54 protein-coding genes, 4 tRNA genes, 1 other RNA gene and 3 pseudogenes (1 of these 62 running past the window's edge) are annotated in these 55199 nt (G+C 72.3%); 30 read left to right on the top strand and 32 right to left on the bottom strand.

Features of this window, described 5'->3' with window-relative positions; genetic code table 11:
• On the top strand, positions 1-480 hold the end of the coding sequence (locus OO68_RS20180; RefSeq protein WP_033309990.1) for a long-chain fatty acid--CoA ligase. The gene continues 1176 nt to the left of window position 1, outside the view; the window shows 480 of its 1656 coding nt (coding positions 1177-1656); its start codon lies off the left edge, out of view; it ends in the stop codon at positions 478-480.
• Positions 481-510: 30 nt separating this feature from the next.
• Here OO68_RS20180 and OO68_RS20175 read toward each other — a convergent pair whose 3' ends face one another.
• A complete protein-coding gene (locus tag OO68_RS20175; protein WP_033309803.1) occupies positions 511-1713 on the bottom strand; it encodes an MFS transporter in 1203 nt (400 codons plus the stop codon).
• A gap of 129 nt (positions 1714-1842) precedes the next feature.
• Here OO68_RS20175 and OO68_RS20170 point away from each other — a divergent pair, with 129 nt between their 5' ends.
• Positions 1843-2421 (top strand): TetR/AcrR family transcriptional regulator, encoded by a 579-nt coding sequence (locus OO68_RS20170; RefSeq protein ID WP_033309802.1) that lies wholly within the window; start codon positions 1843-1845, stop codon positions 2419-2421.
• Positions 2422-2471: 50 nt separating this feature from the next.
• Here the strand turns inward: OO68_RS20170 and OO68_RS20165 are convergent, their stop codons facing one another.
• Positions 2472-7079: a response regulator gene (locus OO68_RS20165; RefSeq protein WP_078625377.1), complete on the bottom strand. Its 4608-nt coding sequence runs from the start codon at positions 7077-7079 to the stop codon at positions 2472-2474.
• A gap of 337 nt (positions 7080-7416) precedes the next feature.
• Complete coding sequence (locus OO68_RS20160; protein ID WP_033309801.1) at positions 7417-7932, bottom strand: SSI family serine proteinase inhibitor; 516 nt, start codon at positions 7930-7932, stop codon at positions 7417-7419.
• 185 nt (positions 7933-8117) lie between these two features.
• Here OO68_RS20160 and OO68_RS20155 point away from each other — a divergent pair.
• Positions 8118-8208, top strand: a tRNA-Ser gene (locus OO68_RS20155).
• A 209-nt stretch (positions 8209-8417) separates the two neighbouring features.
• A tRNA-Arg gene (locus tag OO68_RS20150) sits at positions 8418-8490 on the top strand.
• On the opposite strand, the gene OO68_RS48745 is transcribed toward OO68_RS20150, so the two are convergent.
• The 6 genes and pseudogenes from OO68_RS48745 to OO68_RS20130 all read right to left on the bottom strand — a co-directional run bounded on the left by OO68_RS48745 (position 8449) and on the right by OO68_RS20130 (position 12540).
• Positions 8449-8763: a tyrosine-type recombinase/integrase gene (locus OO68_RS48745; RefSeq protein WP_403551789.1), complete on the bottom strand. Its 315-nt coding sequence runs from the start codon at positions 8761-8763 to the stop codon at positions 8449-8451. The genes OO68_RS20150 and OO68_RS48745 overlap by 42 nt on opposite strands.
• Positions 8764-9279: 516 nt before the next feature.
• Entirely contained in the window at positions 9280-10596 is a 1317-nt protein-coding gene (locus OO68_RS20145) for a diacylglycerol/lipid kinase family protein (RefSeq protein WP_033309800.1), read from the bottom strand.
• A gap of 53 nt (positions 10597-10649) precedes the next feature.
• Positions 10650-11129 (bottom strand): DUF7144 family membrane protein, encoded by a 480-nt coding sequence (locus OO68_RS20140; RefSeq protein WP_033309799.1) that lies wholly within the window; start codon positions 11127-11129, stop codon positions 10650-10652.
• Positions 11130-11159: 30 nt separating this feature from the next.
• Positions 11160-11624, bottom strand: coding sequence for an SHOCT domain-containing protein (locus OO68_RS20135; protein ID WP_033309798.1), 465 nt, complete (start codon positions 11622-11624; stop codon positions 11160-11162).
• Between the two features lie 417 nt (positions 11625-12041).
• A pseudogene (locus OO68_RS45540) lies at positions 12042-12182 on the bottom strand (class II glutamine amidotransferase); the annotation flags it as partial.
• 1 nt (position 12183) lies between these two features.
• Positions 12184-12540, bottom strand: coding sequence for a carboxymuconolactone decarboxylase family protein (locus OO68_RS20130; RefSeq protein ID WP_033309797.1), 357 nt, complete (start codon positions 12538-12540; stop codon positions 12184-12186).
• 669 nt (positions 12541-13209) lie between these two features.
• Between OO68_RS20130 and OO68_RS43135 the strand changes: the two genes are divergently transcribed.
• Both OO68_RS43135 and OO68_RS20120 read left to right on the top strand, forming a co-directional pair.
• The gene (locus OO68_RS43135) at positions 13210-14463 is read left to right on the top strand and encodes a hypothetical protein (protein WP_157852739.1); all 1254 of its coding nucleotides are present in this window, start codon (positions 13210-13212) and stop codon (positions 14461-14463) included.
• Positions 14464-14593: 130 nt separating this feature from the next.
• Positions 14594-14860 carry a hypothetical protein gene (locus OO68_RS20120; protein ID WP_033309796.1) on the top strand — a complete coding sequence of 89 codons (267 nt, stop codon included), beginning with the start codon at positions 14594-14596 and terminating at the stop codon, positions 14858-14860.
• Between the two features lie 48 nt (positions 14861-14908).
• On the opposite strand, the gene OO68_RS48740 is transcribed toward OO68_RS20120, so the two are convergent.
• A complete protein-coding gene (locus OO68_RS48740) occupies positions 14909-15091 on the bottom strand; it encodes a hypothetical protein (RefSeq protein ID WP_051814734.1) in 183 nt (60 codons plus the stop codon).
• Between OO68_RS48740 and OO68_RS47730 the strand changes: the two are divergent.
• The 8 genes and pseudogenes from OO68_RS47730 to OO68_RS20080 form a co-directional block, all read left to right on the top strand.
• Positions 15021-15227 (top strand): annotated as a pseudogene (locus tag OO68_RS47730) (HGxxPAAW family protein); the annotation flags it as partial. The gene OO68_RS48740 and the pseudogene OO68_RS47730 overlap by 71 nt on opposite strands.
• A gap of 243 nt (positions 15228-15470) precedes the next feature.
• Positions 15471-16343 carry a DUF2797 domain-containing protein gene (locus OO68_RS20110; RefSeq protein WP_078625376.1) on the top strand — a complete coding sequence of 291 codons (873 nt, stop codon included), beginning with the start codon at positions 15471-15473 and terminating at the stop codon, positions 16341-16343.
• A gap of 109 nt (positions 16344-16452) precedes the next feature.
• Complete coding sequence (locus tag OO68_RS20105) at positions 16453-17193, top strand: response regulator transcription factor (protein ID WP_033309794.1); 741 nt, start codon at positions 16453-16455, stop codon at positions 17191-17193.
• Positions 17190-18797 (top strand): sensor histidine kinase, encoded by a 1608-nt coding sequence (locus OO68_RS20100; RefSeq protein ID WP_033309793.1) that lies wholly within the window; start codon positions 17190-17192, stop codon positions 18795-18797. The genes OO68_RS20105 and OO68_RS20100 overlap by 4 nt, the downstream gene beginning before the upstream one ends.
• A 14-nt stretch (positions 18798-18811) precedes the next feature.
• A complete protein-coding gene (locus OO68_RS20095) occupies positions 18812-20224 on the top strand; it encodes a bifunctional glycosyltransferase family 2/GtrA family protein (protein WP_033309792.1) in 1413 nt (470 codons plus the stop codon).
• Positions 20221-22341: an ArnT family glycosyltransferase gene (locus tag OO68_RS20090; protein ID WP_033309791.1), complete on the top strand. Its 2121-nt coding sequence runs from the start codon at positions 20221-20223 to the stop codon at positions 22339-22341. Before OO68_RS20095 ends, OO68_RS20090 begins: the two co-directional genes overlap by 4 nt.
• Before the next feature lie 106 nt (positions 22342-22447).
• A complete protein-coding gene (locus tag OO68_RS20085) occupies positions 22448-23944 on the top strand; it encodes an MFS transporter (RefSeq protein WP_033309986.1) in 1497 nt (498 codons plus the stop codon).
• A gap of 148 nt (positions 23945-24092) precedes the next feature.
• Complete coding sequence (locus tag OO68_RS20080) at positions 24093-24872, top strand: TetR/AcrR family transcriptional regulator (RefSeq protein WP_033309790.1); 780 nt, start codon at positions 24093-24095, stop codon at positions 24870-24872.
• Positions 24873-24904: 32 nt separating this feature from the next.
• Here the strand turns inward: OO68_RS20080 and OO68_RS20075 are convergent, their stop codons facing one another.
• Both OO68_RS20075 and OO68_RS20070 read right to left on the bottom strand, forming a co-directional pair.
• The gene (locus tag OO68_RS20075) at positions 24905-25375 is read right to left on the bottom strand and encodes a PPOX class F420-dependent oxidoreductase (protein ID WP_033309789.1); all 471 of its coding nucleotides are present in this window, start codon (positions 25373-25375) and stop codon (positions 24905-24907) included.
• A 10-nt stretch (positions 25376-25385) separates the two neighbouring features.
• Entirely contained in the window at positions 25386-25748 is a 363-nt protein-coding gene (locus OO68_RS20070) for an STAS domain-containing protein (RefSeq protein ID WP_033309788.1), read from the bottom strand.
• A 207-nt stretch (positions 25749-25955) separates the two neighbouring features.
• On the opposite strand from OO68_RS20070, the gene OO68_RS20065 reads away from it, so the two are divergent.
• Both OO68_RS20065 and OO68_RS20060 read left to right on the top strand, forming a co-directional pair.
• Positions 25956-26678 (top strand): ANTAR domain-containing protein, encoded by a 723-nt coding sequence (locus tag OO68_RS20065; RefSeq protein WP_051814732.1) that lies wholly within the window; start codon positions 25956-25958, stop codon positions 26676-26678.
• A gap of 57 nt (positions 26679-26735) precedes the next feature.
• Positions 26736-27437 (top strand): GAF and ANTAR domain-containing protein, encoded by a 702-nt coding sequence (locus OO68_RS20060; protein WP_033309786.1) that lies wholly within the window; start codon positions 26736-26738, stop codon positions 27435-27437.
• Here the strand turns inward: OO68_RS20060 and OO68_RS20055 are convergent.
• The 3 genes from OO68_RS20055 to OO68_RS20045 all read right to left on the bottom strand — a co-directional run bounded on the left by OO68_RS20055 (position 27420) and on the right by OO68_RS20045 (position 31355).
• Positions 27420-28241 carry a YceI family protein gene (locus tag OO68_RS20055; protein ID WP_033309785.1) on the bottom strand — a complete coding sequence of 274 codons (822 nt, stop codon included), beginning with the start codon at positions 28239-28241 and terminating at the stop codon, positions 27420-27422. The genes OO68_RS20060 and OO68_RS20055 overlap by 18 nt on opposite strands.
• 89 nt (positions 28242-28330) lie before the next feature.
• Entirely contained in the window at positions 28331-30769 is a 2439-nt protein-coding gene (locus OO68_RS20050; protein ID WP_033309784.1) for an MFS transporter, read from the bottom strand.
• A gap of 97 nt (positions 30770-30866) precedes the next feature.
• Positions 30867-31355, bottom strand: coding sequence for a MarR family winged helix-turn-helix transcriptional regulator (locus tag OO68_RS20045; protein WP_033309783.1), 489 nt, complete (start codon positions 31353-31355; stop codon positions 30867-30869).
• 215 nt (positions 31356-31570) lie between these two features.
• Here OO68_RS20045 and OO68_RS20040 point away from each other — a divergent pair, with 215 nt between their 5' ends.
• Positions 31571-31768, top strand: coding sequence for a hypothetical protein (locus OO68_RS20040; RefSeq protein WP_033309782.1), 198 nt, complete (start codon positions 31571-31573; stop codon positions 31766-31768).
• 373 nt (positions 31769-32141) lie between these two features.
• Here the strand turns inward: OO68_RS20040 and OO68_RS20035 are convergent, their stop codons facing one another.
• From OO68_RS20035 to OO68_RS20000, 8 genes are all read right to left on the bottom strand, one after another.
• The gene (locus OO68_RS20035) at positions 32142-33044 is read right to left on the bottom strand and encodes an RNA polymerase sigma factor SigF (protein WP_033309781.1); all 903 of its coding nucleotides are present in this window, start codon (positions 33042-33044) and stop codon (positions 32142-32144) included.
• 268 nt (positions 33045-33312) lie between these two features.
• The gene (locus tag OO68_RS20030; RefSeq protein WP_033309985.1) at positions 33313-34185 is read right to left on the bottom strand and encodes an RNA polymerase sigma factor SigF; all 873 of its coding nucleotides are present in this window, start codon (positions 34183-34185) and stop codon (positions 33313-33315) included.
• A gap of 200 nt (positions 34186-34385) precedes the next feature.
• Entirely contained in the window at positions 34386-34679 is a 294-nt protein-coding gene (locus OO68_RS20025) for a Dabb family protein (RefSeq protein WP_033309780.1), read from the bottom strand.
• Positions 34679-34855 (bottom strand): hypothetical protein, encoded by a 177-nt coding sequence (locus OO68_RS45535; RefSeq protein WP_030850257.1) that lies wholly within the window; start codon positions 34853-34855, stop codon positions 34679-34681. The genes OO68_RS20025 and OO68_RS45535 overlap by 1 nt, the downstream gene beginning before the upstream one ends.
• A gap of 116 nt (positions 34856-34971) precedes the next feature.
• A tRNA-Ser gene (locus OO68_RS20015) sits at positions 34972-35056 on the bottom strand.
• Positions 35057-35101: 45 nt separating this feature from the next.
• On the bottom strand, positions 35102-35533 hold the full coding sequence (gene tadA / locus OO68_RS20010; protein ID WP_033309779.1) for a tRNA adenosine(34) deaminase TadA: 432 nt from the start codon (positions 35531-35533) through the stop codon (positions 35102-35104).
• A 56-nt stretch (positions 35534-35589) separates the two neighbouring features.
• On the bottom strand, positions 35590-36132 hold the full coding sequence (locus tag OO68_RS20005; RefSeq protein ID WP_033309778.1) for a tRNA adenosine deaminase-associated protein: 543 nt from the start codon (positions 36130-36132) through the stop codon (positions 35590-35592).
• 276 nt (positions 36133-36408) lie between these two features.
• On the bottom strand, positions 36409-36633 hold the full coding sequence (locus tag OO68_RS20000) for a hypothetical protein (protein WP_033309777.1): 225 nt from the start codon (positions 36631-36633) through the stop codon (positions 36409-36411).
• A 130-nt stretch (positions 36634-36763) separates the two neighbouring features.
• On the opposite strand from OO68_RS20000, the gene upp reads away from it, so the two are divergent.
• Positions 36764-37399 carry a uracil phosphoribosyltransferase gene (upp, locus tag OO68_RS19995; RefSeq protein ID WP_033309776.1) on the top strand — a complete coding sequence of 212 codons (636 nt, stop codon included), beginning with the start codon at positions 36764-36766 and terminating at the stop codon, positions 37397-37399.
• 17 nt (positions 37400-37416) lie between these two features.
• On the opposite strand, the gene OO68_RS19990 is transcribed toward upp, so the two are convergent.
• The 5 genes from OO68_RS19990 to OO68_RS19970 all read right to left on the bottom strand — a co-directional run bounded on the left by OO68_RS19990 (position 37417) and on the right by OO68_RS19970 (position 41437).
• Positions 37417-38034 (bottom strand): LytR C-terminal domain-containing protein, encoded by a 618-nt coding sequence (locus OO68_RS19990; protein ID WP_033309775.1) that lies wholly within the window; start codon positions 38032-38034, stop codon positions 37417-37419.
• 121 nt (positions 38035-38155) lie between these two features.
• A complete protein-coding gene (locus tag OO68_RS19985; protein WP_003999914.1) occupies positions 38156-38452 on the bottom strand; it encodes a type II toxin-antitoxin system VapB family antitoxin in 297 nt (98 codons plus the stop codon).
• A gap of 498 nt (positions 38453-38950) precedes the next feature.
• Positions 38951-39283 (bottom strand): hypothetical protein, encoded by a 333-nt coding sequence (locus tag OO68_RS19980; RefSeq protein ID WP_051814731.1) that lies wholly within the window; start codon positions 39281-39283, stop codon positions 38951-38953.
• Between the two features lie 801 nt (positions 39284-40084).
• Entirely contained in the window at positions 40085-40678 is a 594-nt protein-coding gene (locus OO68_RS19975) for an HhH-GPD-type base excision DNA repair protein (protein WP_033309774.1), read from the bottom strand.
• Between the two features lie 36 nt (positions 40679-40714).
• Positions 40715-41437: a siderophore-interacting protein gene (locus OO68_RS19970; protein WP_033309773.1), complete on the bottom strand. Its 723-nt coding sequence runs from the start codon at positions 41435-41437 to the stop codon at positions 40715-40717.
• Between the two features lie 114 nt (positions 41438-41551).
• On the opposite strand from OO68_RS19970, the gene OO68_RS19965 reads away from it, so the two are divergent.
• From OO68_RS19965 to OO68_RS19950, 4 genes are all read left to right on the top strand, one after another.
• A complete protein-coding gene (locus tag OO68_RS19965; RefSeq protein WP_033309772.1) occupies positions 41552-43639 on the top strand; it encodes a penicillin acylase family protein in 2088 nt (695 codons plus the stop codon).
• The gene (locus OO68_RS19960; protein WP_033309771.1) at positions 43632-44240 is read left to right on the top strand and encodes a GNAT family N-acetyltransferase; all 609 of its coding nucleotides are present in this window, start codon (positions 43632-43634) and stop codon (positions 44238-44240) included. The genes OO68_RS19965 and OO68_RS19960 overlap by 8 nt, the downstream gene beginning before the upstream one ends.
• Positions 44237-44731: a cupin domain-containing protein gene (locus OO68_RS19955; RefSeq protein WP_033309770.1), complete on the top strand. Its 495-nt coding sequence runs from the start codon at positions 44237-44239 to the stop codon at positions 44729-44731. Before OO68_RS19960 ends, OO68_RS19955 begins: the two co-directional genes overlap by 4 nt.
• A gap of 122 nt (positions 44732-44853) precedes the next feature.
• Positions 44854-46698 carry a copper resistance CopC/CopD family protein gene (locus OO68_RS19950; protein ID WP_033309983.1) on the top strand — a complete coding sequence of 615 codons (1845 nt, stop codon included), beginning with the start codon at positions 44854-44856 and terminating at the stop codon, positions 46696-46698.
• Here OO68_RS19950 and OO68_RS19945 read toward each other — a convergent pair.
• Positions 46598-47578, bottom strand: a complete 981-nt coding sequence (locus tag OO68_RS19945; RefSeq protein WP_033309769.1) for a DUF72 domain-containing protein — start codon at positions 47576-47578, stop codon at positions 46598-46600. The genes OO68_RS19950 and OO68_RS19945 overlap by 101 nt on opposite strands.
• Before the next feature lie 149 nt (positions 47579-47727).
• Between OO68_RS19945 and OO68_RS19940 the strand changes: the two genes are divergently transcribed.
• The 3 genes from OO68_RS19940 to OO68_RS19930 are packed head-to-tail and all read left to right on the top strand — an operon-like array spanning position 47728 to position 51197.
• Positions 47728-50226 (top strand): SpoIIE family protein phosphatase, encoded by a 2499-nt coding sequence (locus OO68_RS19940; protein WP_033309768.1) that lies wholly within the window; start codon positions 47728-47730, stop codon positions 50224-50226.
• A gap of 13 nt (positions 50227-50239) precedes the next feature.
• The gene (locus OO68_RS19935; protein WP_033309767.1) at positions 50240-50695 is read left to right on the top strand and encodes a DUF4383 domain-containing protein; all 456 of its coding nucleotides are present in this window, start codon (positions 50240-50242) and stop codon (positions 50693-50695) included.
• A 16-nt stretch (positions 50696-50711) separates the two neighbouring features.
• Positions 50712-51197: an MSMEG_6728 family protein gene (locus OO68_RS19930; RefSeq protein ID WP_033309766.1), complete on the top strand. Its 486-nt coding sequence runs from the start codon at positions 50712-50714 to the stop codon at positions 51195-51197.
• Between the two features lie 288 nt (positions 51198-51485).
• Here OO68_RS19930 and OO68_RS19920 read toward each other — a convergent pair whose 3' ends face one another.
• Positions 51486-51707: a hypothetical protein gene (locus tag OO68_RS19920; protein WP_033309764.1), complete on the bottom strand. Its 222-nt coding sequence runs from the start codon at positions 51705-51707 to the stop codon at positions 51486-51488.
• A gap of 123 nt (positions 51708-51830) precedes the next feature.
• Here OO68_RS19920 and OO68_RS19915 point away from each other — a divergent pair, with 123 nt between their 5' ends.
• The 3 genes from OO68_RS19915 (at position 51831) to OO68_RS19905 (ending at position 52741) form a co-directional block, all read left to right on the top strand.
• Entirely contained in the window at positions 51831-52064 is a 234-nt protein-coding gene (locus OO68_RS19915) for a DUF8825 domain-containing protein (RefSeq protein ID WP_033309763.1), read from the top strand.
• A gap of 44 nt (positions 52065-52108) precedes the next feature.
• Positions 52109-52333, top strand: a complete 225-nt coding sequence (locus tag OO68_RS19910; protein ID WP_033309762.1) for a hypothetical protein — start codon at positions 52109-52111, stop codon at positions 52331-52333.
• Between the two features lie 63 nt (positions 52334-52396).
• Entirely contained in the window at positions 52397-52741 is a 345-nt protein-coding gene (locus OO68_RS19905; RefSeq protein ID WP_033309761.1) for an amphi-Trp domain-containing protein, read from the top strand.
• A 22-nt stretch (positions 52742-52763) separates the two neighbouring features.
• On the opposite strand, the pseudogene OO68_RS43470 reads toward OO68_RS19905, so the two are convergent.
• Together OO68_RS43470 and OO68_RS19895 are read right to left on the bottom strand one after the other, a co-directional pair.
• Positions 52764-53155: pseudogene (locus tag OO68_RS43470) on the bottom strand (FtsX-like permease family protein); the annotation flags it as partial.
• A gap of 178 nt (positions 53156-53333) precedes the next feature.
• Positions 53334-53421, bottom strand: a tRNA-Ser gene (locus OO68_RS19895).
• 73 nt (positions 53422-53494) lie between these two features.
• Here OO68_RS19895 and ffs point away from each other — a divergent pair.
• Positions 53495-53589: signal recognition particle sRNA small type (ffs, locus tag OO68_RS43465), an RNA gene on the top strand.
• A 48-nt stretch (positions 53590-53637) separates the two neighbouring features.
• Positions 53638-55199 (top strand): DNA polymerase III subunit gamma and tau (locus OO68_RS19890; protein ID WP_033309759.1); only part of this gene is annotated, 1562 nt, incomplete at its 3' end.

Genomic DNA, 55199 nt, shown 5'->3' with positions numbered 1-55199 from the left:
TGGATCGCCGGTGCCTACTACAACGGCCCCGACGGCGAACCCCTCCGTCCCGCCGACAAGTTCAGCGAGGACGGCTGGCTCAAGACGGGCGACGTCGGCACGATCTCCGCCGACGGCTACCTCACCCTCACCGACCGGGCCAAGGACGTCATCAAGTCCGGCGGCGAGTGGATCTCCTCGGTGGAGCTGGAGAACGCCCTGATGTCCCACCCGGACGTCGCCGAGGCGGCCGTCGTGGCCGTCCCCGACGACAAGTGGGGCGAGCGCCCTCTGGCCACCGTCGTCCTCAAGGAGGGTTCCACCGCCACCTTCGAGACCCTGCGCGCCTTCCTCGCCGACGAGGGCAAGATCGCCAAGTGGCAGCTCCCCGAGCGCTGGACGATCGTCGAGGCGGTCCCGAAGACGAGCGTGGGCAAGTTCGACAAGAAGGTCCTGCGCAGGCAGTACGCGGAGGGGGAGCTGGACGTCACCAGCCTCTGACCTACCGGCGGACCGCCGTACGGCAGCACCTCACCGGCGTACGGCGGTCACGCCCCACCCCAGCACCAGCCACACCCCCGCCACGACACACACCCCTTCCCACCCGAAGTGGCTGAAGGCGCTCCCCGCGAGGGCCGATGCGGCCGCGCCGCCCGCGAAACCGGCGACGACGTAGGCGGTGTTGGCCGTGGCGGGGGTGGAGGTCGCGGTCAGGGCCAGGGTCTGGTTGGCGACGTGGGAGGCGACCAGGGCCGCGTGCACGGCGACCGCTGCGGCGAACAGCGCCCCCAGCACCTGCCCGCCCAGCCAGAACAGCGGCACCGAAACGGCGGCGATCAGGTACGCGGAGCGCACGACCCGCGCCGCCCCGAACCGGTCCACCAGCCCGCCCGCCAGCGGCGCCACCGCACTCGCGGTCAGCCCGAAGAGCCCGAACAGCCCGGCGGTCGCGGTGGACAGTCCGTACTGCGGACCGGTCAGCAGCAGGGCCAGCGAGGTCCACAGCGCGCTCCACGCGCCGAACATCCCGGCCTGCCGCACACACGCCCGCCACAGCTCCGGCGAACTCCGCAGCACCGACGGCAGCGCGACGAGCCCGGCGAACAGCGGGCCCTCCCGGCGCCTCCGCGACGGCAGGACCACCGCGGTCGCGAGCCCCAGAGCGAGCGTGAGCACGGCCGCACCCGCGAACACCCACCGCCAGCCGAACGCCTGCCCGGCCAGCCCGCCCAGAACCCGGGCCGCGACGATGCCGGTGAACAGGCCCGCGATGACCGCCGCGACATGCCGGGCCCGCCGCTCGGCGGGGGCCCGCTCGGCGACCAGCGGGACGAGCAGCTGGGGGATCACGGTCGCCGCCGAGGCGACGAACACCGCGGCCGCGAGGGCGGCGGTGCCCGGGGCGGCCGCACTGGCACCCAGCGCGAGCGCGGTGACGAGCGTGAGCCCGGCGACCAGCCGGCGCCGGTTCGCGCTGTCGCCGAGCGGCGCGAAGAACAGCAGCCCGACCGCGTAGCCGAGCTGGGCGACCGAGGCGATCCAGGCGATGGCCGAGGGCGCCGAACCGAAGTCGCGGGCCATGAGCGGCAGCAGCGGCGCGGCGAGGTAGATGTTGGCGGCGGTGACCGCGCTGCACACGGCGAGCAGCGTGAGGAAGAGACCGGGGGCGGGGGTACGGTCCTGCCGCGCGGGGGCGGCGGTGCCACGGACCGGGGTGGTGGTCGCTGACGGCATGGGAGGGGACTCCTTGGAGTCGGCTCTAGCAACTAACTGGTTGGTTGGTAAAGGAGGGAACAGTCTGAGCCGCCCCGCCATTCCCTGTCAACCAAACAGTTGGTTACCCGGCGCGCTACCCTCTCCCCCATGGCAGCAAGGGACCCCGAGGCCACCAAGGCCCGGATCTTCGAGGCGGCGGTCGCCGAGTTCGCCCGGCACGGCATCGCCGGCGCCCGCATCGACCGCATCGCCGCCGCGGCGAAGGCCAACAAGCAGCTCATCTACGCCTACTTCGGCAACAAGGCCGAGCTGTTCGCGATCGTCCTCGAGAAGAAGATGCTCCACCTCGCCGAGGCCGTCCCGGTCGACCCGGACGACATCGAGAGCTGGGTCGACCGCCTGATGGACTACCACGCCGCCCACCCGGAGCTGCTGCGCCTGCTCTTCTGGGAGGGCCTGGAGTACGGCAGCACCGAGCTGCCCCACGAGTCCGACCGCCAGGAGCACTACGCCCGCAAGGTCGCCGCCCTCCACGAGGGGCAGCGGCGCGGAGCCGTCACGGACGCCATTCCGGCGGCCGACCTGCTGTTCCTGCTGACCGCCCTGGCCAACTGGACCGCCGTCGTCCCGCAGATGCGGCGCATCCTGGTCGGCGACGGCGAGTCCGAACGGGACCGTCTGCGGGCCTCGGTGAAGGAGGCCGCGCGCCGGCTGACGGCCCGGTAGGACCACCGCACGGAATTCAGTCGGTCCCGGTGCTCAGTTGTTCCCGGTGCTCAGTTGTTCCCGATCCGGCTGAGCAGCTCGACGATCCGGGACTGCACCTCGGAGCTGGTGGACCGCTCCGCGAGGAACAGCACCGTTTCTCCGGAGGCCAGCCGCGGTAGGTCCGCCTGGTCGACGGCGGCCGTGTACACGACGAGCGGGGTGCGGTTGAGCTGCCCGTTCGCCCGCAGCCAGTCGATGATCCCGGCGTACCCCTCCTGCCGCCGGTGCACCTGAAGCAGGTCCATCACGACCAGGTTCGGCCGGAACTGGCCCGCCAGCGTCACCGCGTCCGCGTCACTCGCGGCCCGCGCGACCTGCATGCCGCGCCGTTCCAGCGTCGCCGTCAGAGCCAGCGCGATCTCCGCGTGCTCCTCGATCAGCAGCACCCGCGGCGGGTGCTGCTCACTGTCGCGCGGCGCCAGCGCCTTCAGCAGCACGGCCGGATCGGCGCCGTACGCCGCGTCCCGCGAGGCCTGCCCGAGCCCGGCCGTGACGAGGACGGGCACCTCGGCGGCAACGGCGGCCTGCCGCAGTGACTGCAGTGCCGTCCGCGTGATCGGCCCGGTCAGCGGGTCGACGAACAGCGCCGCGGGGAAGGCCGCGATCTGCGCGTCGACCTCCTCGCGCGAGTTCACGATCACCGGCCGGTAGCCGCGGTCGCTGAGCGCCTGCTGGGTGCTGACGTCCGGCGCCGGCCACACCAGCAGCCGCCGCGGGTTGTCCAGCGGCTCGGGCGGCAGCTCGTCGTCCATCGGCTGCGGCCGCGGCGGATCCGCCACCTCGACGGCCCCGCCGGGCCCGTCCAGCGGCTCCGGTCCTTCGGCGGCGTTCTCGTCCGGCGCGCCTATGGCGTACGACCGTCCGCCGCCCTCGGTCATCTGCGCCAGGCGCGACTGACCCGCGAGGGACGGCTGGGCCGGAACGGGGGCGGTGGCCGGTGCGGCGACCGGCGGCGGTGTGTGCTCGGCCGCCGGATGCGGCCGAGCGGCCTGCTCCGGGCGGGGCGCCTGCTGCTCCGGACGCGGCTGCCCCTGCTCCGGGCGGGCCGCCTGATCCGTACGCGTCGCCGGGTCGGGCGGCGTGCCGAGCTTGCGGCGCCGTCCTGATCCGCCCGGCTGGTGCGGGGGAGGCGTCGCCGTCTGCTGCGGGTGCGGGGCGGACTGCGGGGCCGGCACGGCCGAAGGCTGCTGGACCTGGACCGCCTGCCGGTTGAACGGCACGCCCTGGCCCAGCGTCCGCACACTGATCGCCCTCCCTTGCGTCGAGTTCGGGTCGACGGGCGCGGCGGCTTCGGCGGGCAACGGCTGAGCCGCGCGCGGCGCTCCCTCCGGCGGCAGTGGGGTGCCCGGGACGGGCGTGTGCTGCTGCGCGGCCCGGGGCGGCGTGCCATTCGGGGGCGCGGGGTGTGCGGCACCGGCCCCCGACGGGTCGTCGGCGGCGGGCCAGGGCTGGGAACCGGGCTGCCGGGCCGCCGTCGCCTGGGCGGGCATGCCCTGGGGCGGGGTGCCCTGCCCGGGGGCGGCCTCCGCGGGGAGCGGCCCGGCGGGCGGCTGCTGACCCGGCGCGGCGGCGACGCCCTGCTGCGGCAGGGGCTGGGACGGCGCGGGGGGCTGGACAGCCTGCCCCGGCAGGGCCGCCTGCACACTCTGCCCGAGCCCGCCCTGGGCGGGGACGGACACGGCCTGCGGCGGGGTGCCGTGCGGGACGGTCCCCTGCGCGGGAGCCGGTACGCCCTGCGGCGGCACGGCCGTACCCGGCGCGACGGGGGAAGCGGCGACGCCGGCCTGGACCGGAGCCACCTGGCCCGCCCCGGCAGGCACAGAACCTGCGGCTGCGGAACCAACAGGCACGGAACCCGCAGGCACGGAGCCCGCAGGCGCCGGACCCGCCTGGGCGGCATTCACCGGTACCTGCGCCCCGGCGCCCTCGGCCGGCTGCGGCGCGGCGACGGCCCGTCGCCGGCGGCCGGTCGGCGCGCTGGTCGGGTGCGGCTGCGGCGGAGTGTGATCGGCGGACTGGTCGTGCGGGACGGCGTCGTGCCGCCCCTCCTCGACCGCCCCGTCACCGGCGGCGCCCACACCGGGGAGCGGCCCGGCGCCCTGCTCCGGAACCGGCACCTGCCCCTGAGCGGGCACCGCACCCGGCGCCCCCACCGGCCCGTCGGCGACCGGCTGCCCTGCTTCGGCCGGAGCCTCCTGCCGGGCGGGCGCGGGCTCGGGAGCGGTGGCGGTGGCGGGGGCCGGGGTCTGATCGGCCTCGGCCGGCGGCAGCGCGAACACCGGACGCGGCCCGGCCGCCTCCTGGGCCGCCGCCGCCCGCTCGTTGGCGGCGGCCAGCGCACGCCGCCGACGCCCGGTCGGCTGCTGGGCCTGCCCCTGAGCCGCGTCGGACGGACCGGGGGCCTCGCCACCGGACGACGGCGCGGGCAGCGCCGGCGGCAGCGCGGCCTGCTCACCGGGTTCACGTCGGCCCCGCCGGCCGGACGGCGCGGGCACACCCTGCGGCGGCACGGTCCCGCCCAGGCCGGTGTTCGAGGCGGCGGCGCCCGCCGCATGTTCGGCGGCCGTCACCACGGCCCCCTCGGCGACCCCCTGGACGGCGCTGCCGACGGCACCCGCACCGGCGTCCTCCGCCGCGCGCCGCCGTCGCCCGGTGCCGCCCGACGCGCCGCCCTCACCGGACGCCTGCGCCGGAAGGGCCGCCTGCTCCCCGGCGGCCCGGCGCCTGCGCCGCCCGGTGGGCGCGGCCCCGTCGGCTCCGGGACCACCGGCCGCCTCGCCCTCACCACCCGGGACGTCTCCGTCCAGGAACGCGTCGGTGGTGGCCCGCCGCGCCCGGCGCCGCCCCCCACCGGACGTCTGCCCAGCGGCATCGACGGCAGCGGGCTCGACGGCCGCGGGGTCGACGAGAGCGAGCGCGGCGGACTCGTCCACCGGCTGGACGGCAACCGCCCCGGCCCCGCCCCCGATCGGCACCTCAAGGACGTACGCGCTCCCGCTCATCCCCGGCACGTCGTGCGTCTGCAGCACACCGCCGTGGGCCCGGACGATCCCGCGCACGATCGGCTCGTGCACGGTGTCGCCGCCGGCGTAGGGCCCGCGCACCTCGATGCGGACGACCTCGCCACGCTGCGCCGCCGCCACCACGACGGTGTTGTCCAGGTAACCGCCCGCCGACACGGGCGTGTTGCCGGTCGCGTCGACCCCCGCCACGTCCGCGACGAGATGCGCGAGGGCGGTCGCGAGCAGCCGGGGATCGACCTCGGCCTCGATGGGCGGTGCGTGCACGGCGAACTGCACCCGCCCGGGCCCGATGAGCTCGACGGCCCCGTCGACCCCGGCGGCGACGACGGCGTCCAGCATCACCTTCGTACGGGCGATGTCCTCGCTGCCGGCGTCGAGCCGCTGGTACCCGAGGACGTTGTCGATCAGTGTCGTGATGCGCGCGTAGCCCGCCGAGAGGTGGTGCAGCACCTGGTTGGCCTCGGGCCACAGCTGCCCGGCGTCGTCGGCGGCCAGCGCGGCCAGCTCGCGGCGCAGCTCGTCCAGCGGGCCGCGCAGCGACCGGCCGAGCAGGGTCAGCAACTGCTCGTGCCGGGCGGCGAGCGCCTCGAAGCGGTCCTTCTCCCGCTCCCCGAGGGCGGCGTACCGCTCCTCGTTCGCGGCGAGCTCCTCGGCGTGCCGCTCGGTGAGCTCCTCCACCTCGGTGACGTGCTGCTGGCGCAGCGCGGTCAGCTCGGAGGCGTGCTCCTCGGCGACCCGCTCCAGTTCCTCGGCGTGCCGCTTCTCCGCCGCCTCCTTCTCCTCGACGACGGCGTCGTAGGGCCGCCGGTCGGTGAAGGTCATGACGGCGCCGACGAGCTGGTCGCCGTCGCGCACGGGCGCGGTCGTCAGGTCGACCGGCACCTTGCCGCCGTCCTTGGCGTACAGCACCTGGCCGCGCACCCGGTGCTTGCGCCCGGAGCGCAGGGTGTCGGCGAGCGGCGACTCGTCGTAGGGGAAGGGCGTGCCGTCGGGGCGGGAGTGCAGCACGAGGTCGTGCAGTTCGCGCCCGCCGAGATCGCTGGCCCGGAATCCCAGTATCTGGGCGGCGGCCGGATTGACGAGCACGATCCGGCCGTCGGTGTCGGTCCCGACGACGCCTTCGGCCGCGGCCCGCAGGATCATCTCGGTCTGCCGCTGGGACCGGGCGAGCTCGGCCTCGGTGTCCACGGTCCCGGTCAGGTCCCTCACGACGAGCATGAGCAGCTCGTCACCGCTGTACCCGTAACCGTCGTAGGCCTGCTGGCCGTTCTCCAGATTCGCACTGGTGACCTCGACGGGGAACTCGGTCCCGTCGGTCCGGCGCGCGATCATCCGGGTCGGCTTGGTCCGGGCCTGCGGGTCGAGGTGTTCCGGGCGCCGCATGGAGCCGGGGATGAGCTTGGAGTCGAACTGCGGCAGCAGATCGAGCAGCCCGCGCCCCACCAGAGCGGTCCCCGGGGTCTCGAAGGCCTCCAGGGCGATGGTGTTGGCGTTGACGACCGTCCCATTGGCGTTGACCAGCACCAACGCGTCGGGAAGCGCGTCCAGTATGGCTGCGAGGCGAGCAGCGCCTCGGGATGGCCTGCTGCTCACGAGACGCTTCCTCCCTGTTACCGCACCTTGCCGACCGCTCGGGCCATCTTGCCAACCGTCCCGCGGCGTGTCACGCGAGGGAGTCTAAGGGCTGCGGTTGCGCTCGCGACGCCGGATGGGAGCGACGTCGCACGAGGAAGTGACGCCGAACTGACGACCGAGTAACCGCCAAACGCCCGCCCTCCTGCGACGACGTCGCGAGACCTTCGCGGGACCTTTACGACGACGGCGTTTCTGTACCTTTTGGCCAGAGTGGCGTGATGAGGGTGGGCAGTGGCGCAGAAAGGAGCCGTCGGAACGGCCCGCCCTGTCTGCCGCACGGGAGTCGCCCGATGGCTCAGGCCCTGGCGCTCCGGTCGCCCCCCATGCCCGGCAGCAGCGGCACGAGCCGGTCCCAGCGGGAGATCTGGCAGCCGTCACGGCGGTCGTACGTGGCGTCGACGGGCCGTCCGGCCCAGGTGCCGGTGACGTGCGCGGTGGCCGGGCCGCCGTACTGCATGGTGCAGAAGCCGCCTTCCGGCGCGGGCGCGAAGACGTCCTGCCCCCACCGCGCGTCCCGCTCCAGGACGGCACAGGCGCCGCGCGGGTCGGGGTGGCTGCCCCCGTCGGGGCCGCAGTACAGCTCGAACGTCCCGTCGGCCCCGCCGCCGGCGTTCCGCACGGTGATGGTGAGGTGATCGCGGTCCGGGCCGCTGGGGCCGGCCGGGGACAGCAGTCCGGTCCCTCCGGCCTGGGCATACGCGGCCGGGGGCGCCGCGGTCAGCGACCCGGCGGCGGCGACGGAGGCGGCGGCACCGATGAGGAGGCGCCGCAGGACGGGGCGGGCGGTGGCCCGGGGAGTGGCACGCAACATGCCCTGACTAACGCGATGCGGCCCCGGATGTTGCGCGCCGCCACACGAGCGGAGGCCCGCACGGGCCTGACAAGGCCTTTGCCCTGCGCCCTTCCCGCCTAGTACCGTGGGGGTCGATTGGTGACAGCACGCTCGACTGTGTCATCATCGGCACGCACCGCTCGCGCTCGCGCGGGAGTGATGCTGGAGGCGTCGCCTAGTCCGGTCTATGGCGCCGCACTGCTAATGCGGTTTGGGCCTTAAAGCCCATCGAGGGTTCAAATCCCTCCGCCTCCGCACTCGATCACGAAGCCCCGGTCACCCGACCGGGGCTTCGCTGTCGTTGCCCTCCGGGAGGGCGCCCGAAGGAGCGGCCGGAAGTGCCGTTTCCGCAGCTCACAAGGGGTGCGGCTAACGGATTTCACATGGCGGCGGCAGTCATGTAATGTTCTTCCTGTCGCCGCGAGCGAGCCGGAAGGCCCGAGAGCGGCGAAAAAACAGAACAAGCACTCGTAGCTTAACGGATAGAGCATCTGACTACGGATCAGAAGGTTGCAGGTTCGAATCCTGCCGAGTGCACAGCAAACCAGAGGCCCTGTGGAGTGATCCACAGGGCCTCTGGCTTTTGTCTCGACCGCAGTGCTTGACGGCAACCGCCTTTGCGAGCCGATCAGACTGCTCCGTGATCAGGCGGGCGTCGGCGCCCTGTTCGTGAAGCAGCGAGGCGCACGTGTGACGCAGGTCGTGAAAACGGACCCTGCGGACGCCAGCGCGGACGCACAGCGCCTCGAAGGAGCGGTTCAGGGGACGCCTGGGGCTCGCGGCTGCGGTATGCGCGGTACCGGTGACCACGGCCTTCTTCGCCTGGAGTGGATGGATTCTCTCTGCGAAGCGGCTCGCTTGGGTGGTCTTGCTCCCGTTCGCGGTCTCCGCCGCCGTCCTGGCTGCGGCCTATTCGGTGATCGCGACCGTTTACCTCCCGCGTCTGTTCACTTCCTACGCCTCACGCTATGGCGCGACTGGCGCGGTCTTCGGGATGGCTTCGGTCCTTTTCGGTGCCATGCTCGTTGTCGCATCGGCGGCCGCTGGGGCGGGAGGTACGAGACGAACTCGTCCGGATCCATCAGGGCCTGCGCCCGTCCCAGGATGAGGTTCGCCGCCAGTGGGACAGCATCGTCGAGCAGACGCGGTCGCGTTGGCGCACTGTGCGCAAACAGCCCTCTTACCATCAGCCGGAGGACTTCCGTTGACGATCACGTCTCGGGAGATCGGCCAGCGCTTCCGCGCTGAGGTACGAGGAGCGAGCACGGGCTCGGACTGGCAGCATCCGGACGCCGAGTGCCCGCGTGGGCCTGCCTGGCCGCTCCTTCATCGCTGGTCTTGTCCCCGGCCCGAGGAGAGGCGGCCCAGCGCCATCCGTGCCACGCGTGGCCAGTCGGCCGCAGCGCCACTGACCCGCGGTGCGTGGGAGCGACGGTGCGGCACGCGCACCCGGAGCGCCCCGGGCGCGCTGCGGCACACGACGGGTGACGGCAGAACGACGTGCTCTCCGTCGATGCCGACCGGGAGGGTGCCCGTGCCGGCTTCGACGACGACCTCCGCGGCGCTCAGCCGGATGAGTCCCCCCGAGCGCGGACCGCCTACCATGCGCGCCGCTTGGGCGGTGTTGCCGACCCGCACGCACACCACGCCGAGGAGTCCCGAGTCCAGGCGCTCCCGGCGCCCCGGATGGGCCGCGTCGACAGCACGACCGTAGGGATTGTTGCTGACGAGTAGTGCCTGAAGTCCGTCGACGTACGTCCGATCGGCCCGGGTCCGCAGCCTGGGCGCGTTCTCGCCGGTGAGGAGGCCGGGGAGCGTGCGCAGGGTCGTGCGGGCTTTGGCATCCCGGTACGCGGGGTCGGTGACGATGGACGCGTACGTGCCGAACGAGGCGTTGTTGACGAAGACCCGGTCCGCCGCGTACCCGAGGTCGATGCGGAGTTCGACGCCGTGGGTCAGGGCATCCAGGGCGGCTGCCGGATCGTCGCGGTCGAGGCCGAGGTCGAGGGCGAAGTGGTTGCGGGTACCGGCGGGAATCACCACGAACGGCAGGTCGTGGCGCGCCGCCACCTCGGCCACCAGCGCCTGGGTGCCGTCGCCGCCCGCCACCGCCAGGAGATCGGCTCCCTCGGCTACGGCCTGCCGGGCCAGTTCGGTGACGTCCTGGTGCCGGCCCGCGTCGAGCAGGGCCACACGACAGCCCGCGGCCCGGGCCTTCTCCACCAGGTCGAAACGATCCACCTTGCCGCCGCCGGAGCGCGGATTCATGAGGACCCAGGGGGTATGGGGTGCCTCCGCGAAAGCATGCCGGGAGGTGGCGGTGTGACCAGGTGCCAGGGCCGTACGTGCCGCTGTGAGGGCCAGCAGCCACAGGCCCAGGGACAGCAAGGCCGGCCCCAGCATGCCGAATGAGGCGTACAGGGCCAGGACAGCGCCCGGCGCGATCAGCGACAGGGCCGCCCCGAGGGCACGGAGCGCACCGGTGTGTGCCAGGGTCCACCACACCCCGACGGCGGCGAGCGCCAGTCCGGCGATGCCCGCCAGCGCCCACAGCACGCTCCGCAGACCGGCGACGACGAGCGGCACCAGGATGCTGCCCAGCAGGGCGAGTACGGCGAGGCGGGCCCGTCCCGCACGGCTCATGAGCGGGGCTGTGCCGACCCCTCCCGGTCCCCTCGTGTTCCGGTTACGTCGCACTAGGCCGGTGGGCGCTTCTCGTAGGGCCGGCGCTCCTCGGACAGCGGGCGCTCCTCCGACAGCTCGTAGAGGTTGCCGCGCTGGACCGCGCACAGGGCCCAGATGACGAAGCCCGAGATGGTGATCATCACAACCGACCAGACCGGGTAATACGGCAGGGAGAGGAAGTTGGCGATGATGACGAGTCCGGCGATGGCCACGCCGGTGACGCGCGCCCAGGTCGCGGTCTGGAGCAGCCCGATGCTGACGATCACGGCGACCGCGCCCAGAGCGAGGTGGACCCAGCCCCAGCCGGTGAGGTCGAACTCGAACACATAGTTGCGCGTCGTGAGGAAGATGTCGTCCTCGGCGATGGCCATGATGCCCCGGAAGATGTCGAGCAGGCCGACGAGGAAGAGCATCACGGCCGCGAAGGCCGTCAGGCCGGTTGCCCATTCCTGCTTCACCGTGTGTTCCGGACGGGTGGGTGTCGCGGTCATCTCGTGCCTCGTTTCGTGCGATCCGGATGCTCAGCGATGGGTGGTACGAGAGGTGAGGCCCGAGTGCTCCGCCGGACCGTGGCCGGTCAGGACCAGGTCCTTGGCCTTGCGGAACTCCTCGTCCGTGATGTCGCCGCGGGAGCGGATCTCGGACAGCTTGGCGAGTTCGTCGACGCTGCTGTTCCGGCCGCCGGCCGCAGTCTCCCGGATGTAGGTGTTGAACTCCTCCTGCTGCGCACGCGCCTGCGCTGTCTCACGGCGGCCCATGTTCTTGCCACGGGCGATCACATAGACGAAGACGCCCAGGAACGGCAGCAGGACGGTGAGCACCAGCCAGCCGGCCTTCGCCCAGCCGCTCATGTCGTCGTCACGGAAGATGTCGACCACTACACGGAAGAGCAGGACGAACCACATGATCCACAGGAAGAACAGGAGCATGCTCCAGAACACACTCAGCAGGGGGTAGTCGTACGCCAGGTACGTCTGCGCGCTCATGTCTCTCCTCCGTCCCGGGCGTCGGCCCGGCGCCGCCGTCGCGTGCTGGCTCCAGCGTGGGCACGGCAAGGCCCGGATGGCCTCACCCGATGCGGGTGAGGCCGCGGCAGCCAGTGGCCCGGGTTGACGAGCCGTGGGGAGCCCTTCATGACGTTGAGCACCGACAGGCGGGACAGCAGCCGGGGCGGGGCCCCGGACCGCAGAGTCGCCGCGACCCGCGCCGCTGTGCGCCTGGGTGACGCCGGAGTATCTGCGGGACGGGTGCCCGGGGGGCGGCTTTCCGACCATGACTCACGGGGGCCGCGCGTTCCGTCGCTGGTCCGTCGCACGGCCGGCCGATCCGGCGGCGGCCGCGAGGATCGCCAGGACGATCAGGACGGCCAGGACGATCAGGATGTGCGTGTCGCGCGTGTATCAGCCGACGCCGAAACCGTCGCCGTTGGTCGTCTCCACCCCCGTGCGGGAGTGCGGGCGCTGGTCGATCAAGGAGCGTTCCGGCTGGAGGAGGACCTGGCTGAGAAGGACGGGTGTACCCGAGCAGGCGATCCAGAGGCACATCTCACGTCTTGCTCCTGCTCTGGGCCTCCGTCTCGGCCATCGCCTCGGCCTCGGCCTCGGCCAGGGCGATGGTGATGCCGAGTGCCTCGGTGATGTGCGTTGCGGCCGACATGACGCGTGCCGTACCCACAACGGGGGCGATGGCGACGAGAACGTCCTGCAACTGCTCGGCGGTCAGGTCGGCCTTGATGGCAGGGTCGACATGCGCGAGGTAGGAGATCGCTGGTGCGTCCATGGCCGCGAGCGCGGCCAGGCGGGTGAGAAGGAACGTCTTCTCGTCCAGGCCGCAGCGCTCGATCGAGTCGACCGTCATGGCGGCGAGCGTGTCGAGAACGGGGGTGTCTGACCGTGTGGCCATGTCCGGTCCGCCTTCCGGTGCCGTGCGGAGCCGACGCGCGCCATCCCGTTGACCAGCGGAACCCTTCACGTGTCGGCTGTTCACTCAACCACGGTAGGAGCCGCGAGGGTCGAGCGCATGTTGGGCTGAGCGGGTGATTGCAGTCCTCCGCAGGGACGCGGTCTTCTTCGCCGCATCCGGCAGGCTGCATCCAGTTCGGCATGCCGGTCCTGCCTCCCGAAACGACCGACGTTTCCGCGTTGAGGATGCGATCGAAGCGTTGGTGTCGACGGCTTTTGCCTTGACGGCAGTGCGCGCAGCAACGGCCCGCGGGGGGAGGGCAGCTGACTCGGCCCGGTGAAGCAGGAGATCCACCCGGCGCGGAGCTGAGTAGCCGTACCCATGTGCCGGTCTGATCATTGTCCTCAACGGCGTTGAGGTTCAGTCCCACCAGGATCAGCGGTGCCGTGACATACCCTCAGCGGTGGGCTGCAAGGATCTGGCTCTGCTCGGCCGTGACCACGACGGACCGGGGTTCATGAACACCCCACTGCGCCTCGACCGTAACTCCACCGCCCCTCGCGCCAGTTCCCACTACGATCACGTGTCCGCTGCTGGGCAGGACATCGCGAGGGGGACACAGGCGTGGGCAGAACACAGGGGTATGGAGGCCGTCGGCGGGGCGGGGGCATGGCTGCGTTGGCTGTCGCCACGGTGCTGCTTCCGCTCGTGGCGGGGTGTGGCGGGGGCAGTGACGACACCGGCTCCGATGCCAAGGGCGCTCAGGCGACTGCCGGACAGCCGGGCGGGGGCAAGAGCGCGGACCAGGGGGGCGGGGACTTCCCGGACAAGGGTGTGATCGTCACCGCCTCGTGTTCCGTGCCCGCGAGCAATCCGGCCGGCGTGACGGTCACGGGCTGGGATCCGACCACGTGGAAACGGACCGTCTCCCGGACCTTCACCGTCCCGGCCGAGGCCGTGGTCGCGGAGGCCGACGACGTCGCCTCCCCGCTCGTGGAGCTGTGCGCTGACAACTTCCCCGGTGTCGGCGCGTCCGAAGAGGGGCCGCGTCCCGTCGCCGCCACCCGGCTGCGGCAACTTTTCGACAAGGACTTCTCCCGGATGGCCGTCGTTCTCATCGATCGAGAGACCGAGTCGACAGGGGTGGGCTACGTCGACACCAGCGGCAAGCTGACCAGGCTGTCCGGTGAACAGAGCGAGGACTTCGGTGACGCGCCCAGGGAGGAGAACGCCGTCTTCGCCCAGGACGGCAGTGCGGTCTGGTTCACCGAGACCGACTCTTCGGATCGTGTGCGGATCGCCGGCCGTGCCGTCTCGGGAGACCACGCGGTGACCGAACAGGGGGGCGGTGACGGCCGTTACTTGGACGGAGCCGGCCTCGCACTCGCGGGTGACCCGGTGCGCGGGCTGTTCGGCAAGGAAGTCCGCGTCAGTCACGACGGGAGCAAGGCGACGAGCTTCATCACGGGGCGGGGCTTCAGCGTGGCCGACGTGCCGCAGCGCAGTGCGCTGTTCAAGGTCGGCGGGGCGAAGGCAACCGGCATTCCCTACGAGGCCGACTGCTACCCCTACGGCTGGGTCGACGACGTGACCGTGCTGTGCGGCCCCCGACTCGACGAGGCCGACGATCCGGAGCGGAGGAACTCCTTCTGGACGCTGGACACTTCTCGGCTCGACGGCACGGCGGATCTCCCAAAGGGTGCAAAGGGTGCCCTGGGTGATCCGATCATCCCGGCGACGGACCGGAAGACCACCGTGCGGGCCATCTCACCGGACGGAAAACAACTGATCTTCGCCTCGCTCCAGGGCACCCGGCTTGAGTTCTTCGTCTCCGCCATCACCCCCGGCGCAACCCCGAAGAAGATCGCAGCAAGGGGCGCGGCCAGGGCGCTGAGCGTGGGGGACGTCCTGGAGTGGCGGTAGAGGCCGACGCCTGGGCAGCGCTGGATGCCTGAATCACACGTCGCTCCAGCCCGTCTCCTCTCCGTAGGTGGCGGGCCGCGCCGAGGAAGGGGACGCTGGAATCGGGGGTGACGTGAGGGAGAGGTGTTCCATGGCTCGGACCGGCCCGGATCACAAGGCGCGCCAGCCGTTCCTCGCCCGGCCCGGCGTTCGCCGCCTCGTGCCGGTCGTTCTGATCACCGCGGTCGCTCTGGTCTTCATCTTCGAGAACCGCTCGGATGTCGAGATCCGCCTTCTCGTGCCGATCGTGACCATGCCGCTGTGGGGAGCTCTCCTGATCGCCTGGGCTCTCGGGATGCTCGCCTGTGTCTTCACCGTGCGCCGACGGTCGAGCCGGCACTCCCGGCAGCCCAGGTAGGGGAGGCGGCAGTTCCCCAGGCGGGTCGCGCGGCGCCGGGGCCTCCGGTCAGTCCGGGCGGCAGTGCTCCTCCACGTAGTTCGCCGCCAGCGTGCTCGCGCGGGTGAACCAGTCGTGCAGGACCGCGATCTCGTCCGGGGAGTAGTCCGCGAAGAGGTGCGGGGTCATCAGGGTCTCGGGCGTGCTGATCGCCGGCGGCCTGGCGATCGGGGTCGTGAGCCTGCTCGTCACCTGGGCCCTGCATCTCGCCGGGTGGGGGAAGGGGCCGGGTCTGCGGCCCCGGGCGGAGTGGGACTGGCGGGTCCGCGACTCGGCGGCTCCGGGCGGGCACCCGGAGTGCCTGGCGTGCCGGCCGGCCGACGGGGGCGTGGCGCGCGTGTGGTGGTGCCGGTCATGTCGGCCCAGCGAGAGAGCCAGCCGGAGACCGTCGCCGCCGCCGGGGCCGACTCCGTGCGCTGAGGCCGCTGACCACAGCCGCTGACCACCGGAGCTGACCAGGAGCGCTGACCAGGAGCGCTGACCACAGCCGCAGACCACCGGAGCTGACCACCTGCGCTCCCCACCGGCCGCCGCCCCGCATTGTCAGTGGTGCCCCCTACCCTCGGCAGAGATGGCACAGGCATGGAAGTGCTCGGGGCTGCGGTGGTCGGCGGACGGCCCCGTGCTGGTGTGGGACGGCGGCCGGCGCAGTGCGCTGACCCGGGGGAAACGCGTGGCTTTCGGGGTCGCGGAGGGGGGTGTGCGCATCTGCGTGGGGGCGCGGGGGCACACCTGCCCGGTCGGTGCGGCCGTGCCGGGGCGCAGTACGGGGGCACGGTGCGAGGAGTGTGCGCGGCTGGACCGGGCGCACTCCGTGGCGGCGGACACCATCGCCGACGACCCCCGGCCGTACCACGTGTATCTGGCGTGGTTCGGACCCGGCATGGTCAAGGTCGGGATCACGGCGCAGGCGCGGGGCTCCGCACGGCTCCTGGAGCAAGGCGCGGTCTGTTTCAGCTGGCTCGGCCTCGGTCCGCTCATGGCCGCGCGGCGTACGGAGGAGCTGCTGCGGGCCGCCCTGCGGGTGCCCGACCGGATCCCGTACGCCGAGAAGCGGGCGGTCCGGGCCGCCCTGCCGGAGACCGCCGCCGACCGGGCCCGTGAGGTGGCCGAGCTGTACGAGCGGGCGGTCGCGCTCCCCGCGTGGCCGGAGTCGCTCGTCCGGGAGCCGCTGCGGGTCGTCGATCACGTGGGGGTCTTCGGGCTCGGGGGACTGCCCGTCGCCGTCGGGCAGGTGAGCGAGCTCGTCGCCGGGGGCGTGGTCGGCGGGGAACTGGTCGCGGCCGCGGGGCCCGATCTGCATCTGGCCACCGGAGGCGGGGTGGTGGTGCTGGACACGCGGTTGATGACGGGGTGGGGCCTGGTGCCCGCCGCGGCGGGTGAACCGACCGTGCCGATCCGGCAGTTCAAGGAGGCGGCCGGCGTGCAGGACGGGCTGTTCTGATCCGTCCGGCGCTTTCCCAGGCATTGCCTGGGAAAGCGCCTGTGTGTTTCTCAGAGAAATCACAGGTTGCCGAAAGCGTGTTCTCAGAGCTCCCCGACATCGTGCTCACATGACCACGACCTCGCCCCAGGGGCGCACCGAACTGCTCAGGCCGGACGGGAGCCCCGTCCGCGTGCTGGTGGTCGACGACGAGATGTCGATCACGGAGCTGCTGTCCATGGCCCTGCGCTACGAGGGATGGCAGATCAGGAGTGCCGGTGACGGCACGGGCGCGATACAGGCCGCCCGCGACTTCCGGCCCGACGCCGTCGTCCTCGACATGATGCTGCCCGACATGGACGGGCTGGCCGTGCTCGGGCGGCTGCGCCGCGAGCTGCCGGACGTGCCGGTGCTCTTCCTCACCGCGAAGGACGCCGTCGAGGACCGGATCGCCGGACTGACGGCGGGCGGGGACGACTACGTCACGAAGCCGTTCAGCCTGGAGGAGGTCGTCGCGCGGCTGCGCGGGCTGATACGCCGCTCCGGTGCCGCCGACCGGCGTTCGGAATCCGTGCTGGTCGTCGGGGACCTCACCCTCGACGAGGACAGCCACGAGGTGACCCGGGCCGGGGACGGCATTCACCTGACCGCGACCGAGTTCGAGCTGCTGCGGTTCCTCATGCGCAATCCGCGGCGCGTGCTCAGCAAGGCGCAGATCCTCGACCGCGTGTGGTCGTACGACTTCGGCGGCCAGGCCAACGTCGTCGAGCTCTACATCTCCTATCTGCGGCGGAAGATCGACGCCGGGCGCGAACCGATGATCCACACGCGGCGCGGCGCCGGGTACCTGATCAAGCCCGCGGCCTCATGAGCGGGCGACGGCGGCCGCGTACGCAGCAGCGGGCGGGCAGGCGGTGGGCAGGCAAGCCGCGCACGCTGCGGACACGGCTCGTCGTCGCGTCCGTGGTGCTGATCGCGGTGGTGTGCGCGGTGATCGGGACCGTGACGACGCTCGCGCTGAAGTCCCACCTCTACGAGCAACTGGACGGGCAGCTCGGCGCGGCCGCGTCCAGGGCCGCGCAGAGCCCGCCCAGGGAACCGGGCCCGGACGGGGACGACGGGCCCGCCGGGAAGAAGAGGGAGAGCCTCAGCGACTTCGTCACGCGGGGGCCCCAACCGGGCGGTACGGTCGTCGCCAAGGTGGAGGGCGGCCGGATCACGGACTCCGCGTACGGCGTGTCCGACGACAACTACCAGGTGAGCGCCCGGACGCTGAACCCCGCCCAGACCGCCGCGCTCGCCTCCCTGCCGCAGACCCCCGAGGATCCGAGAACCGTCGACCTCCCGGGGCTCGGCGACTACCGGGTCGAGTTCAAGAGCGGCGACAAGGGCAGCTACTACGTCGCCATCCCGACCGCCGACGTCGACAACACCATCAGCACTCTCATCCTGGTGGAACTCAGCGTCACGGGTGCCGGTCTCGCCGCCGCCGGTCTCGCCGGTCACGTCCTGGTCGGCGTCGCCACCCGCCCCCTGCGCCGCGTCGCCGCCACCGCCACCCGCGTCTCGGAACTGCCCCTGCACACCGGCGAGGTGAACCTCAGCGAGCGGGTCCCCGACTCCGAGACCGACCCGCACACCGAGGTCGGCCGGGTCGGTGCCGCACTCAACCGGATGCTGGACCACGTCCACGGGGCGCTCCACGCACGGCAGCAGAGCGAGACGCGCGTCCGGCAGTTCGTCGCCGACGCCAGTCACGAACTGAGAACACCTCTCGCCTCCATCCGCGGCTACGCCGAACTCACCCGACGCGGCAGGGAGCAGGTCGGGCCCGACACCCGGCACGCGCTGGGCCGGATCGAGTCCGAGGCGGGCCGGATGACCCTCCTCGTGGAGGATCTGCTGCTGCTCGCCCGGCTCGACGCGGGACGGCCGCTCCAGTTCGGGCAGACCGACCTCGTCCCGCTCGTCGTGGACACCATCAGCGACGCCCGGGCGGCCGGCCAGGACCACAACTGGCGTCTCGACCTGCCCGATGAGCCCGCGCTCGTGTCCGCGGACGCGGCCCGGCTGCAACAGGTGCTGATCAACCTGCTCGGCAACGCCCGCACCCACACACCGCCCGGCACGACCGTCACCGCCCGCGTCCAGCGGCGCGGGACCTGGCTGTGCGTGGACGTCGAGGACGACGGGCAGGGGATCCCGCCCGCGTTGCTCCCGCACGTCTTCGAGCGGTTCGCGCGGGGCGATTCCGCGCGCTCCCGCGCGACGGGCTCGACCGGTCTCGGCCTCGCCATCGTGCAGGCCGTGGCGAGCGCGCACGGCGGTGCCGTGACCGTCGACAGCGTGCCCGGGCGGACCGTGTTCACGGTGCACCTGCCCGCGCTGCCGTTCCAGCCGCAGCCGGACATGAGCCGGCAGCAGCACTCACAGGCACGCCACAGCGTCACCACATCGGCACAACAGGGCGCCTGACGACAGTCGGTTCCATGCGAACCGACTCTTCTCCCGGCACCCTGCCGGCGCGGGAGCACCTCCCGGCCGCACCAGCCGGTACGCCTGTCCTGGACGTAGTGATCCCCGTCTACAACGAGGAGAAGGACCTCCAGCCGTGCGTCCGCAGACTGCACGAGCACCTCGACCGGACGTTCCCGTACGCGTTCCGCATCACGATCGCGGACAACGCCTCCACGGACACCACCCCGCAGGTGGCGCGGCAACTGGCGGCGCAGATCCCCGAGGTGACCACCTTCCGTCTGGAGCAGAAGGGGCGCGGCCGGGCCCTGCGGGCCGTGTGGTCCGCCTCGGACGCCCCGGTCCTCGCCTACATGGACGTGGACCTGTCCACCGACCTCAACGCCCTGCTCCCGCTGGTGGCGCCGCTGATCTCCGGCCACTCCGACCTCGCGATCGGCTCCCGGCTGGCGCGCAGTTCCCGGGTGGTGCGCGGGCCCAAGCGGGAGTTCATCAGCCGGGCCTACAACCTCATCCTGCGCGGCTCGCTCCAGGCGCGGTTCTCGGACGCCCAGTGCGGCTTCAAGGCGATCCGCCGGGACGTGGCGCAGATACTGCTGCCGCTCGTCGAGGACACCGGCTGGTTCTTCGACACCGAGATGCTGGTGCTCGCCGAGCGCGCGGGGCTGCGGATCCACGAGGTGCCGGTCGACTGGGTCGACGACCCCGACTCGACCGTGCACATCGTCAAGACCGCGACCGACGACCTCAAGGGCGTGTGGCGGGTCGGCCGGGCGCTGGCCACCGGCTCGCTGCCGCTGGACCGGCTCGCCCGGCCGTTCGGTGACGACCCGCGCGACCGGGACATCGAGGACGTGCCGAAGGGACTCGCCCGCCAGCTCGTCGGGTTCTGCGTGGTCGGCGCCCTGTCCACCCTCTTCTACCTGCTGCTGTACAGCGGCTTCCGGGTGTTCACCGGTTCCCAGACCGCCAACGCCCTCGCCCTGCTGGTCTCGGCGGTCGCCAACACCGCGGCCAACCGGCGGCTCACCTTCGGGGTGCGCGGGCGGGGCGGGGCCGTCCGGCACCAGGCGCAGGGTCTGGTGGTCTTCGGCATCGGACTCGCCCTGACCAGCGGCTCGCTCGCGGCACTGAACGCGGCGACCTCCGAGCCCGCCCACTCCACCGAACTGGCCGTCCTCGTCGCGGCCAACCTCGCCGCCACCGTGCTGCGCTTCCTGCTCTTCCGGGCGTGGGTGTTCCCGGACCGGCGCGAGGACGACCCGGCGCGTGCCGCCTCGCCCTCGTACGACCCGGTGCGCGCCCCCTCACCCGCGTACGACACCACCCCCTTCCGCGCCGGTGAAGTCGCGGACTCCTGGCGGGATGCCACCGCGCAGCTGCTGCCGGTGCGCCCGCACGACACCGATGCGAGGGACTCGCGATGACCGTCCACTTCGACCAGCAGACAACCGGCAGAGGCACGAGCCCCGGCCCGGCATCCGGGGCGCACGCCGGTGCCCCGGCCCGGCCCCTCCCGCAACGGCTGTGGCGCGGCCGCCCCGAGGACCCCCGCTGGGCCCGCCCGGCCTTCCTCGCCCTGCTGCTGGCGACGGCCGTCCTCTACCTCTGCAACCTGAGCGCCTCCGGCTACGCCAACTCCTTCTACTCCGCGGCCGTTCAGGCGGGCAGCCAGTCCTGGAAGGCGTTCTTCTTCGGCTCGCTGGACGCGGCGAACGCCATCACCGTGGACAAGCCCCCGGCCGCGCTGTGGCCGATGGCCCTCTCCGTGCGGCTCTTCGGCCTCAGCTCCTGGGCGATCCTCGCGCCCGAGGTCCTGATGGGCGTCGGCACGGTGGCCGTCGTGTACGCGGCCGTGCGCCGCCGGTTCAGCCCGGCTGCCGGGCTCATCGCGGGTGCCGTCCTCGCGCTCACCCCCGTCGCCGCACTCATGTTCCGCTTCAACAACCCCGACGCGATGCTGGCGCTGCTGATGGCGGTGGCCTGCCTGCTCGTCATCCGTGCCTTGGAGGACGGCCGCACGAAGTGGCTGCTGTGGGCCGGTGGCGCGATCGGCTTCGCCTTCCTCGCGAAGACCCTCCAGGCTTTCCTGATCCTGCCGCCGCTCGCCCTCGTCTACGGCGTCTGCGCCCCCGTGCCGGTGAAGAAGCGGATCGGCCAACTGGCCGCGGGCCTCGCCGCGATCGTCGTCTCCGGCGGCTGGTGGGTCGCGGTCGTCGAACTCTGGCCCGCGTCCTCCCGCCCGTACATCGGCGGCTCGCAGAACAACAGCTTCCTCGAACTGACCTTCGGCTACAACGGCCTGGGGCGCCTCAACGGCGACGAGACCGGCAGTGTCGGAGGCGGCGGTCGGGGAGGCGACGGCGGTGGAGCCTGGGGCGAGACCGGCTGGGACCGGCTGTTCGGCTCCTCCATCGGCGGCCAGATCTCCTGGCTGATCCCGGCCGCGCTGATCCTGCTCGTCGCGGGGCTGGTGGCCACCGGCAGAGCCCGCCGGACCTCGGCGACCCGCGGCGCGTTCCTGGTGTGGGGCGGCGCGCTGCTCACCACCATGGTGGTCTTCAGCTACATGCAGGGCATCTTCCACGAGTACTACACGGTCGCCCTCGCCCCCTACATCGCCCCGCTGGTCGGCATGGGCGCGGCCCTGCTCTGGGAGAAGCGGGACAAGGCGTGGGCGTCGCTGACCCTGGCCGCCGCGATGACGGCGACCGCGGCCTGGGGGTACGTCCTGCTCAACCGCTCCTCCGACTACCTGCCCTGGCTCAAGTACCTCGTCCTGGCCGGCGGTCTGACGGCGGCCCTCGGCCTGATCTTCGCCGGCCGCCTGGGACGCAGGCTGGCCCTCGGAGCGGCCGGGCTGGGCCTCGTCGCCGCGCTGGCCGGTCCGGCGGCGTACACCCTCACCACGGTGAGCGAGGGGCACACCGGCTCGATCGTCACGGCAGGCCCGGCGGTCGCGGGCGGCCGGGGCGGACCGGGCGGTGGCGGCGGTCCCGGCGGGGGCGGATTCCCGGGCGGTGGCCCGAACCAGCCAAACGGCAACACCCAGGGCCGGCAGGGCAACGGCTTCCCGGGCGGCGGCCCGAACCAGCAGGGCCAGGGTCCGAACCAGCAGAACGGGGATGGCGGTCGTACGGGCGGTATGGGCGGAGGCGGCGGCGTCGGCGGCCTGCTCAACGGCGCCAGTGTCAGCTCCGAGGCCAAGAAACTGCTGGAGACCGACGCCGACCGGTACACCTGGGCCGCCGCGGCCATCGGTGCCCAGAACGCGGCGAGTTACCAGCTGTCCACCGGCGACCCGGTGATGGCGATCGGCGGCTTCAACGGCACGGACCCGTCCCCGACCCTGGCCCAGTTCAAGAAGTACGTGGCAGAGGGAAAGATCCACTACTTCATCGCCTCGGGCAGCATGGGCGGCGGCATGGGCGGCAGCAGCGACGGCACCTCCTCCCAGATCACGTCCTGGGTCGAGGCCACCTTCAAGAAGGTCACGGTCGGTTCGGCCACGTTCTACGACCTCACCCAGAAGGCGAGCAGCTGACACGTCCCTGACCGGACGAAGGGCGGTGGCCGAAAGCCACCGCCCTTCGCCGTCCCCGCCGAAACGCTGTTGTACGCCGTATAGGAACTGTTCTACGGTGTACAGCATGACGACGTCCCCCCAGGAAACGGCCGCGCCGCAGACGGCCCACGGAAGCCACCCGCAACGCTGGCTGATCCTCGGTGTCATCTGCCTCGCGCAGCTCACCGTGCTGCTCGACAACACGATCCTCAACGTGGCGATCCCCTCGCTCACCCGCGAGATGGACGCGACGACCGCCGACGTCCAGTGGATGATGAACGCCTACGCACTGGTCCAGTCGGGCCTGCTGCTCACCGCGGGCAACGCCGCCGACCGCTACGGCCGCAAGCTGCTGCTGATGTCGGGCCTGGCGATCTTCGGCCTGGGCTCGCTGGCGGCCGGGCTCTCCCAGAGCCCGGGCCAGCTGATCGCGGCCCGCGCGGGCATGGGCGTCGGCGGTGCGCTGCTGATGACCACGATCCTCGCGGTCGTCGTGCAGATCTTCGACGACCAGGAGCGGGTGAAGGCCATCGCGCTGTGGTCGACGGTCAGTTCGCTCGGCTTCGCGGCCGGACCGCTGATCGGCGGCGTGATGCTGAACCACTTCTGGTGGGGCGCGATCTTCCTGATCAACATCCCGGTCGCGTTGCTCGGCCTGGTCGCGGTCGCGGCGCTGGTGCCGGAGTCCAAGCACAAGGCCGGCGACCGGCCCGACCTGCTCGGCGCGGTGCTCTCGACCATCGGCATGACGGCCGTCGTGTACGCGATCATCACCGGGCCCGAGCACGGCTGGACCTCCGCGCAGGTGCTGGTCTCGGCGCTGATCGGCGTGACCGTGCTCGGCCTGTTCGTGCTGTGGGAGCTGCGCACCGAGCACCCGATGCTCGACATGCACTTCTTCCGCAACCAGAGGTTCGTGGGCGCGGTCGCGGGCGCGATCCTCGTGGCGTTCGGCATGACGGGGTCGCTGTTCCTGCTCACCCAGCACCTGCAGTTCGTCCTCGGCTACGAGCCGCTGGACGCCGGGCTGCGGACGGCGCCGCTGGCGCTGACCGTCGTCGCGCTCAACTTCACGGGGGTCGGGGCGAAGCTGGTCCTCAAGGCGGGCACGCCGGCGGCGATCGCGCTCGGTATGACCCTGGTGTCCGCGGGGCTGGCGGCGATCGCGCTGCTCGGAGGGCACGGGTACGAGGGCATGCTGCTCGGCCTGGTCGTGATGGGGGCGGGTGTGGCGCTGTCCATGCCGGCGATGGCCAACGCGATCATGGGCGCGATACCGCCGGAGAAGGCGGGGGTGGGAGCGGGGATCAACGGGACGCTCGCGGAATTCGGCAACGGGCTGGGCGTCGCCGTCCTGGGGGCGGTGCTCAACTCGCGGTTCGCGTCGTTGGTCGCCGTGTCCGCGGCGTCGTTGCCGGCGGCGCTGGCGGCGGCGGACTCGGCCGAGGAGAAGGCCAGGATCTCCGACGCGTTCGCCACCGGCCTGGAGACCAGTCAGCTGGTGGGGGCGGTTGCCGTGCTGGCGGGCGGGCTGGTCGCGGCGGCGTTGCTTCGGCGTGCTGAGCGGGCAGAGTCCGCCTAGGAGCTCGGGGCTGTCGCCGGCGCGCGGGTGCGGGTCCGTCGTGGTGGATCGCACCCACGCGGCGGACCCGCACATCGGCACAGCCCCGCGCCCCTGAAAGACGGCCCCTCTAGCATGAGCGGCGTTGGAAGATCGAGGAAGGTGCGCCATGGCGAAAGCCGCCCGGCAGGATCAGTCGCGGTCCAGCGTCTGGCTGGAGGGCACGGCGCACCGGCGGCGCGGTGGCGGGCAGCCCTCGGGGCTGGACCGGGAGCGCATCATCGAGGTCACCGTGCGGCTGCTGGACGCAGAGGGCCTGGCCAAGTTCTCGATGCGGCGGCTGGCCGGCGAGCTGAACGTCACGGCGATGTCCGTCTACTGGTACGTCGACACCAAGGACGACCTGCTCGAACTGGCCCTGGACCGGGCTATGGGCGAGGTGCGGCTGCCCGATCCGGACGCCGGTGAGGACTGGCGGGACCAGGTGCGGGCGCTCGCCCGGGAGTACCGGACGCTGCTCGTGCGGCACCCCTGGGTGTCCGCGCTGGTCGGGGTCTTCCTCAACATCGGCCCCAACAACCTGGCGTTCTCCCGGGTGGTCCAGCGCGTCGTCCGCAGGACCGGCCTGCCCGCGAAACGCCTGACGAGCGCGATCTCGGCCGTCTTCCAGTTCGTCTACGGCTACGGCACCCTGGAGGGCCACCTCGCCTCCCGGGCCACGGCCGGCGGCATGAGCGTCGACGAGTACTTCCAGCAGGCCCTGAGCGCCGTGACCGCCGCCCCGCAGGCCGCCGACGTCCTGAAGGAGTCGCGGGAGATCATGGCGGCCCGCGGCGGCGACACGGTCGCCGAGATGCTGGAGCGTGACTTCGAGTTCGCGCTGGAGCTGCTGATCGCGGGCATCGAGGCGATGGTCACCCGCGAGCGGGAAGCCGAAGCGGAGGGCTGACCTGGCGGGGCCTGACCCGGCGGAGGGCCGGCCTACTCCCCTTCGACCAGCCGCGCCGGGAACCCGCCGGTCGCCACCGGCCCCCACCGCTCCGGCGTGATCCGGATGATCGACTTGCCCTGCTTGAGCATGGCCGCGCGGTACTCGTCCCAGTCGGGGTGCTCTCCGGCGATGTTCCGGTAGTACTCGACGAGTGGTTCGACGGAGTCGGGGGCGTCGACGACCTCGGCCGTGCCGTCGATCTGCACCCAGGGGCCGTTCCAGTCGTCGCTGAGCACGAGCAGGCTCACGCGAGGGTCCCGCTTGGCGTTGCGGGTCTTGGCGCGCTCCGGGTAGGTGGAGACCACGATCCGGCCGGAGTCGTCGACACCGCAGGTCAGCGGCGAGCCCTGGGGGCCGCCGTCGGCCCTGCGGGTCAGCAGGATCGCGTGGTGGCGGGGGCGGACGAAGTCGAGCAACTCGTCCAGGGAGACGCGGGTGTTCGTCGCGATGTTCGGTGCCATGTGCGGCAGCCTACGACGCCAGGGCTTCGGCGAGGTCGTCGTACACGGGGACGTCCCGGCGCAGGCCGGTCAGCTCCAGGACGCGCCCCGTGACCCCCTCCGGCCGGGCCACGAGACGCACCACGGCCCCGGGAGGCAGCCGGTGCCGCACGTCGTTGATCAGGCGGACGCCCTGGGAGTCCATGAAAGAGGTCGTGCTCAGGTCGAGGACGAGAACCTCCAGCCGGTCCTCCCGGGCCCCGGCCGCGGACAGGACGAGCGGCAGCAGCTCCGCCGCGTTGCAGAAGTCGATCTCGGCGGGCATCGTGAGGTGGACGCGACCGGGGAGGTCGCGCGGTTCTGTGGGATTCGTGAAGAAGGTCACGGCACTCACCTGGCAGACGTTCGTCCGGTTTCCGGTAAGGCCGCTTCCTGACCCGTGGCGCCATTCCACCATGCGGGGGGCGGGTGGTGGAAGCGCCCCGCAGCGTCGTCGGCCGGGCGTCACTTGGAGGCAACCGAACAGTTAGAGTGCTGTCCGTCCTGTGCTCGCAGTCGGGAATGTGCTGCGGAGCTCTCCTGCGCACGGCCATGGCCGTGCATGCCGAAGAGGTTCGTGGTGGCTGCGTCCGAGTTTCCTGATTTGCCCCGTATTCCGGCTGGCGTCGAGCTGGCCGAGGCCCTCACGGTGGCTTCTCAGCAGCTGCACGAAACCCTCACGCCGCACAGCGCCCTGCGCACGGCGGTCCGGCTGGCGGTGCACCTCATGCCGGGCGCCGAGCACGCCGGCATCTCCGTGCTCGAACGTGGCAACAAGCTCCGCACGCTCGCCTGGACCGACGAGGTCGTGCGCTCCGCCGAGTCCCGGCACACCGGCCGCGAACAGCACGGCCTCTGGGACGAGTTGTGGAACAGCCCGGTGGCTGGCATAACGGACAGCGAGGCGGACGACGGCTGGGACGTGCTCGCGGCGCTGGGGCTGCGCTCCGCGCTGTCGCTGCGGCTGCGCGCCGACCGCCGCCGGCTGACCGTCCTCACGGCGTACGCACGCAAGCCGGGCGTCTTCGACGAGGAGGCCACGCGCGTCGGCCGGCTGTTCAGCGCGCACGTCAGCATCGCCCTGGACTCGGCGACCGTGCGCGAGCAGCTCACCGAGGCCATGCACACCCGGGACCTGATCGGCCAGGCCACCGGCATCCTCATGGAACGCCAGGGCATCGACGCCTCCGCGGCCTTCGAGAGCCTGGTGCGGGCCTCCCAGCGGGAGAACGTGAAACTGCGCGACCTCGCCCGCCGGATCGTCGGTGCGCACAACACCCCCTGAGGTGAGGTGGATTACGTCGGGGGCGTGTCCGGCCGGTGACGGGATACCCGTACGGTCATGAGTTCCGAAGCGTCCGACACGCTGGACCAGGCGATGGTGCGCAGCAGCGGTCTCGACACCCTGCTGAGGGATCTGACCGACCGCGCGGTGCAGGAGGTGCCCGGCGCGGACGCGTGCAGCATCACCGTGCGCCGCGCGGGCCGGCTGCTCACCCTGGCCGGCAGCGACGGCATGCCCAGCGGCCTGGACCTGCGCCAGTACGAGAACAGCTCGGGACCTTGCGTGGACGCGGCCGAGACGGGTGAGGAACAGTACGCCCCGGATCTCGCCGAGGAGTCCCGCTGGCCGTCGTACACGCGGTACGCGCTGTCGACGGGCGTCCGCTGTGTGCTGGCGGTGCCGATCGCCGTGGAGGGCGAGAGCGGCGCCGCGCTCAACTACTACGGGGTGCGGGCCGGGGCGCTGGACACGGGCCGGGACGCGGCCCGTGCCTTCGCGGCCCGGGCCGGGGACGCGATCGGCGTGGCGCTGCGGATCGAACGCCGGCGCCAGTCGGCGGCCGATGTGCGCACCGCGCTGCTCTCCCGCAGCGTCATCGACCAGGCGGTCGGCATCCTGATGGCCCGGGAGCGGATCGACGCACGGATCGCGCTGGAGCGGCTGCGCCGGGTCTCGCAGGACCGGAACGTCAAACTCCGGGACCTGTGCAGCCAGTTGGTGGCACGGGTGTCCGCGCCGGACTCACACCGCCGGAAGTGACCCGCCCAGCACGGCCTGGATGTCCAGCTCCACCTTCAGCGTCGTGCCGACGGCGGCGATGCCGGCCTGCAGGACCTGGTTGTAGTTCATCGCGAAATCCTCGCGGTGCAGTTCGGTCGTCGCGCGGAACGCCGCCCGGGTGCCGCCCCACGGGTCCGGGCCCGTGCCGAGGTAGGCCAGATCCAGGTCCACGGGCCGGACGACCCCGTGCATGCCCAGCTCGCCGTGGACGGTCCACCGGTCGGACCCGGCCGCCGTCAGCCCCGTCGACCGGAAGGTGATCTCCGGGAACCGCTCGACGTCCAGGAAGTCCGGCGACTTCAGGTGCCCGTCGCGCATGCCGTTGCCGGTATCGATGGAAGCGGCCCGGATCACCGCCTCCACGCGCGACTTGGTGACGTCGTCCGGGGCGATCTCGATCGAGCCGGAGAACTCCGTGAACCGGCCGTGCACGCTGGAGATGCCCAGGTGCTGGGCCACGGCGGCCACGCTGGAGTGCACCGGGTCGACGGTCCACGGCCCGGGCGGCGGCAGCTCGGTGCCGCCCTGCCGAGCCAGCGTCACGGTGCCGACCTCGGCCCGCCCGCTCGCGGTCACGATCACGCTGGAGGCCGCGGGTGCGTAGCCCACGGCCGTGACGATGACGGTGTACGCCCCCGGCTCCATCGGCGTCGCGTCCCGTACGGCACCCTCCGCGTCGGCCTCGGCCCGCAGCACCTGCGCGCCGGTCATGTCCGCCACCGTGACGACCGCGTGCGACACGGCCCATCCGTCCCGGGTGCGGATCCTCGCGGTCAGTCCCATCTCAACTGCTCCTCAGAAAGAAACCGGCCCGCGACAGGGGGCGCACCTCCGCTCAGAGCGCGCCCACCTGCCACGGGCCGGGGTCCGTACTACTCGCCGGGGTGGGCGAGTTCGATGTCGTGGGCGTCGGTGCCGGCGCCCGTGACCGTCAGGGCGGTGGCCACCGGCGGGTAGCCCGTGGCAATGACGGTGTACTCGCCGCCGTCCAGGTCGGTGAAGGCGTACGCCCCGTCCGTCCCGGTCGTGGCCGAGCCGACGACGTTGCCCGCCTGGTCGACCAGCGTCACCCGGGCGTCGGCCAGCGGCCCGTGCGGGGCGCGGACGACACCCTGGACGCGGGCGCCCGCGTCCAGGTCGATCTCGACCCGGGTGACCCCGGTGCCGCCCACCTCGACGGGCAGGGCGCGCGGCCGGTACCCGGCGGCGTTCACAGCGACGGTCACCGCTCCCGGCACCAGCTCGGCGAAGGAGAACTCGCCCTGCTCACCCGTGGTCCCGTTGGCCAGCAGGTCGCCGCGCACATCCGTCACGATGACCATGGCGTCCTTGACCGGCTGCCCGCTCTCGGCGGCCCGCACCAGGCCGGTCAGCCCGCTGGTGCCGCTGAGCAGGATGTCGTAGGCGACCGGCTCGCCGTTCACCACGACCGTGGAGGCCTGCGGCTGGAAGCCGTCGGCGGAGGCGATCAGGACGTACGAACCGGAGCCCGGGGCGTCCACCGCGTACGAGCCGTCGGCCTGCGCCACGGACCGGCCCAGCTGACGCCCGGCCAGCGAGATCAGTGTGACGGCGGCGTGCGGCACGGGCGCGGACTCGTTCCCGCGGACGAAACCGCGGACCGGGACGCCTCCGGAGGCCTCCTCGGCACGCACCACCGTGGCGACGGCGGCGAGCCGCTGCGTTCCCTCGGGCCCGGACTCGGCGTCGGCCACGGCCCAGCTCGGCACGGCCTTCTCCGCTTCGGAGGCCGCGACGGCTTCAGCCGGAGCCACGGCCGGCGTCTCCGTGTCGGCGGCCTGCGCCAGCCCGCCCTTCGTCTTCAACGGGACCTCCTTGATGAACAGGGACACCAGCAGCGCGAGCAGAGCCAGCGGGGCGGAGTAGAGGAACACGTCCGCGACACCGTGGCCGTAGGCGCTCTCCACGACGGTGCGGATCGGCGCGGGCATCGTGCTCAGGTCGGGTATGCCGCCGCCGCCCGTGCCGGCGTGACCGAGGGCCGCGCCCTTGGGGCCGAGGTCGGTGAGGCCGTCCTTGACGTAGTCGGTGATCCGGTTGCCCAGGACCGCGCCCAGGGCGGAGACGCCCACCGCACCGCCGAGGGACCGGAAGAAGGTCACCGTGGAGCTGGCGGCGCCCAGGTCGCCCGGCTCCACCTGGTTCTGCGTGCACAGCACCAGGTTCTGCATCATCATGCCGATGCCGAGACCCAGCAGCGCCATGAAGATCGCTATGTGCCAGTACTCGGTGTCGTACCGGATCGTGCCCAGCAGGCCCAGGCCCGCGGTCACCAGCACGCCGCCGCCGACCAGCCAGCCCTTCCAGCGCCCGGTCCGGGTGATGACCTGGCCGGAGACGGTGGAGGAGATGAACAGACCCGCGATCATCGGGATCGTCATGACGCCGGACATCGTCGGCGACTTGTCGCGGGCCAGCTGGAAGTACTGGCTGAAGAAGACGGTCCCCGCGAACATCGCGACACCGACGAACAGCGAGGCCAGCGAGGCCAGCGCGATGGTGCGGTTGCGGAACAGCCGCAGCGGGATGATCGGCTCGCTCGCCTTCGCCTCGACGAGGACGAACACCGCCAGCAGCACCAGCGAACCGCCGACCATCGCGTACGTCTGCCAGGACACCCAGTCGTACTTGTCACCGGCGAAGGTGACCCACACCAGCAGCAGGCAGACGGCCGCCGTGATGAAGAAGGCGCCGGCCCAGTCGACCTTGACCTTCCGCTTGACCACGGGCAGGTGCAGGGTCTTCTGCAGCACGATCAGGGCGATCACGGCGAAGGGCACGCCGACGTAGAAGCACCAGCGCCAGCCGAGCCAGTCGGTGTCGGTGATGACACCGCCGACCAGCGGACCGCCGACCATGGCGGTGGCGAAGGTGGCGCCGAGGTAGCCGTTGTACCGGCCGCGCTCACGTGGCGAGATCATCGCCGCCATGATGATCTGGGCCAGCGCGGACAGACCGCCCATGCCGATGCCCTGGACCGCGCGGAACGTGATGAGCATGCCCGGGTTCTGGGACATGCCGGCCGCCGCCGAACCCAGCACGAAGATGACCAGCGCGAACTGGATCAGCAGCTTCTTGGAGAACAGGTCGGCGAGCTTGCCCCACAGCGGGGTGGAGGCGGTCATCGTCAGCAGGGACGCGGTCACGACCCAGGTGTAGGCGCTCTGGCCGCCGCCGAGGTCGCTGATGATCCGGGGCAGGGCGTTGGAGACGATCGTCGACGACAGGATCGCGACGAACATGCCGAGCAGGAGGCCGGTGAGGGCCTCCATGATCTGCCGGTGCGTCATCGGAGCGCCGTCGCCGGAGGAGCCGTGGGAGCCTCCCCCGTGCTTGGCATGAGCCCGCACACCGGCTGGTGTGGTCGTTGCCATGGGCTTCCTTTTCTTACGTGCTTGCGGGTGTACGGGTGGTCTGGTCGAAAGCGGCCGGCGCTGCCCGGGTCCCGGGCCGGCAGTCGAAGCTCTCCCTCAGCCGCGCCATGAGGCTGGTGAGCCGGCCGACGTCCTCGTCGGACCAGTCGCTCAGGCGCTCGGCGAGGACCTCGGTGGTCCGCCGGGACAGCTCGTCGAGCTGTGTGTGGCCCGCGGGTGTGAGGCGCAGGATGCGTGAGCGTTTGTCCGCGGGGTCGGGGGAGCGCTCGACCCAGCCCCGGGCCACGACGTGCGCGACGTGGCGGCTGGTGACCGACATGTCCACCGCCAGGAGCTCGGCGAGCTTGCTCATGCGCATGTCGCCGTGGCGTCCCAGCAGCGTCAGGACGGCCGCCGACCCGCCGGGGCACTCGGCGGGCATGATCCGGCCGAGCTCCCGCTTCACGGCGCCGAAGGCGCTGAACTGGCGGACCAGCTCTTCGTACTGCGCCTGTTCGGCCATGACACCTCCCGCTTTCGTTGCTTAGGGCAACCGTAGAAGCTGTTGGTTGCTGAAGGCAAATAAAAGAAGAGGTGTAGACCCAAAAAGTTGGCAAAGGCAAGTATTGCGGGAGTAAACGTGCTGGTGACGAGCCCGGCGGCAGGGGGCGGTCAGGGCGAATCGGAACCCCAACCCCCACTTGGGGAGCCCCGGCGTTTTCGCTAGGGTCTCGGGCCATGGCTAACAACCAGGCCCCGCAGGGCAATCACGACCCCGCCGGCAGCACCCAGATGTTCCGCGCGTTCGTCGACGAGGCCCCGCAGGGCCGTCAGGCGGCGGCCCCGTCCAGCGGCGGGCCGCGTATCGGTCTCATCCTCGGCGTCGTGGTCGCCGTGGCGGTCATCGCGGCGGTGGCTTGGCTGGCACTGGCGTAACGCTGCCGATGCCGAGTACTCGGCGTGGGTACTGAGGCCGGGTGGGTCCGCAGCCCGGCGTAGCGGGTTCCTCCCCGAAGCTCTCGGCTTCGCTCGAGCAGGGGGACCCCCATCGCCCACCCGTGCCGCCCTGAGCGGCACGCATGCCCGCAGCGGGGGCGGCCCGCACCCGCCGGACGGCGCAAGGGGACGTGTCGGGGGGTGTCCGCCCGCAGCGGTTGGCGCGTCAACGCCAGTCAGTCGGTAAGTAGGTCCATCGCGCCGTTCCGAGGACGGACACCCCCCGGCGCGGCCCCGACCCACCACCCGGCGTCAGGCGCAAGCACTCACCGGCATACGGCGGCGCGGCCACAGTGACCGCGCCGCATGTCCGTCAGTCCGAGATCAGGCCTTCCCGGAGCTGCGCCAGCGTCCGGGTCAGCAGCCGGGAGACGTGCATCTGCGAGATGCCGACCTCCTCGCCGATCTGCGACTGCGTCATGTTCGCGAAGAACCGCAGCATGATGATCCGCCGCTCACGGGGCGGCAGCTTCGCCAGCAGCGGCTTCAGCGACTCCCGGTACTCCACACCCTCCAGCGCGGTGTCCTCGTACCCCAGCCGGTCCGCCAGCGACCCCTCGCCGCCGTCGTCCTCCGGCGCCGGCGAGTCCAGCGAGGACGCCGTGTAGGCGTTCCCCACCGCCAGCCCGTCGACGACGTCCTCCTCGGACACGCCCAGCACGGAGGCGAGTTCGGTGACCGTCGGCGAGCGGTCCAGCTTCTGCGAGAGCTCGTCACTGGCCTTGGTCAGGGCGAGCCGCAGCTCCTGCAGTCTGCGCGGCACCCGCACCGACCACGAGGTGTCCCGGAAGAACCGCTTGATCTCCCCGACCACCGTCGGCATCGCGAACGTCGGGAACTCCACGCCCCGTTCGCAGTCGAACCGGTCGATCGCCTTGATCAGCCCGATCGTGCCGACCTGGACGATGTCCTCCATCGGCTCGTTGCGGGACCGGAACCGGGCGGCGGCGTACCGCACGAGCGGGAGGTTGAGCTCGATGAGCGTGTCACGGACGTACGCACGCTCGGGGCTGTCCTCGTCGAGCGCGGCCAGCCGCAGGAACAGGGAGCGGGACAGGGTGCGGGTGTCGATGGCGCCCGCAGCCGGAAGGACCGGGACGGGCTCGGCCGGGAGGGCCGGTACGTCATCGATGGGGCCGAGTGAGTCGAGAGCATGGGGAGCTGTCTCGCTCTCCGCGAGCGTGAGCACCTTCGAGCTGCCCTGTTCTGCGGACATGCCACCCCCTTTGGGTCGCGGGACGGTCGCGGCGAACGCCCCCGCTTGAGGAACGCAGCCTTCACCTGAATACCGGAGCCGGAGCTCTGGCAAACGCGCTTCCCGCAGAATGTCACATGTCGGCAACACGCTGTAGTGACATGTCGACATCTGAGACGCGAATACGCCCTGCAAACAAGGGGTCTGACGGCTTATCGGCTCTCAACTGTCGGCAACCGCCCTGATGAGCGATTCCCTCCTCGCGGTGACCTCTCGCTCGTGTTTGCGGTTACGCGTCAATGCGGTTCGCAGACCGCAACCTCTGGAAGCTACGCGCGAGTAGCCGCGACACGTGCATCTGCGAGACGCCGAGCTCGGCGGAGATCTGGGACTGCGTGAGATTGCTGTAGTACCGCAGCAGCAGGATCCGCTGTTCGCGCTCGGGCAGCTGAACGAGCAGGTGCCGTACGAGATCCCGGTGCTCCACGCCGTCCAGCGCGGGATCCTCGTACCCGAGCCGGTCCAGCAGCCCCGGCAGCCCGTCGCCCTCCTGCGCGGCCTCCAGGGAGGTCGCGTGGTACGACCGCCCGGCCTCGATGCAGGACAGTACCTCGTCCTCGGTGATGCGCAGCCGCGCGGCGATCTCCGAGGTCGTCGGGGTGCGCCCGAAGGAGGTCGTCAGGTCCTCCGTCGCGCTGTTGACCTGCACCCACAGCTCGTGCAGCCGGCGCGGCACGTGGACCGTGCGGACGTTGTCGCGGAAGTACCGCTTGATCTCGCCGACGACCGTCGGCATCGCGAACGTCGGGAACTGCACGCCCCGGTCCGGGTCGAAGCGGTCGATGGCGTTGATGAGCCCGATGGTGCCGACCTGGACGACGTCCTCCATCGGCTCGTTGCGGGACCGGAACCGGGCGGCCGCGTAGCGCACGAGCGGGAGATTGGCCTCGATGAGCGCCCCGCGTACGCGGTCGTGCTCCGGGGTGCCCGGCTGGAGCTCCTTGAGCTGTGCGAAGAGGACCTGGGTGAGAGCGCGAGTGTCGGCCCCGCGGCTCCGCTGGGGAGCGGGTGGGGCGGTTTCCGCGGCTTCCGTGGTTTCCGCGGCTTCCGTGGTGTCCGGGGCTTCCGAGGTGGGTGCCTGAGGTGCGGTACTGGCCAGCACGGTCAACTCCACCTCGTCAGGTCAACTCATCGTTCCACTCTTCCATCAAAAGCGGTCATAGCATCACAAGACATGTCCACTGTGTGCAAGCACCCCATAACTACGTGTTGAGGGATGAATGGCGCATAAATGAACTCACGTCACACAGAAGCCCCCTGTCGCACTGACAGGGGGCTCGAAGCGAACGGACCGGCCGGGACTCAGAACTCGTAGTCCGCGATCACCCACGTGGCGAACTCCCGCCACAGCGCGACACCCGCCTGGTGGTCCGGGTGCTCCACGTAGCGCCGCAGCGCGTCCGCGTCGTCGAAGGCGGAGTTGATGGCGAAGTCGTAGGCGATGGGGCGGTCGCTGACGTTCCAGCCGAGCTCCCAGAAGCGGATCCCGGGGATCGTGCCCTCCAGTGCGCGGAAGGCCTCGACGCCCTTCACGACCCGGGTGTCGTCGCGCTCGACGCCCTCGTTGAGTCTGAAGAGCACCAGGTGGCGGATCATCACTTTCCTCCCTTTGCGACCCACGTGGCGAAGTCGCCGAGGGCCCCGGCGGCGTCCGATATGCCCTGAAACCCTATAAGGACGTAGTCAGCCGCCGTCTTCGGGTCCGTGATGATCACGTACAGCGCGAAGACCACGAGGGCGTAGACGGCGACCTTCTTCGCGTTCACCGCCATCGCGGCCTCCCCTGTCACTGGCGTCCCATGCAGCGCACATGATCGCACGAAGGGCCGAGCACACGAAGAGGCTGATCGCACGAAGGGCCCCGCCTGTCGACGGGGCCCTTCTGAAGCGGTAGCGGAGGGATTTGAACCCTCGGTGACTTGCGCCACACTCGCTTTCGAGGCGAGCTCCTTCGGCCGCTCGGACACGCTACCGAGGGAGACCTTACAGCAAGGAGCCGCGTGCTTTGAAATCGGTATTCAGCGGCCCCGGAAGAACGCCGTGAGCAGCCCGGCGCACTCCTCGGCGAGCACGCCCTCGATCACCTCGGGCCGGTGGTTGAGCCGCCGGTCGCGGACGAGGTCCCAGAGCGAACCGGCCGCGCCGGCCTTCTCGTCGCGGGCGCCGTAGACGAGCCGGTCGACGCGGGACTGCTGGATCGCGCCCGCACACATCGTGCAGGGCTCCAGCGTGACCACGAGGGTGCAGCCGGCGAGCCGCCACGCGCCGAGGGCGGCCGCGGCCCGCCGCAGGGCGAGGAGCTCTGCGTGGGCCGTCGGATCACCGCCGGCCTCGCGTTCGTTGTGCCCGGCCGCGAGCACGGTCGTACCGTCCGGGGCCAGGACGACGGCGCCGACGGGGACGTCCCCGCCCCGGACGGCCTCGGCGGCCTCGTCCAGGGCGAGTCGCATCGCGGGCCGCCAGGGGTCGCGGACCGGGTCCGGCGGCCCCGCGGTGGCACGACCGGTCAGCGGACGGTCTCCAGAGTCTCCGAGGCGCCCAGGGACTCGGCGATCTCGGTGACGGCGTCCGTCGACATCAGGCGCAGTTCCTTCTCGCTCACGCCGAGGTCGTCCAGGATCATGGCGTCGCCGACCGGGCCGTGCGGCACGGACTCGGCGGAGCCGGCGGCCCCGGCGCCGTCCTCGGCGTCATCGTCGTCCTCGTCGGATTCACCGTCCTCGGTGCCGTCGAGGTCGAGGGCGTCGAGGACGTCCCCGTCGTCCGGATCGCGGCCCAGCAGCTCGTCGGTGAGCAGGATCTCGCCATAGCTGCTGCGGGCAGCGGCGGCGGCGTCCGAGACGTAGATGCGAGGGTCCTCCTCGCCGTCCACGCGGACGACGCCGAACCAGGCGTCCTCCTGCTCGATGAGCACGAGCACCGTGTCCTCGTCGGGGGAGGCTTCACGGGCCAGGTCGGCCAGATCCGACAGGGTTTCCACATCGTCGAGCTCTGTGTCGCTCGCTTCCCACCCGTCTTCGGTGCGCGCGAGCAGTGCGGCGAAGTACACCGTGACTCTCCCACTGGTCTTAGGCGTGCCGGTTGGGGGTCCCCCCGGCGGAGGTTACGGGCGGGGAGTGCTCGTCCGAGCCCCACCCACTCGGAATCGTGGCAGAAACAAGGCGTTCAGGGGACGTCTTCGGCTCCCTGTGTTGGGCAGTTCTCCTCGCACGCCCGTTGCCGCCACCTGCGGATCGTACGCGGCTTTGCCCCGCTCCACGCACGGTCACCCGCGACAACCTCCGCGCGGTTCGTGATCTTTGCCGGGGGTTTTCCCACCCGTTTCCTACCAGCGGAAGGTGCGCATGCGCATGGCGTGCCGCAGCCGGGCCGTCTTGGCACGGCGCGGCTGGACGCGGTCGCGCAGCGCCCGGGCCTCGGCCAGATCGCGCAGGAACCGGGCGCGACGCCGGCGGCGCTCGGCGTCGGACTCGTCGGTCCCGTCGGGTGTCGGGCCCGTCCCCGGCCACATGTGCGGCAGCGGATCATCTCGGAATTGCCGGTCCGGCATCAGGTCACCACCCCTAGTCCGTCCTTTCCGCTTTCCCCCGGACGGGCCGTTTGACGCCGGCGACCTGGTGACGGCCGCACGTGTGCTCGCCGTGCGGTCCGGGGTACCCCGCCCGGTTAATGTTGTGGACATGCGTCTCCACGTCGTCGACCACCCTCTGGTCGCCCACAAGCTCACCACGCTGCGCGACCAGCGCACCGACTCCGCGACCTTCCGCCGTCTCGCCGACGAGCTGGTCACCCTGCTCGCCTACGAGGCCACGCGTGACGTGCGCACCGAACAGGTCGACATCCAGACGCCGGTCGCGCGGACCACGGGCGTCAAGCTGTCCCACCCGCGCCCGCTGGTGGTGCCGATCCTGCGGGCCGGGCTCGGCATGCTGGACGGCATGGTCCGGCTGCTGCCGACCGCCGAGGTGGGCTTCCTGGGCATGATCCGCAACGAGGAGACGCTCCAGGCCTCCACGTACGCGACGCGGATGCCGGAGGACCTGTCGGGGCGTCAGGTGTACGTGCTCGACCCGATGCTCGCCACCGGCGGCACGCTGGTCGCGGCGATCCAGGAGCTGATCCGGCGCGGCGCCGACGACGTGACCGCCGTGGTGCTGCTGGCCGCCCCGGAGGGCGTCGAGATCATGGAGCGCGAGCTCGCGGGCACGCCGGTGACGGTCGTGACCGCCTCGGTCGACGAGCGCCTGAACGAGCACGGCTACATCGTCCCGGGCCTCGGCGACGCGGGCGACCGCATGTACGGGGCGGCCGAGTAAGGGGTCCGGAGGGCCTCTCAGCAGCCGTTCTTCGTCGTGGGCGCCGGCTCGGGCGTGGCCAGCTTGGTCAGCGCCCGGTCGGCGTCCGGCTTTTTCGCCAGCTCCTTGAAGCCGTCCCCGATGACGAGGTCGACGGCGGCGCCCTTGCGGGCCGCCTCGGTGCGCCGTTCGGCGCCCGGGAGCTGGGTGCCGAGCACGGGCAGTGAGGTGTCGAGCGCGGCGGCGGGGCCGAGCAGCAGACCGGTGCCCTTGACCTTCTTGTCGTACTGCTTGGTCGCGTTGCCCACGTCGCCGATCTTGAAGCCGCGCTTCTTGAGCTCGTCGGCGGTCTTCTTCGCCAGGCCGGCGCGGGTGGTGGCGTTGAGCACGTTGACGGTGATCGTGCGCGGCTGGGGCAGGGGCTCGGCGCTGGGCGAGGGGCTCGCCTTGGTCGTGGTGCCGCAGTCCGTCCCGTCGCCGGCCGCCGAAGCCTTTCTGCCGCCGCCGGTGAAGACGTCGATGAGCTGGAGCGTGCCCCAGCCGCCCACGCCGAGGACGACGACGGACGCGACGGTCAGGGCGACGAGCCTGCCGCGCCGCCGGGGCCGGCGCATCCGGGGGTACTTGTTGCCCTTGATGCGGTAGTTGCCGCCCATGCCGGGGGGAGTCAGCATGCTCATGAGCGCAGCGTAGTGCGCCCGGGCGACGATGCCTACTAGATGATCATTCGACGTCGCCCAGCGGAACCCGAAAGGGCCAACCCGCGACCGGCGGGGATCAGTCCAGTTCGAGCACGCGTGCGTGCAGCACCTGGCGCTGCTGGAGTGCCGCCCGCACCGCGCGGTGCAGCCCGTCCTCCAGGTACAGGTCGCCCTGCCACTTCACGACGTGCGCGAAGAGGTCGCCGTAGAACGTGGAGTCCTCGGCGAGCAGTGTTTCCAGATCGAGCTGACCCTTGGTCGTCACGAGCTGATCGAGGCGGACCGGGCGCGGCGCGACGTCCGCCCACTGCCGGGTGCTTTCCCGGCCGTGGTCGGGGTACGGCCGGCCGTTTCCGATGCGCTTGAAGATCACACGGAAAGCCTACCGGTCAAGACCTTCCGGGCGCAGCCATGGCGAGCGAGTGCGACGTTGAAAAAATCAAGACAAGGCGGCACGAACCGGGAACAGGTGCGTGAATATGCCGGACCGCGAGACCATCGCCTTCTCCGGTCCTGCCCGCGCCTGATTCGCTCGAAAGGGGCATGGCGGAGCGGGTGGCCGGGAGCGGCGTCTTCAGGTCGCCGGCCCGGTCGGCGTGACGGCGGAGGCGTGGGTGCCTCCGCCGTGCGCGTGCGTCAGCCGCGGTCTCTTCCCTGTCCCTGACCCTGTCCCGGTCCCTTCGGGGGCTGCGGCGGCTTCCGGGTGTCCGGGCGGGAGTGGGGGTGGGGCTTGTGGGCGCTGCGGGCGGCTTCCGCGCGCAGGAGGGCGCGCATGACCGCGTACGGGTCCTGGAGCATGGCTGGGTTCCTCGTCGTTCCTCGTCGTTCTGGTTCCGTGCGGGACGGACGGACCGGGGCCGGGCCGGTCCTGTCAGCAGCGCAGGACCTCGGAACGCAGGGGACGGGGGTCGTACGGCGGGTCCGCCGGTACGGGCAGGGGGAGCCGTGCGGTCTGGGCGGGCTCGGGGAGCGGCGCGGGGGCCGTGGGAGCGGCGGTGCGGCATACGCCCCGGGCCGGTGGGCGCAGGACCGTGTCGAGGAAGTCGCACTCGACGGTGGTGCTCTCCCCGGAGACGGTCGCCGTCGGCCCCGTCAGGGCCTCGGCGTGGGCGCCCGGCACGAGCAGGGCGAGCAGCAGGACGAGCACACGCAGCCAGATGTGCCGGCGAGGGCCGCGGGGTTCCGGCTGCGGTTCGGGGCTCACGGGACGTCATTCCCCCCGCCGTACGCGCGGCTCACTCCGCAGGCCGGGAGATCCGCACGCTCGGCCCAAGCCGGCGAGGGTCCGGGCCGAGCGTGCGGGGCGCCGTATGGGGGAGGCGTCGTGCTCCGGTTCCCAGGGGGAGCCGTCGGGTGGCTCGCTCATGGTTCATGCTGGGATCGCAGCGCAGGCAGCCGCCACCCGGGGCGGGCCGGCCGAATGACGCGGACGCGTCGGGGCCCGGTGTGCGTGCCTGGGGTGCTCGCTGCTGCTCGGAGGTGCCCGGTGGGCCAGGATTCGCGCGCCGTCCGGTCCAAGGACGCACGCTTCGACGGCTGGTTCTTCGATGCCCTGCTTGCCGGTGGCCTCGGAAGGCCAGGAGGCATGCCCCGCATCCGGCCGCGCCCGAGTTCCGGCTGCGGGACGACGCCGGCGTCTCGCGTGCTCGCTGCCTGCCGGTGGTTCCGGGCGGGCTTGCGGTCGGCGCTCGTGGCCGGACGTCCGGTGCCCGAGGGCCGGCTCAGGTGCGGCCGCGTGCTCGCCGCTTGGCCGGGTCCTCGGGCGAACCGGTTAGGCGGACGCCCGCATCGGCACGCTTCACCGCCGGTGGCCCTACGCCGTCCGGCCGATCGGTGTTGGAAGCGACCTGTCGGTGGTCGCCTGTGGTTCGGCCGATCGGTGTTGGGGGCCACCCGTCGGCGGCCCCCCGCGGTTCGGCCGACCGGTGTTGGGGGCCAACTGCCGGTGGCCCCGTGGTTCGGCCGGCCGGTCTTCGCGGCCTCCCGCCGGAGGCCCCCGCGGCCGCTACTTTCCGCCCGCCTTCGACGCCTTGGCCGCTGCCTTCATCTCCTGCTTGTGGGCCCGTACCTTGACCAGCGATTCCGGGCCGGTGATGTCGGCGACCGAGCGGAACGAGTCCGGCTCGCCGTAGGAGCCCGCAGCCTCCCGCCACCCCGTGGGCCGGACCCCGAGCTGCTTGCCGAGCAGGGCGAGGAAGATCTGGGCCTTCTGCTTGCCGAAGCCGGGCAGTTCCGCGAGCCGCTTCAGCAGGTCCTTGCCGGTGGCGACGTCCTTCCAGACGGCCTCGGCGTCACCGTCGTAGTGCTCGACGAGGTACTGGCACAGCTGCTGGATCCGCTTGGCCATGGAGCCCGGGTAGCGGTGCACCGCCGGCTTCTGGGAGAGCAGCGCGGCGAAGGCCTCCGGCTCGTGCGCGGCGATCTCGTGCGCGTCCAGGTCGTCGCCGCCGAGCCGCTGGGCGATCGTCGCCGGGCCCTTGAACGCCCACTCCATCGGGACCTGCTGGTCCAGCAGCATGCCGACCAGCGCGGCGAGCGGGCTGCGGCCGAGCAGCGCGTCGGCCTCGGGATCCTGGGCGAGGTGAAGTGTGACGTCCATGCCCCGATCATCCCCCGGCGCGGGCCCGGCCGCCGCTCAGGTCGCCCGCCAGTACCCCAGCGCGTGCACCCGCTGCTTGGGCAGGCCCAGTTCCTTGCGAACGTACGTCCCGAGGGCCCGGGTCGTCGCCGTGTCGCAGGCGATCCAGACGTACGGGTCGGCCGTCTCCCGGAGCAGGCCGGGCAGGTCCGCCTTCAACCGGTCGACGAGGTGTGCGCCGGAGTCCTGGCGCGGCACCTTGCGCAGCTCGTGCCGGTCCGGGTCGGTGCGGAACGGCAGGTCGTCGTCGCCGCCCTCGAACCAGACGGTGGCCGGGGCGGAACCCAGGGCGTCCAGGAGGGAGTTGATGGCCGGGAGCGAGGCCGGGTCGCCGACGGCGAAGACGTGCGAGGGCGCGGGGCTCGGGTGTTCGAAGCCGGTGCCCTGGACGGTCGCCTCGATGGTGTCGCCGGGCTTCGCCGCCCGGGCCCAGTCGCTGGCGCATCCCTCGTGCAGGGCGAACTCCAGGCCGAAGGTGCCGGCCTCGGCGTCCGGGTCGACCAGGGTGTAGGCCCGCTGGTGCGGCTTGCCCGCGTTGTCGAACCACAGCCGTACCCACATGGTGGGGTGCACTCCGGTGGCGGCGAGCAGACCGCCGTCGGTGAAGCGCAGCCGCCGGTAGTCCGGGGTGACGTCCTCGACGTCCGTCACCGTGAACTCGAAGTCCTTGCCGCGCAGCAGTTTGAGGACCGCGCCCTCCCAACCCCGCCCCTGCCCCATCGCTTTTCCGCCCCTTCGCGTACGATTCCGGCCACAGCTGTGACTTAGGCAAGCCTAACCTAAAGAAAATCCCACCCCAAGAGAATTCGACCCGAAGACAAGAGGAGACCCGGCGTGACCACCGAGATCTACCGTGATGCCTGGGGCATTCCGCATCTGCGCGCGGGCAGCGCGGCCGGCCTCGCCCACGCCCAGGGCCTCGTCACCGCCCGCGACCGGGCCTGGCAGCTGGAGGTCGAGCGCCACCGGGCGCAGGGCACCTCGGCTTCCTTCCTCGGCGGGAGCGCCCTGGCCTGGGACCGGTTCGCGAGACGGGCCCGGCTCGACGACACCGCCAGACGCTGTTTCGCGGAGCTGGTCGGACGGGACCCCGAGACGGCGCGGTGGGTGCGCGCGTACGTCGACGGGGTCAACGAGGGGCTGGCCGGCAGCACCGCCCCCGAGTTCGCCCGCACCGGCCTCACCCCCGGCCGCTGGGAGCCCTGGACCCCGCTCGGCGTCTGGCTCGCCACCCACATCCTCTTCGCCGGGTTCCCCGCCAAGCTCTGGCGCGAGCAGGTCGCCGCCCACCTCGGCCCGGACGCCATCGGGCTCTTCGCCGCCGACGGCCCCGGCACCTCCGGCAGCAACGGCTGGCTGGTCTCCGGTGAGCGGACCGTCACCGGGCAGGCGGTCATCGCCGGTGACCCCCACCGCTGGATCGAGGACCCGGGCGTCTACCAGCAGATCCACCTGTCCTGCCCGGAGTTCGACGTCGTGGGCCTGGCCGTCCCCGGTGTCCCCGGCATCGCCCACTTCGGGCACACCGGCACGGTCGCCTGGGCCATCACCAACGCCATGTCCGACTACCAGGACCTCTACCGCGAGCGGCTGCGGCGCACCGGCGCCGGGGTGGAGGCCCTCGACCCGGACGGGGAGTGGCGGCGGGCGGCCCGGCGCACCGAGACCGTCGAGGTGGCGGGCGAGGACCCGGTCGAGGTCGAGGTGATCGAGACCGGCCGCGGCCCGGTGATCATCGGCGGGCCCGAGGGCCCGGACGGCGACCCGGCCGACCCCTCCGGCCTGCCCGTGGCGATCAGCCTGCGCTACCCGCCCCGCGTCACCGGCGACCTCGGCTTCACCGCCCTGCTGCCGCTGCTGCGGGCCCGCCGGGTCGCCGACGTGGACCGGGCCTTCGACCAGTGGGCCGAGCCGGTCAACGTCGTCCAGGCCGCCGACACCGAGGGCGGCGTCCTGCACCGCGTCGCCGGGCGGGTGCCGCTGCGCGCCGCGACCAACTCCCTGCGGGTGGTGCCCGCCTGGGAGCCGGGACACGAGTGGCGGGGCTGGCACGCGACACCGCGCGCCGGGCTCACCGACGGCGTCGCCGTCATGGCCAACCAGCGCGGCCCGGCCGCACCCCTCGGCGTCGAGTTCGCCCCGCCGCACCGCGCCGACCGCATCACCGCGCTGCTCGCGGGCAAGGAGCGCTGGTCCGCCGCCGGCATGCCCGCGATCCACACGGACACCCATCTGGCGTCCGCGACCCCCCTCCTGGACCGCCTCGCCGCCCTCGACGGCCTCACCCCCGAGGCCGCCGCCCTCCGGGACCGCCTCCTCGGCTGGGACCGCCGCATGGACGCCGGCAGCGCCGACGCGGCCCTGTACGCGGCCGTGCGCGCAGCGGTCGTACGGCGGCTCGCGGCGCACCCGGCGTTCGCCGCGCTCACCACACCACCGGTGTACCCGGAGGTCTTCCAGCCCTGGCTGGCCCTCGTCCCCCGGGCCGGCTTCGCCCTCGAACACCTGCTGCGGGCCGGGGAACTGTTCGGCGTCGACCGCCCGGCGGCCGTCCGCGCGGCGATCGAGGAAGTGGCCGCCCGCCCGCCGGCCGGCGTCTGGGGCGACACCCACCGCCTCGCCCCCTGGCGTGCGCTGGAGCCGGAGCAGCCGTACGACGAACCGGGGCTGTCCGGCGACCACGACTGCGTGCTGTGCACCTCGGGCGTGCCGGGGCTCACCGACCGCGCCGCCCGGGGCCCGGCCGCCCGGTACGTCTGGGACCTGGCCCGGCGCGAGGACAGCCATTGGGTGGTCCCGCTCGGCGCCTCGGGCGTCCCCGGCTCGCCCCACCACCGCGACCAGCTCCCCCTGTGGCTCGCCGGAGACCTCGTCCCGGTCGTCACCGACTGGACCACGATGCAGAAGGAATGCGATGTCTGACCCCTACGCCTCCCGCCCACCCGTCCACGAGCAGGCGGTCGACGGCTTCGGCACCGTCCGCGTCCTGCCGCTCGACCCCGGGACCGACGCCGCCGTGATCCACCGCTGGGTCCGCGAGGAGCGGGCCGCCTTCTGGGGCATGACCGAGCTGACCGAACAACAGGTCGCCGCCGTCTACGCCCACATGGCCGCGCTCGACACCCACCACGCCCACCTCGTCGTCCGGGACGGCGATCCGGTCGCGCTCCTGCAGACCTACGAGCCGGAGGCCGACCGTGTCAGCGAGTGCTACGACGTCCGCCCCGGCGACATCGGCGTCCACCTGCTGCTCGCCCCCGCGGGGCCGGGCGGCGGACAACACGGCTGGACAGCCCGGCTGGTGGCGGTCATCGCCGCGTACGTCCTGCTCGGACTGGACCGCCGGCGGGTCGTGGTCGACCCGGACGTGCGCAACGAGAAGGCGATCGCCCGGTTCCTCGGACTCGGCTTCGCTCCGGGCCCGGTGGTGGTCCTGCCGGAGATCGACCTGCCGGACGTGTACCTGCCGGAGAAGAAGGCACAGCTCGCGTTCCTCGACCGGGAGCTAATGTTCCCCGGGTGACCCCCGAGGACCTCATCGCCCACTACGGCCTGGAGCCGATCCCGAGCGAGGGCGGCCTCTTCCGCCAGACCTGGGCCGGGCCCGAACGCCCCGACGGCAGGCCGGAGGGCACGGCGATCGTCGCGCTCCTGACGGCGGACGACTTCTCCGCCCTCCACCGCCTGCCGACCGACGAGATCTGGCACTTCTACCGGGGCGACCCCCTGGAGCTCCTCCTGCTCGCCCCGGACGGCACCACGCGGACGGCGGTGCTCGGACCGGATGTCCTGCGGGGCCAGCACGTCCAGTTCACGGTCCCGGCGGGCACGTGGATGGGCGGCAGGGTGGCGGCGGGCGGCTCCTGGACCCTGTTCGGCTGCACGATGGCCCCGGGCTTCACCTTCGCGGGCTACGAACACGGGGATGCGGCGGAGCTGACCGCACGCTATCCGGCGGAGGCGGCCGGGATCGCGAGACTGTCCCGGCCCGCCCCTCGGCCCCCATCCCGTTGAGCGCTACACCGATCCCGTCCGTACATAACCCGGAGCCGTCCAGCCCGACCCCGGAGAACCACGTGGACCAACGGCGGAACGAGGATCGCAATGCCGGACACCCCCGGCGCTTCCAGGCCCTGGTGCTGCTGGGCACCGTGCTGGTCCTGCTCCTCGCCGGAGCAGCCCCCGCCTCCGCCCACGCCGCCCTGCGCAGCACCGACCCCGACGACGGATCCCTCGTCCGACAGGCCCCCCGCCACGTCACCCTGACCTTCACCGAGTCCGTCGGCCTGCTCGACGACTCCTTCCGGGTGTTCGGCCCCGACCAGCGCCGGGTCCACACCGGCGAGGCCACGCACGCGGACGACCGCTCCGACACGGCCCGGGTCGGCCTGCCCGGCAAGCTCGCCGAGGGCACCTACACCGTGGCCTGGCGGGTCGTCTCCGCCGACAGCCACCCCGTCTCCGGCGCCTTCAGCTTCTCCGTGGGGAAACGGTCCGCTACCACCGGCCAGATCGACACGGGCCCGGCCGAGGACCCGCTCACCCGCGGCCTCTACGACGCCGCCCGCTACCTCGCCTACCTCGCCGCCGCGCTGCTCGTCGGCACGGTGGCTTTCGCGCTGCTGTGCCGGCCCGCACACACCGCCCCGCTGCGCCGGCCGCTCGTGGCGGCCTGGTGGACGCTGCTGGGCTCGACGGCCGTCCTGCTCCTGCTGCGCGCCCCCTACGAGGCGGGCACGGGCCCCGCCGCGGCCTTCGACGCCTCCGCTCTCGGCCGCACCCTGACCGGCCGCCCCGGCCTGGCCCTGCTCGCCCGGCTGCTCGTCCTCCTGCTGACCGCCGCCTTCCTGATCTGGCTGTCCAGGCGCCGCGACACCGTGAAACGGCCCGTGGCCCTCGCGATCGGCACGGCCCTGGCCGCGGCCCTGGCCCTGACCTGGGCGGCGGCCGAACACGCCTCCGCCGGGATCCAGGTGCCGGTGGCGATGACGTCGTCCGTGGTGCACCTGCTGGCGACCGGCGTCTGGCTGGGCGGCCTCGTGGCGCTGCTGCTGACCCTGCGCCGCCCGTCCGGCGACGACCTGGTGGAGGTCGTGCCCCGCTTCTCCCGGATCGCCTTCGCCTCGGTGACCGTCCTGGCCGTCACGGGCCTCTACCAGTCCTGGCGCGGCCTCGGCTCCCTCTCCGCGCTGTCCGGCACGTCGTACGGCCGTCTGCTGCTCGTCAAACTGGCCGGGGTGGCCGTGCTGTTGCTGGTGGCCGGGTACTCGCGGCGCTGGACGGCGCGGATCGCGGCACCGGCGGCCCCGGCCCGGGCGGCCGTACTCGCACCGGTCCCGCAGCCGGTCGGCGCGCCCGCGGACGGCCACGAAGCCGCCGAGGGACCCGGGACGGGCGAACCGGGCACGTCCGGCGCGGGGGAGTCACCCGGGGAGCCGGAGTCGCCCGACGGCCCGGCGGGGCCGGGGGCCGGATCCGGCGACCCCGGCATCCGGCGCCGCCTGCGCCGCTCCGTCCTGGTCGAAGTAGCCGTCGCCGCGATGGTGCTGATGATCACGACCGTGCTCACGGGAACCCTTCCGAGCCGGGCCGAGGCCGAGGCGGCGCAGCAGGCCCCGGTGGGCGCGCTGCCGCCCACGACCGAGATCACCGTGCCTTTCGACACGGGCACGGACTCCGTGACAGGAAGCGGAAAGGTGCTGGTCACCCTGGACCCGGCCCGTGTCGGCGAGAACGGCCTGCAGGCCGTCGTCTACGGCTCCGACAGGGGCCTGGTGGCGGTCCCGGAGGTCCGCATCACCTTCACCCTGCCCTCCCGCGAGGTCGGCCCGATCGACGCCGAACTCGCCGACCGGGGCGGCTACTGGAGCACCAACTCCGTCAACCTGCCGCTCGCCGGGGAGTGGACGATGAAGACGACCGTGCGGGTGTCGGACGTGGATCAGGTGTCGGTGGAACGCCGGGTGCGGGTCGAGCCCTAGGCAACCGCGCCGCCGCCACGTCCCGTGTCGAGGGGCCGTCGTCGAGGAGCCGCGTCATCGTCTCGGCGGCGCTGACGGCGGCGTCGCCGCAGCAGTTGTTGAACAGGACGTGGACCTGTTCGGTCCGCTCGGCCAGCCGGCGCACCCGGGGCAGCCACTCGGCCAGTTCGTCCTCGCCGTACGCGTGGCGGAACCGGTCCTCCTTGCTGCCGGTGCCCCAGGCGGTGCTGCGGCCGTGGAAGCGGACCACGGACAGCCGGGGCGAGGTCACGGGCGTGACCGGCGGGACGGAGGAGGCGAGCTTCTGTGTCATGTCGACGGCCACCGCGGCCATGCCGTGCCCGGCGAGCAGCGCGCACGTCGCCCCGGCCTGCCCCGGCTCCCACCAGGAGGGGTGGCGGAACTCGACGGCGAGCGGCCAGCCTTCGGTCCGCTCGGCGCACTCCCGGAGGAACGCCTCCGCCCGCTGCCCGGGCCGGAACCACGGCGGGAACTGGAACAGCACGCTCCCGAGCCGCCCGGCCTCGCGCAGCGGCTCGATCCCGGCCGCGAACCGGGCCCACACCTGATCCAGCACCGCCGGGTCCCGGTGCTCCGCCCGCAGCCCGTCCGGCATCACCGCGTCCCGGGTGGGATGCCCCGTGAGCAGTGAGAACGCCTTCACGTCGAACACGAACCCGTCCGGCGTCCGCTCGGCCCACAGCCGGCTGTTCCGCTCGCCCGGCAGCGCGTAGTACGAGGCGTCGACCTCGACGACCCCGAACCGCTCGGCGTAGTGCCGTAACCGCCCCTCGGCGTCCCGCCGGCCCGGGGGGTACCAGCCGCTGCCGACCAGTGCCCGGTCGGTCCAGGAACACGTGCCCACCAGGATCTGACCCATGGGGGAGCGGTTACCCGGGCCGGGCGGCGGCAGGCTCCGTTTCCCGGCATGGCCGTCACGGTGAGAGCCGACCCAATCGGGGTAAGCAGGTGATATCTGCACATATCCGGGGTTTATGGCCGATTCCCCCGAGAGCGAGATGACCGATCATGGAGCAGCCCGCCACCGTCGGCCGGGCCACCCGGCCGTCCGGTGAAGAACCCGAAGCCCTCGACGCCCTCGTCGGCGCAGCCCTCACGGCCCGTGTCGCCGTCGACGAACAGGGCGTCGTGACCGGCTGGAACGCGGGCGCCGAGCGGCTCCTCGGGTACTCGGCCGAGCAGGTGACCGGCCGCCGTGCCGCGGATCTGCTGGCCGAGCCGATCCCGGTGCGCGGCGGTCTGCCCACGCTCGCCGGGCTGCCCCGCTGGAACGGCGACGTCGCCCTCCGGCACCGCGACGGCCGGCAGCTCACGGTCAGGATCCTCGCGCACCACAGACCACCCGGCGCCGACGCCCCCGCCTGGCTCATCGTCTCCGCCCTGACCGGCCGGCAGCGCCCGGCCGGTCTCGACGAATCCCTCGTGAGCTGGAGTTTCGCCCAGTCCCCGTGCTGCGCCCAGGCGATCTACGACACCCGGCTCAGGCTGCGCCGGGCCAACGCCGACATGGAACGCGCCACGGCGCTCACCGAAGAGGAGATGCGCGGCCTGCGCGTGTCCGAAATCGTCGACGACGACGCCGGCCTGCGGGCGGAACGCTCCATGGCCCGGGTCCTGCGCACCGGCGAGCCGGAGTACGAGGAGAACTACCTGCGGGCGCCCGGCGAAGACCATGAGCACGCCTGGTCGGTCTTCATGTCCGCGCTGCGCGACCACGAGGGCACCATCCGGGGCGTCTGCCTGTCAGCGCACGACATGACGGAGCAGTTCTGGGCCCGCAAGCGGCTCCAGCTGATCGCCGAGGCCGGGCGGCGCATCGGCGGCACGCTCGACGTGACGCGCACCGCCCAGGAGCTGGCGGACGTGACCGTCCCGGCCCTGGCCGACTTCGCCAGCGTCGATCTGCTGGCCGCGCTGGACGACGCACCCGAGCCGCCCGAGCAGCCGGTTCCGGCGGACGGGCCGCTGCTGCTGCGCCGGGCTGCGCTTCAGTCGGTGACGCCGGGCGCGCCGGAGGCCGTCGTGGCGGCCGGCGCGGTGGACTCCTACCCGCCGGGCTCGATGCCCTTCGAGAGCCTGCGCACCGGACGGCCCACCCTGCACGAGGTCACCGACACGGCGTTCACCGCCTGGCTGGCCCGCGATCCGGCCCGCGCCGCCCGGGTCCGGGCGTTCGGCATCCACTCCGTGATGGCCGTGCCGCTGGTCGCCCGCGGCAGCACGCTGGGCGTCGCCTTCCTCGTCCGGCACCGCAACCAGGAGGCCTTCCAACAGGACGACCTGGTGCTGGCCGGGGAACTGGCCGCCCGGGCCGCGGTCAGCATCGACAACGCCCGCCGCTACACCCGCGAACGCGCCACGGCCGTCACGCTCCAGCGCAGCCTGCTGCCGCAGCGGCTGCCCCGGCAGGCGGCCGTCGAGGTCGCCTCCCGCTACCTCCCGGCGGGCGGGCACGCCGGTGTCGGCGGGGACTGGTTCGACGTCATCCCCCTCTCGGGAGCACGGGTGGCGCTGGTCGTCGGAGACGTGGTCGGCCACGGGCTGGTCGCGTCGGCGACCATGGGGCGGCTGCGTACGGCGGTCCGCACGCTGGCCGACATCGACCTGCCGTGCGACGAGCTGCTGACCCACCTCGACGACCTGGTCGCCCGTCTCAACACGGAGGAGGAGTGCGACGACGAACAGGCGACGGCGGGTCCCGCGGGCTCCGTGGGCTCTGCGGGGACCTCGGGCGACGTCGGGGCCACCTGCCTGTACGCCGTCTACGACCCGGTGACGCGGGGCTGCTGCATCGCCGGGGCCGGGCACCCCGTGCCGGCCGTGGTCGGCCCCGGGGGCACCGTCGACCTCGTCGGGCTCCCGGCGACGCCCCCGCTCGGCGTGGGCGGCCTGCCGTACGAGTCCACCGAGGTCGTCCTTCCCGAGGGCAGCCTGCTCGCCCTCTACACCAACGGCCTGATCGAGACCCCCGAGCGGGACCTCGACACCGGCGTCCACCGGCTGCGGGAGGCCCTGGCCCGCCCGGCGCGCTCGCTGGACGCCCTGTGCGACACGGTCCTCGCCGATCTGCTGCCGCAGCGCCCGGCCGACGACGTGGCCCTGCTCATCGCCCGCACCCACGCGCTCGACGCGCGGCAGGTCGCCACCTGGGCGGTGCCGTCCGACCCGTCCGCGGTTGCGCAGACCCGCAAGGACGTGGTGGCGCAACTGGAGCGGTGGGGGCTCTCCGACGCCGTGTTCGTCACAGAGCTGGTCGTCAGCGAGCTTGTCACCAACGCCATCCGGCACGCGCAGCCGCCGGTCCAGCTCCGCCTGATCCACGACACGACCCTGATCTGCGAGGTGTCCGACGGCGGCAGCACCGCTCCCCACCTGCGGCGCGCCCGCACCTACGACGAGGGCGGCCGCGGCCTGCTCCTCGTCGCCCAGCTGACCGAGCGCTGGGGCACCCGCCAGAGCGCCACGGGCAAGACCATCTGGGCGGAACAGACCCTGTCCCCCGCGTGAGGAGCCACCGGCCATGACCACACCAGCGTCCCACCGGGCCGCCCGCGCCCCCGTCCAGCAGGCAGCCCAGCTGCTCGGCCTCGTCTTCCTGGTGGTCGGCGTGCTGGGCTTCATCCCGGGCATCACCACCGACTACGGCTCGCTGGAGTTCGCCTCCCACGAGTCGGGCGCCGAACTGTTCGGCCTGTTCCAGGTCTCGATCCTGCACAACCTGGTGCATCTGGCGTACGGCCTCACCGGCCTGATCCTCGCCGGCACGGCCGCCGGGGCGTACTCGTATCTGCTGGTCGGCGGCGCCGTCTACCTGGTGCTGTGGGTGTACGGCCTGTCCGTCGGCCACGACAGCGACGCCAACTTCGTCCCGCTGAACACCGCGGACGACTGGCTCCACTTCGTCCTGGGCATCGCCATGATCGGCCTGGCTCTCGCCCTCGGCCGGCGGCGCGGCACGCGCACCGACGCACGGTAAGGAGCCCGGCGACCGTATGCAGACCTTTCTGCCCTACCCGGACTTCCGCACGACGGCCCTGTCCCTCGACCGCCGCCGGCTCGGCAAGCAACGCGTCGAGGCCCTGCAGGTCCTGCGCGGCCTGGTCGTCCCCGGCTACGGCTGGCGCCGCCACCCGGCCGTGAAGATGTGGCTCGGCTACGAGGAGGCGCTGGTCCGCTACGGTCTGGAGATCTGCCGCGTCTGGCGCGAGCAGGGCCACCAGGACACATGCGCGGCGACGCTCGTGGCCGATCTGGCGGCGACCCGTCCGCACGCGCCGATCCGCGACCAGCCGCACCTGGCAGCCGAGGGCGAACTCCCGCCCTGGCTGGGCGACGACCCCTTCCACGAAAGCCACCGCTCGGCCCTGGTCCGCAAGGACCCGACGACCTACGCGTCGCTCTTCCCGGGCGTGCCGGACGACCTGCCGTACGTCTGGCCGGCGTCGGACCGTGAGGCCGGACCGGACCGCGAGGCCTGACCGGACCGCGGAGGGGAGGACCGCAGAGGGGAGCTAGGCGGCCCTGCGGCGCGCCGGACGCCTCGTCGCGGCGGGCTGCTCCGGCATGTCCTCGACGAGAGGGAAGGTTTCGGCCTCCCCGAAGTCGGGGGCCTGGAAGGGGTTGGTCGCCGGAGGCGGCGACGCCGCGCCGGAAAGGCTCGGCTGCCCTTCCACGGCGGAGAACAGCGAAGTCGGTTCGATGAGAGGTCTCTTTTCGGTTACTGGCCCAGGGCTGGGCCAGGGGTGCCCCGACCGGGCACGGAGGTCCTACAGCTTGGTCATCTTGGCGTAGGGGCTCAGGATCCGCATCTGCGCCGAACCGAAGTCGACGAGCGCGGCGATCCCGTCCTCGATGCCGATGACCCGGCCGAGCCCGTACATGTCGTGCGTGACCTGGTCACCCACGGCGAAGTACTTGGGAGCGGGGGCGACCGGAGCCTTGAAGGGGCTGGTAGGCAAGTGACGCTTGTGAGCAGCAGGCTTAGTCATTGGCCTCAGTATGCGCCTACTCGGGCCTCTCGCGCTGCGGCTGTCCACGTCCGGTGCCCGAACCGAGACCTGGGAGAAGCGTTGCACTGGCTCGAAAAATCGAACACATGATTGAATTCGGCCATGCGAACGTTTCCCGACGACCTCGTCCGGGCGCAACGGGAGTGGAGTGCCACGTACCGGCAGCTCGCCGATCGGCCCGGCCGCACCGAGCTGCGCCGGCGCCTGTACCGGCTGTCGGCCCAGGCGTTCTTCCACCCCTATTGGCGGCAGCGACGGCCGAGTCCCGCGGCGTGGTGGGAGCTGCGGGAGCTGGGGCGGAGGGCCGCCGACGTGAGCGAGCGGCTCCCTCGATGACGCGCCGGCCTGCGGGACCGTACGTCCCGGACGATCCTGAAGGCATGTCCGGACCGATTCGTGTGATCGTGCATCCGCCGTCGCCCTCGGGCGGCCGGCGCGTCCGCGTGGACGGCGAGATCCTCGGCCTCGCCCACAACGTCGCCGACGTCGCCGAATTCCTCCGCCGCGCCGGACTGGAGATCGACCCGGCGGACGTGGCGGAGGTGCCGTGGATCGACTGGCGCGGAGTGGGGCCCGAGCACTGGGGTCCGGAGGCGGGTGGCTGACCCACGGGTCCGCACATCCCGCCGAGATGGATTTGTCCACCCTTTTGCCACCTGGAGGGCCCCATGAAGGACCTCACGTTCGAGCAGAAGCGCTCACTGTCACGCCACGAGGCCGCCGACCAGCTCGCGGCCCTCGCAGACGCCCTGAGGGAGGGCGGGGACGCCGAGCTGGACCTCGGCCCCGGGACGCTGGGCCTCCGGATCCCCGACGACCTCCAGAGCGAGCTGGAGATCGAGATCGGCGGCGGCGAGATCGAGCTGGAGATCGAACTGAAGTGGAAGACCGCCCCTGCGCGGGCGACGCCCCCACGGACCGAGACCCGCACGGAAACGCCCCAGCGCAAGAACACGCCCACCCCTGCGGGACGAAGCAGGAGCGCAAAGCGGTCCACCGCGAAGAAGGCGTGAGCGGACCGACTCCACGCGTTCCTCATTCCCCGGCTGTCGCCACCGTCACCGCCCGGACCCTCAGCGCCACGCGTCCGGGCCGGGCGGTCGCGACGAGCGCGAGGAGTCCGGCTCCGGCGACCACCGTGACGTAATGAGCGGTGTGACGGCAGGTGCCGCCCGCCCCGTCATGCCGATGCTGAACGAGGTCAGGACGGCCAGGGAAACGGCGCTGCCGAGAGCGGTGCCGAGAAGGAGGACGGACAGCACCTGACGGCGGGTCGCCCCCGCGAGACGCAGCAGCGCGAACTCCCGGACGCGCTCGGAGACCGACATGGCGAGTGTGTTGACCACGGCGGTGGCCGTGAAGGCCAGCACGAGCCCCACGGCGAGGAGGCTGACCTCCGCGGCGGCCTGATGGCGCTGCGCCTGGAGCGGTCCGCGATCCGAGGGAACACGCGCGGGGTGATCCCCGCGGTTCTGATCGCCAAGCTTGCGTTGCACCACGACCATCATGGTCGCGGTCTCGGGGGAGACGGAAACTGAGACGGACAACGTCGAAGGGCCCCACCGCAAGCGGTGGGGCCCTTCGACATCGTGCCCGGTGAGGCACTGGCGGAGGATACGAGATTCGAACTCGTGAGGGGTTGCCCCCAACACGCTTTCCAAGCGTGCGCCCTAGGCCTCTAGGCGAATCCTCCGCTGGGAACATTACATGACCGAGAGGAGTGCTCGCGAACTCGTTCACCGCCCCCGACATCAGGTAACCTTGGCGCAGCCCCTCACGCGGCGCTATCTGACTGAACTCCCCCAGGGCCGGAAGGCAGCAAGGGTAGGTCGGCTCTGGCGGGTGCGTGGGGGGCGTCTGCGTTCCCGGGCCGGGCCGGATGTCAGTGGGCGCCTATAACCTCGTATGCGTGTCGTCTCTCGCTCTGTACCGCCGCTACCGCCCCGAGACCTTCGCCGAGGTCATCGGGCAGGAGCATGTCACCGACCCGTTGCAGCAGGCGCTGCGGAACAACCGGGTCAACCACGCGTACCTGTTCAGCGGGCCGCGCGGCTGCGGCAAGACGACCAGCGCCCGCATCCTGGCCCGCTGCCTGAACTGCGAGCAGGGACCCACGCCGACGCCCTGCGGTGCGTGCCAGTCCTGTCAGGACCTCGCGCGCAACGGCCCCGGCTCCATCGACGTCATCGAGATCGACGCCGCGTCCCACGGTGGCGTGGACGACGCCCGTGACCTGCGCGAGAAGGCCTTCTTCGGGCCCGCCCGCAGCCGGTACAAGATCTACATCATCGACGAGGCCCACATGGTCACGTCGGCCGGCTTCAACGCGCTGCTGAAGGTCGTCGAGGAGCCGCCGGAGCACCTCAAGTTCATCTTCGCGACCACCGAGCCCGAGAAGGTCATCGGGACGATCCGGTCCCGGACCCACCACTACCCCTTCCGGCTCGTCCCTCCGGGCACCCTCCGGGAGTACCTCGGGCAGGTGTGCCAGAAGGAGACGATCCCGGTCGAGGACGGCGTGCTCCCGCTCGTGGTGCGGGCCGGCGGCGGGTCCGTGCGTGACTCGATGTCCGTCATGGACCAGCTCCTCGCGGGCGCCGCGGCGGACGGTGTGACGTACTCCATGGCCACCGCCCTGCTCGGATACACCGAGGGCTCCCTCCTCGACTCCGTCGTCGAGGCCTTCGCCACCGGTGACGGAGCCGCGGCCTTCGAGGTCGTCGACCGCGTGATCGAGGGCGGGAACGATCCCCGCCGCTTCGTCGCCGACCTCCTGGAGCGGCTGCGCGACCTGGTGATCCTCGCCGCCGTCCCGGACGCGGCGGAGAAGGGGCTCATCGACGCCCCCGCCGATGTGATCGAGCGCATGCAGGCCCAGGCCGGCACCTTCGGCCCCGCCGAGCTGAGCCGCGCCGCCGACCTGGTCAACGAGGGCCTGACCGAGATGCGCGGCGCCAACTCGCCCCGTCTCCAGCTCGAACTGATCTGCGCCCGCGTCCTGCTCCCCGCCGCCTACGGCGACGAGCGCTCCGTGATGGCCCGCCTCGACCGGATCGAGCGCGGCGTGAACTACTCCGCGGGCGGCCCGTCCGGCATGCCTGCCATGGGATACGTGCCCGGCCCGGAGAGCCACGGGGGAGCCGCTCCCGCTCCGGCCCAGGCGGGTGCCGGTGGTCCGGTGCCGGCCGGCAGTGGCGGTCCGGTGCCTGCGGGCGGTGGCCCGGCGGCGGCCCGTGCGGCGGTCCGCGGGACCGGAGCACCGGGCAGCAGCGGCGGCGCCATGACCGGCAGCGGTGGCGGCCCTGCGGCGGCCGCGCCCGGCTCCGTCCCTCCGGCGGGTCAAGGCGTGCCCCAGTCGTCGCCGGCTCACAGCGCGCCGCCTTCGGCACCGGCCACCCCGCCCCCGGCGCACGCCGGCCGCGAAGCAACCGGCGCCCCCGCCCCCGGCCAGGAGCCACAGCCCGCCCCGGC

It is taken from the genome of Streptomyces iakyrus (genome assembly GCF_000717055.1).
GTDB lineage: Bacteria > Actinomycetota > Actinomycetes > Streptomycetales > Streptomycetaceae > Streptomyces > Streptomyces iakyrus.
The sequence above is the reverse complement of the archived record's forward strand: the minus strand, read 5'-3'. Positions and strand labels throughout refer to the sequence as shown.

What these genes read in the sequence shown, in the direction of transcription:
- OO68_RS20000 (WP_033309777.1), bottom strand. Translation starts at nt 36,633, where the DNA reads ATGCCGGACCGGCAATTCCGAGATGATCCGCTGCCGCACATGTGGCCG.
- OO68_RS20105 (WP_033309794.1), top strand. Translation starts at nt 16,453, where the DNA reads ATGACCACGACCTCGCCCCAGGGGCGCACCGAACTGCTCAGGCCGGAC.
- OO68_RS20035 (WP_033309781.1), bottom strand. Translation starts at nt 33,044, where the DNA reads ATGTCCGCAGAACAGGGCAGCTCGAAGGTGCTCACGCTCGCGGAGAGC.
- OO68_RS19970 (WP_033309773.1), bottom strand. Translation starts at nt 41,437, where the DNA reads ATGGGGCAGGGGCGGGGTTGGGAGGGCGCGGTCCTCAAACTGCTGCGC.
- OO68_RS19935 (WP_033309767.1), top strand. Translation starts at nt 50,240, where the DNA reads ATGACCACACCAGCGTCCCACCGGGCCGCCCGCGCCCCCGTCCAGCAG.
- OO68_RS20110 (WP_078625376.1), top strand. Translation starts at nt 15,471, where the DNA reads ATGGCACAGGCATGGAAGTGCTCGGGGCTGCGGTGGTCGGCGGACGGC.
- OO68_RS43135 (WP_157852739.1), top strand. Translation starts at nt 13,210, where the DNA reads ATGGCTGCGTTGGCTGTCGCCACGGTGCTGCTTCCGCTCGTGGCGGGG.
- OO68_RS20060 (WP_033309786.1), top strand. Translation starts at nt 26,736, where the DNA reads ATGAGTTCCGAAGCGTCCGACACGCTGGACCAGGCGATGGTGCGCAGC.
- OO68_RS20160 (WP_033309801.1), bottom strand. Translation starts at nt 7,932, where the DNA reads ATGTTGCGTGCCACTCCCCGGGCCACCGCCCGCCCCGTCCTGCGGCGC.
- OO68_RS20045 (WP_033309783.1), bottom strand. Translation starts at nt 31,355, where the DNA reads ATGGCCGAACAGGCGCAGTACGAAGAGCTGGTCCGCCAGTTCAGCGCC.
- OO68_RS19910 (WP_033309762.1), top strand. Translation starts at nt 52,109, where the DNA reads ATGTCCGGACCGATTCGTGTGATCGTGCATCCGCCGTCGCCCTCGGGC.
- OO68_RS20080 (WP_033309790.1), top strand. Translation starts at nt 24,093, where the DNA reads ATGGCGAAAGCCGCCCGGCAGGATCAGTCGCGGTCCAGCGTCTGGCTG.
- OO68_RS19960 (WP_033309771.1), top strand. Translation starts at nt 43,632, where the DNA reads ATGTCTGACCCCTACGCCTCCCGCCCACCCGTCCACGAGCAGGCGGTC.
- OO68_RS19915 (WP_033309763.1), top strand. Translation starts at nt 51,831, where the DNA reads ATGCGAACGTTTCCCGACGACCTCGTCCGGGCGCAACGGGAGTGGAGT.
- OO68_RS20175 (WP_033309803.1), bottom strand. Translation starts at nt 1,713, where the DNA reads ATGCCGTCAGCGACCACCACCCCGGTCCGTGGCACCGCCGCCCCCGCG.
- OO68_RS20095 (WP_033309792.1), top strand. Translation starts at nt 18,812, where the DNA reads ATGCGAACCGACTCTTCTCCCGGCACCCTGCCGGCGCGGGAGCACCTC.
- OO68_RS20065 (WP_051814732.1), top strand. Translation starts at nt 25,956, where the DNA reads ATGCCGAAGAGGTTCGTGGTGGCTGCGTCCGAGTTTCCTGATTTGCCC.
- OO68_RS19940 (WP_033309768.1), top strand. Translation starts at nt 47,728, where the DNA reads ATGGAGCAGCCCGCCACCGTCGGCCGGGCCACCCGGCCGTCCGGTGAA.
- OO68_RS20140 (WP_033309799.1), bottom strand. Translation starts at nt 11,129, where the DNA reads ATGACCGCGACACCCACCCGTCCGGAACACACGGTGAAGCAGGAATGG.
- OO68_RS20120 (WP_033309796.1), top strand. Translation starts at nt 14,594, where the DNA reads ATGGCTCGGACCGGCCCGGATCACAAGGCGCGCCAGCCGTTCCTCGCC.
- OO68_RS19930 (WP_033309766.1), top strand. Translation starts at nt 50,712, where the DNA reads ATGCAGACCTTTCTGCCCTACCCGGACTTCCGCACGACGGCCCTGTCC.
- OO68_RS20130 (WP_033309797.1), bottom strand. Translation starts at nt 12,540, where the DNA reads ATGGCCACACGGTCAGACACCCCCGTTCTCGACACGCTCGCCGCCATG.
- OO68_RS19905 (WP_033309761.1), top strand. Translation starts at nt 52,397, where the DNA reads ATGAAGGACCTCACGTTCGAGCAGAAGCGCTCACTGTCACGCCACGAG.
- OO68_RS20100 (WP_033309793.1), top strand. Translation starts at nt 17,190, where the DNA reads ATGAGCGGGCGACGGCGGCCGCGTACGCAGCAGCGGGCGGGCAGGCGG.
- OO68_RS20085 (WP_033309986.1), top strand. Translation starts at nt 22,448, where the DNA reads ATGACGACGTCCCCCCAGGAAACGGCCGCGCCGCAGACGGCCCACGGA.
- upp (WP_033309776.1), top strand. Translation starts at nt 36,764, where the DNA reads ATGCGTCTCCACGTCGTCGACCACCCTCTGGTCGCCCACAAGCTCACC.
- OO68_RS20090 (WP_033309791.1), top strand. Translation starts at nt 20,221, where the DNA reads ATGACCGTCCACTTCGACCAGCAGACAACCGGCAGAGGCACGAGCCCC.
- OO68_RS20050 (WP_033309784.1), bottom strand. Translation starts at nt 30,769, where the DNA reads ATGACGCACCGGCAGATCATGGAGGCCCTCACCGGCCTCCTGCTCGGC.
- OO68_RS20075 (WP_033309789.1), bottom strand. Translation starts at nt 25,375, where the DNA reads ATGGCACCGAACATCGCGACGAACACCCGCGTCTCCCTGGACGAGTTG.
- OO68_RS45535 (WP_030850257.1), bottom strand. Translation starts at nt 34,855, where the DNA reads ATGGCGGTGAACGCGAAGAAGGTCGCCGTCTACGCCCTCGTGGTCTTC.
- OO68_RS20135 (WP_033309798.1), bottom strand. Translation starts at nt 11,624, where the DNA reads ATGAGCGCGCAGACGTACCTGGCGTACGACTACCCCCTGCTGAGTGTG.
- OO68_RS20025 (WP_033309780.1), bottom strand. Translation starts at nt 34,679, where the DNA reads ATGATCCGCCACCTGGTGCTCTTCAGACTCAACGAGGGCGTCGAGCGC.
- OO68_RS20170 (WP_033309802.1), top strand. Translation starts at nt 1,843, where the DNA reads ATGGCAGCAAGGGACCCCGAGGCCACCAAGGCCCGGATCTTCGAGGCG.
- OO68_RS19990 (WP_033309775.1), bottom strand. Translation starts at nt 38,034, where the DNA reads ATGGGCGGCAACTACCGCATCAAGGGCAACAAGTACCCCCGGATGCGC.
- OO68_RS19975 (WP_033309774.1), bottom strand. Translation starts at nt 40,678, where the DNA reads ATGGACGTCACACTTCACCTCGCCCAGGATCCCGAGGCCGACGCGCTG.
- OO68_RS20145 (WP_033309800.1), bottom strand. Translation starts at nt 10,596, where the DNA reads ATGAGCCGTGCGGGACGGGCCCGCCTCGCCGTACTCGCCCTGCTGGGC.
- OO68_RS19945 (WP_033309769.1), bottom strand. Translation starts at nt 47,578, where the DNA reads ATGGGTCAGATCCTGGTGGGCACGTGTTCCTGGACCGACCGGGCACTG.
- OO68_RS20040 (WP_033309782.1), top strand. Translation starts at nt 31,571, where the DNA reads ATGGCTAACAACCAGGCCCCGCAGGGCAATCACGACCCCGCCGGCAGC.
- OO68_RS20055 (WP_033309785.1), bottom strand. Translation starts at nt 28,241, where the DNA reads ATGGGACTGACCGCGAGGATCCGCACCCGGGACGGATGGGCCGTGTCG.
- OO68_RS19920 (WP_033309764.1), bottom strand. Translation starts at nt 51,707, where the DNA reads ATGACTAAGCCTGCTGCTCACAAGCGTCACTTGCCTACCAGCCCCTTC.
- tadA (WP_033309779.1), bottom strand. Translation starts at nt 35,533, where the DNA reads ATGCGACTCGCCCTGGACGAGGCCGCCGAGGCCGTCCGGGGCGGGGAC.